The sequence below is a fragment of the Nonomuraea sp. MTCD27 genome (assembly GCF_041950495.1).
In the GTDB taxonomy this organism is placed as follows: Bacteria; Actinomycetota; Actinomycetes; order Streptosporangiales; family Streptosporangiaceae; genus Nonomuraea.
Genome location: NZ_JBGNUW010000020.1, coordinates 170,114 through 227,784, shown reverse-complemented (window position 1 = coordinate 227,784; position 57,671 = coordinate 170,114). Strand labels below are relative to the sequence as shown.

Annotated in this window: 48 protein-coding genes (1 of these 48 cut by a window edge); 17 read left to right on the top strand and 31 right to left on the bottom strand. The window is 71.3% G+C overall.

Features of this window, described 5'->3' with window-relative positions; all coding sequences use genetic code 11:
- Window positions 1-218, top strand: the 3' portion of a protein-coding gene (locus ACBJ59_RS45975) for an HGxxPAAW family protein (protein WP_364119434.1). The gene continues 43 nt to the left of window position 1, outside the view; 218 of the gene's 261 nt are visible here — the last part of the coding sequence; its start codon lies off the left edge, out of view; the stop codon is at window positions 216-218.
- A 450-nt stretch (window positions 219-668) separates the two neighbouring features.
- Entirely contained in the window at window positions 669-1,865 is a 1,197-nt protein-coding gene (locus ACBJ59_RS45970) for a winged helix-turn-helix domain-containing protein (RefSeq protein WP_375116390.1), read from the top strand.
- Between the two features lie 354 nt (window positions 1,866-2,219).
- On the opposite strand, the gene ACBJ59_RS45965 is transcribed toward ACBJ59_RS45970, so the two are convergent.
- The 6 genes from ACBJ59_RS45965 to mtrA all read right to left on the bottom strand — a co-directional run bounded on the left by ACBJ59_RS45965 (window position 2,220) and on the right by mtrA (window position 9,316).
- Window positions 2,220-2,867: a response regulator transcription factor gene (locus ACBJ59_RS45965; RefSeq protein WP_206067986.1), complete on the bottom strand. Its 648-nt coding sequence runs from the start codon at window positions 2,865-2,867 to the stop codon at window positions 2,220-2,222.
- Window positions 2,868-3,119: 252 nt separating this feature from the next.
- Entirely contained in the window at window positions 3,120-3,788 is a 669-nt protein-coding gene (hpf, locus tag ACBJ59_RS45960) for a ribosome hibernation-promoting factor, HPF/YfiA family (RefSeq protein ID WP_375116389.1), read from the bottom strand.
- A gap of 627 nt (window positions 3,789-4,415) precedes the next feature.
- Complete coding sequence (locus ACBJ59_RS45955; protein ID WP_375116388.1) at window positions 4,416-5,096, bottom strand: ComF family protein; 681 nt, start codon at window positions 5,094-5,096, stop codon at window positions 4,416-4,418.
- A gap of 52 nt (window positions 5,097-5,148) precedes the next feature.
- Entirely contained in the window at window positions 5,149-6,885 is a 1,737-nt protein-coding gene (locus tag ACBJ59_RS45950; RefSeq protein WP_375116387.1) for an LpqB family beta-propeller domain-containing protein, read from the bottom strand.
- Window positions 6,872-8,620, bottom strand: a complete 1,749-nt coding sequence (gene mtrB / locus ACBJ59_RS45945; protein ID WP_375116386.1) for an MtrAB system histidine kinase MtrB — start codon at window positions 8,618-8,620, stop codon at window positions 6,872-6,874. Before mtrB ends, ACBJ59_RS45950 begins: the two co-directional genes overlap by 14 nt.
- A gap of 18 nt (window positions 8,621-8,638) precedes the next feature.
- Window positions 8,639-9,316: an MtrAB system response regulator MtrA gene (mtrA, locus tag ACBJ59_RS45940; protein ID WP_043620615.1), complete on the bottom strand. Its 678-nt coding sequence runs from the start codon at window positions 9,314-9,316 to the stop codon at window positions 8,639-8,641.
- Between the two features lie 269 nt (window positions 9,317-9,585).
- Here mtrA and ACBJ59_RS45935 point away from each other — a divergent pair, with 269 nt between their 5' ends.
- Genes ACBJ59_RS45935 through ACBJ59_RS45915 form a run of 5 tightly spaced genes read left to right on the top strand, consistent with a single transcriptional unit; the run spans window position 9,586 to window position 15,046 of the window.
- Window positions 9,586-10,863, top strand: coding sequence for a glycerophosphoryl diester phosphodiesterase membrane domain-containing protein (locus tag ACBJ59_RS45935; protein WP_375116385.1), 1,278 nt, complete (start codon window positions 9,586-9,588; stop codon window positions 10,861-10,863).
- Entirely contained in the window at window positions 10,860-11,528 is a 669-nt protein-coding gene (locus tag ACBJ59_RS45930; RefSeq protein ID WP_375116384.1) for a DUF4129 domain-containing protein, read from the top strand. The genes ACBJ59_RS45935 and ACBJ59_RS45930 overlap by 4 nt, the downstream gene beginning before the upstream one ends.
- Window positions 11,525-12,703, top strand: coding sequence for a DUF4350 domain-containing protein (locus ACBJ59_RS45925; protein WP_375116383.1), 1,179 nt, complete (start codon window positions 11,525-11,527; stop codon window positions 12,701-12,703). Before ACBJ59_RS45930 ends, ACBJ59_RS45925 begins: the two co-directional genes overlap by 4 nt.
- Window positions 12,704-12,716: 13 nt before the next feature.
- Window positions 12,717-13,673: an AAA family ATPase gene (locus tag ACBJ59_RS45920; RefSeq protein WP_375116382.1), complete on the top strand. Its 957-nt coding sequence runs from the start codon at window positions 12,717-12,719 to the stop codon at window positions 13,671-13,673.
- On the top strand, window positions 13,673-15,046 hold the full coding sequence (locus ACBJ59_RS45915) for a DUF58 domain-containing protein (RefSeq protein WP_375116381.1): 1,374 nt from the start codon (window positions 13,673-13,675) through the stop codon (window positions 15,044-15,046). Before ACBJ59_RS45920 ends, ACBJ59_RS45915 begins: the two co-directional genes overlap by 1 nt.
- A gap of 18 nt (window positions 15,047-15,064) precedes the next feature.
- Here the strand turns inward: ACBJ59_RS45915 and ACBJ59_RS45910 are convergent, their stop codons facing one another.
- On the bottom strand, window positions 15,065-16,057 hold the full coding sequence (locus ACBJ59_RS45910; protein WP_375116380.1) for a stage II sporulation protein M: 993 nt from the start codon (window positions 16,055-16,057) through the stop codon (window positions 15,065-15,067).
- A 51-nt stretch (window positions 16,058-16,108) separates the two neighbouring features.
- On the opposite strand from ACBJ59_RS45910, the gene ACBJ59_RS45905 reads away from it, so the two are divergent.
- The gene (locus ACBJ59_RS45905) at window positions 16,109-17,065 is read left to right on the top strand and encodes an RDD family protein (protein ID WP_375116379.1); all 957 of its coding nucleotides are present in this window, start codon (window positions 16,109-16,111) and stop codon (window positions 17,063-17,065) included.
- Window positions 17,066-17,095: 30 nt separating this feature from the next.
- Here the strand turns inward: ACBJ59_RS45905 and ACBJ59_RS45900 are convergent, their stop codons facing one another.
- Window positions 17,096-18,478: an LVIVD repeat-containing protein gene (locus ACBJ59_RS45900; protein WP_375116378.1), complete on the bottom strand. Its 1,383-nt coding sequence runs from the start codon at window positions 18,476-18,478 to the stop codon at window positions 17,096-17,098.
- Window positions 18,479-18,564: 86 nt separating this feature from the next.
- Window positions 18,565-19,959 (bottom strand): LVIVD repeat-containing protein, encoded by a 1,395-nt coding sequence (locus tag ACBJ59_RS45895; RefSeq protein WP_375116377.1) that lies wholly within the window; start codon window positions 19,957-19,959, stop codon window positions 18,565-18,567.
- A gap of 166 nt (window positions 19,960-20,125) precedes the next feature.
- Between ACBJ59_RS45895 and ACBJ59_RS45890 the strand changes: the two genes are divergently transcribed.
- Complete coding sequence (locus ACBJ59_RS45890; protein ID WP_375116376.1) at window positions 20,126-20,761, top strand: DUF305 domain-containing protein; 636 nt, start codon at window positions 20,126-20,128, stop codon at window positions 20,759-20,761.
- Window positions 20,762-20,818: 57 nt separating this feature from the next.
- On the opposite strand, the gene ACBJ59_RS45885 is transcribed toward ACBJ59_RS45890, so the two are convergent.
- Together ACBJ59_RS45885 and ahcY are read right to left on the bottom strand one after the other, a co-directional pair.
- A complete protein-coding gene (locus tag ACBJ59_RS45885) occupies window positions 20,819-22,054 on the bottom strand; it encodes an adenosylhomocysteinase (protein ID WP_364119479.1) in 1,236 nt (411 codons plus the stop codon).
- A gap of 213 nt (window positions 22,055-22,267) precedes the next feature.
- Window positions 22,268-23,695: an adenosylhomocysteinase gene (gene ahcY, locus ACBJ59_RS45880; RefSeq protein ID WP_364119482.1), complete on the bottom strand. Its 1,428-nt coding sequence runs from the start codon at window positions 23,693-23,695 to the stop codon at window positions 22,268-22,270.
- A 103-nt stretch (window positions 23,696-23,798) separates the two neighbouring features.
- Here ahcY and ACBJ59_RS45875 point away from each other — a divergent pair, with 103 nt between their 5' ends.
- Window positions 23,799-24,131: a MerR family DNA-binding transcriptional regulator gene (locus ACBJ59_RS45875; RefSeq protein ID WP_364119486.1), complete on the top strand. Its 333-nt coding sequence runs from the start codon at window positions 23,799-23,801 to the stop codon at window positions 24,129-24,131.
- 88 nt (window positions 24,132-24,219) lie between these two features.
- On the opposite strand, the gene ACBJ59_RS45870 is transcribed toward ACBJ59_RS45875, so the two are convergent.
- The 5 genes from ACBJ59_RS45870 to ACBJ59_RS45850 are packed head-to-tail and all read right to left on the bottom strand — an operon-like array spanning window position 24,220 to window position 28,242.
- On the bottom strand, window positions 24,220-25,164 hold the full coding sequence (locus tag ACBJ59_RS45870; protein WP_375116375.1) for a cation diffusion facilitator family transporter: 945 nt from the start codon (window positions 25,162-25,164) through the stop codon (window positions 24,220-24,222).
- Window positions 25,165-25,213: 49 nt separating this feature from the next.
- Window positions 25,214-26,320: an SIS domain-containing protein gene (locus ACBJ59_RS45865; protein WP_375116374.1), complete on the bottom strand. Its 1,107-nt coding sequence runs from the start codon at window positions 26,318-26,320 to the stop codon at window positions 25,214-25,216.
- A complete protein-coding gene (locus ACBJ59_RS45860) occupies window positions 26,317-26,484 on the bottom strand; it encodes a Trm112 family protein (RefSeq protein WP_360661988.1) in 168 nt (55 codons plus the stop codon). The genes ACBJ59_RS45865 and ACBJ59_RS45860 overlap by 4 nt, the downstream gene beginning before the upstream one ends.
- Window positions 26,481-27,830, bottom strand: coding sequence for a phosphomannomutase/phosphoglucomutase (locus ACBJ59_RS45855; protein ID WP_375116373.1), 1,350 nt, complete (start codon window positions 27,828-27,830; stop codon window positions 26,481-26,483). Before ACBJ59_RS45855 ends, ACBJ59_RS45860 begins: the two co-directional genes overlap by 4 nt.
- A 43-nt stretch (window positions 27,831-27,873) precedes the next feature.
- A complete protein-coding gene (locus ACBJ59_RS45850; RefSeq protein ID WP_364119498.1) occupies window positions 27,874-28,242 on the bottom strand; it encodes a DUF3499 domain-containing protein in 369 nt (122 codons plus the stop codon).
- A gap of 443 nt (window positions 28,243-28,685) precedes the next feature.
- Between ACBJ59_RS45850 and ACBJ59_RS45845 the strand changes: the two genes are divergently transcribed.
- Window positions 28,686-29,126, top strand: a complete 441-nt coding sequence (locus tag ACBJ59_RS45845; protein WP_375116372.1) for a metallopeptidase family protein — start codon at window positions 28,686-28,688, stop codon at window positions 29,124-29,126.
- Between the two features lie 504 nt (window positions 29,127-29,630).
- Window positions 29,631-29,879, top strand: coding sequence for a hypothetical protein (locus ACBJ59_RS45840; RefSeq protein WP_375116371.1), 249 nt, complete (start codon window positions 29,631-29,633; stop codon window positions 29,877-29,879).
- Here ACBJ59_RS45840 and ACBJ59_RS45835 read toward each other — a convergent pair.
- From ACBJ59_RS45835 to ACBJ59_RS45815, 5 genes are all read right to left on the bottom strand, one after another.
- Window positions 29,872-30,222 carry a hypothetical protein gene (locus tag ACBJ59_RS45835; RefSeq protein WP_375116370.1) on the bottom strand — a complete coding sequence of 117 codons (351 nt, stop codon included), beginning with the start codon at window positions 30,220-30,222 and terminating at the stop codon, window positions 29,872-29,874. The genes ACBJ59_RS45840 and ACBJ59_RS45835 overlap by 8 nt on opposite strands.
- Window positions 30,223-30,519: 297 nt before the next feature.
- On the bottom strand, window positions 30,520-31,815 hold the full coding sequence (locus ACBJ59_RS45830) for a DUF5719 family protein (protein ID WP_375116369.1): 1,296 nt from the start codon (window positions 31,813-31,815) through the stop codon (window positions 30,520-30,522).
- Window positions 31,816-31,858: 43 nt separating this feature from the next.
- Entirely contained in the window at window positions 31,859-35,098 is a 3,240-nt protein-coding gene (locus ACBJ59_RS45825; RefSeq protein ID WP_375116368.1) for a glycosyltransferase family 2 protein, read from the bottom strand.
- Window positions 35,099-35,214: 116 nt separating this feature from the next.
- Window positions 35,215-35,475 carry a WhiB family transcriptional regulator gene (locus tag ACBJ59_RS45820; protein WP_020546325.1) on the bottom strand — a complete coding sequence of 87 codons (261 nt, stop codon included), beginning with the start codon at window positions 35,473-35,475 and terminating at the stop codon, window positions 35,215-35,217.
- A gap of 319 nt (window positions 35,476-35,794) precedes the next feature.
- Window positions 35,795-37,726 carry a hypothetical protein gene (locus ACBJ59_RS45815; RefSeq protein ID WP_375116367.1) on the bottom strand — a complete coding sequence of 644 codons (1,932 nt, stop codon included), beginning with the start codon at window positions 37,724-37,726 and terminating at the stop codon, window positions 35,795-35,797.
- Window positions 37,727-37,907: 181 nt separating this feature from the next.
- Between ACBJ59_RS45815 and cofD the strand changes: the two genes are divergently transcribed.
- The 3 genes from cofD to ACBJ59_RS45800 all read left to right on the top strand — a co-directional run bounded on the left by cofD (window position 37,908) and on the right by ACBJ59_RS45800 (window position 40,948).
- Window positions 37,908-38,846 carry a 2-phospho-L-lactate transferase gene (cofD, locus tag ACBJ59_RS45810; RefSeq protein WP_375116366.1) on the top strand — a complete coding sequence of 313 codons (939 nt, stop codon included), beginning with the start codon at window positions 37,908-37,910 and terminating at the stop codon, window positions 38,844-38,846.
- The gene (locus ACBJ59_RS45805; RefSeq protein WP_375116365.1) at window positions 38,843-40,120 is read left to right on the top strand and encodes a coenzyme F420-0:L-glutamate ligase; all 1,278 of its coding nucleotides are present in this window, start codon (window positions 38,843-38,845) and stop codon (window positions 40,118-40,120) included. Before cofD ends, ACBJ59_RS45805 begins: the two co-directional genes overlap by 4 nt.
- Before the next feature lie 90 nt (window positions 40,121-40,210).
- Window positions 40,211-40,948 (top strand): lytic polysaccharide monooxygenase, encoded by a 738-nt coding sequence (locus ACBJ59_RS45800; RefSeq protein WP_375116364.1) that lies wholly within the window; start codon window positions 40,211-40,213, stop codon window positions 40,946-40,948.
- Window positions 40,949-40,988: 40 nt separating this feature from the next.
- On the opposite strand, the gene ACBJ59_RS45795 is transcribed toward ACBJ59_RS45800, so the two are convergent.
- The 7 genes from ACBJ59_RS45795 to ACBJ59_RS45765 all read right to left on the bottom strand — a co-directional run bounded on the left by ACBJ59_RS45795 (window position 40,989) and on the right by ACBJ59_RS45765 (window position 50,590).
- Entirely contained in the window at window positions 40,989-42,710 is a 1,722-nt protein-coding gene (locus tag ACBJ59_RS45795) for a substrate-binding and VWA domain-containing protein (RefSeq protein WP_375116363.1), read from the bottom strand.
- A gap of 107 nt (window positions 42,711-42,817) precedes the next feature.
- Entirely contained in the window at window positions 42,818-45,364 is a 2,547-nt protein-coding gene (locus tag ACBJ59_RS45790) for a bifunctional FO biosynthesis protein CofGH (protein WP_375116362.1), read from the bottom strand.
- A gap of 49 nt (window positions 45,365-45,413) precedes the next feature.
- Window positions 45,414-46,307, bottom strand: coding sequence for a DNA-3-methyladenine glycosylase family protein (locus ACBJ59_RS45785; protein WP_375116407.1), 894 nt, complete (start codon window positions 46,305-46,307; stop codon window positions 45,414-45,416).
- A gap of 208 nt (window positions 46,308-46,515) precedes the next feature.
- On the bottom strand, window positions 46,516-47,607 hold the full coding sequence (locus tag ACBJ59_RS45780) for a sugar phosphate nucleotidyltransferase (RefSeq protein ID WP_375116361.1): 1,092 nt from the start codon (window positions 47,605-47,607) through the stop codon (window positions 46,516-46,518).
- 20 nt (window positions 47,608-47,627) lie between these two features.
- Window positions 47,628-48,743 (bottom strand): glycosyltransferase family 4 protein, encoded by a 1,116-nt coding sequence (locus ACBJ59_RS45775; RefSeq protein ID WP_375116360.1) that lies wholly within the window; start codon window positions 48,741-48,743, stop codon window positions 47,628-47,630.
- A 93-nt stretch (window positions 48,744-48,836) separates the two neighbouring features.
- Window positions 48,837-49,745, bottom strand: a complete 909-nt coding sequence (locus tag ACBJ59_RS45770) for a lysylphosphatidylglycerol synthase domain-containing protein (RefSeq protein ID WP_375116359.1) — start codon at window positions 49,743-49,745, stop codon at window positions 48,837-48,839.
- A gap of 17 nt (window positions 49,746-49,762) precedes the next feature.
- Complete coding sequence (locus tag ACBJ59_RS45765; protein ID WP_364127697.1) at window positions 49,763-50,590, bottom strand: class I SAM-dependent methyltransferase; 828 nt, start codon at window positions 50,588-50,590, stop codon at window positions 49,763-49,765.
- 111 nt (window positions 50,591-50,701) lie between these two features.
- Between ACBJ59_RS45765 and ACBJ59_RS45760 the strand changes: the two genes are divergently transcribed.
- Window positions 50,702-51,661 carry a YbhN family protein gene (locus ACBJ59_RS45760; protein WP_375116358.1) on the top strand — a complete coding sequence of 320 codons (960 nt, stop codon included), beginning with the start codon at window positions 50,702-50,704 and terminating at the stop codon, window positions 51,659-51,661.
- On the opposite strand, the gene ACBJ59_RS45755 is transcribed toward ACBJ59_RS45760, so the two are convergent.
- From ACBJ59_RS45755 to ACBJ59_RS45745, 3 genes are all read right to left on the bottom strand, one after another.
- The gene (locus tag ACBJ59_RS45755) at window positions 51,562-52,623 is read right to left on the bottom strand and encodes a glycosyltransferase family 4 protein (protein WP_375116357.1); all 1,062 of its coding nucleotides are present in this window, start codon (window positions 52,621-52,623) and stop codon (window positions 51,562-51,564) included. The genes ACBJ59_RS45760 and ACBJ59_RS45755 overlap by 100 nt on opposite strands.
- 2 nt (window positions 52,624-52,625) lie before the next feature.
- Window positions 52,626-53,555: a glycosyltransferase family 2 protein gene (locus tag ACBJ59_RS45750; protein WP_375116356.1), complete on the bottom strand. Its 930-nt coding sequence runs from the start codon at window positions 53,553-53,555 to the stop codon at window positions 52,626-52,628.
- A 122-nt stretch (window positions 53,556-53,677) separates the two neighbouring features.
- Complete coding sequence (locus ACBJ59_RS45745) at window positions 53,678-55,771, bottom strand: hypothetical protein (RefSeq protein WP_375116355.1); 2,094 nt, start codon at window positions 55,769-55,771, stop codon at window positions 53,678-53,680.
- 107 nt (window positions 55,772-55,878) lie between these two features.
- Between ACBJ59_RS45745 and ACBJ59_RS45740 the strand changes: the two genes are divergently transcribed.
- Window positions 55,879-57,480, top strand: a complete 1,602-nt coding sequence (locus ACBJ59_RS45740) for an ArnT family glycosyltransferase (RefSeq protein WP_375116354.1) — start codon at window positions 55,879-55,881, stop codon at window positions 57,478-57,480.
- Window positions 57,481-57,671: the final 191 nt, after the last annotated feature.

Here is a 57,671-nt window from a genome sequence, read left to right as displayed (position 1 = left end):
GCCACGGGGGGCGCGCGTCTTCGTGGCTCGCGGTGACCGTGATGCTGGTGGGAACCGTCGTGGCCGGCTTCGGGCTGACTGCCGCCAACTGGACGCTCGTCTGGATCGGCGCCGGCGTGTTCGTCGTCGGCGGTGTCCTCGCCCTCGTCTTCGACATCTTCACCGATGTCGTGATCGACGCGCCCCGCGTGGGCATGCGCGCTGAAGATCACCGCTGAGCAGGCTCCACCGGCGGGCGCCCGATCCAGGGCCGCCCGCCGTTTCCATGCCCGGCCCCGGATCGACACGTACGACCCACCCCGGCCCCGGATCGACACGTACGGCCCCACCCCGGCCCCCGTCGGCACCTGCCCCCGGCGCTGTAGGCGCCGCCCCGCTCCCGTCAGCGCCCGCCCCGCTACTGGAGGCGCGGGTCCGTTCCTGACGGCGCCAGCTGGGCCCTGGCGGCGTTCGTCCCGGTCCTGACGGCACCCGTCGCCATCCTGGCGAACTCCGGGCGCAGTCCTGACGGCGCCCGTCGCCGTTCTGGCGGATTCCGGGCGCCGCCCTGGTGGCTTTTGGGCGCCGCCCTGGTGGCTTTTGGGCGCCGCCCTGGTGGCACCAGCCCGATTTTCTGTCGGTGCCCGCCGCTAGATTGCTCGCATGCATCGCCGTACGTACACGCAGACATGACCGGTGCGATCGACCTGACCCCCGAGGAGGCGCGCCGGGTCGTCCTGCGCTCGCAGGGCTTCGTCGGCGCCGAGGCGCGCAAGGGCGGGGTGCGGGCCATGCTGCGCAGGCTGGGCGCCGTGCAGCTCGACACGATCTCGGTCCTGGCCCGCTCCCACGAGCTGGTCGCGTACGCCCGCCTGGGCGCGGTGGGCCGCTCCGACGTCGAGCGCGCCTACTGGCACAATCCCGCCCAGAGCTTCGAATACTGGTGTCACGCCGCCTGCATCCTGCCGATCGAGCACTGGCCGCTCTATTCGTTCCGCCGCCGGGCGTTTCGCGAGCGGCGTTATCGCTGGCACGAGGTCCCCGACGGGGTGGAGAAGCTCCTCGACCAGGTCCGCGAGTCGGGCCCGCTGACCACCTCCGACGTGGGCGGCGCCAAGAACGGCGGCCCGTGGTGGGACTGGTCCGAGTCGAAGATCGGCCTGGAGTGGCTGCTCGACATCGGTGAGCTGGTCTGCACCCGCCGCGTGGGCTGGCGCCGCGTCTACGACCTGGCCGAGCGTGTCGTCCCCGCCGAGCTCCTGGCCGAAGACCTGTCCGACGAGGAGTGCGTCGTACGCCTGGCCGGCATCGCGGGACGATCGCTGGGCGTGGCCAACCGCACCGACCTCATCGACTTCCTGCGCCTCAAGGGCCGCCACGCGGCGATCCTCGACGAGGTCCTGCTCAGCGGCGCGGCGGGCCTGGTGCCCGTGACGGTGAGCGGCTGGCCGGGCAGGAAGGGCCTGGCCAACGCGTGGGCGGATCCGGTGGCCCTGGAGTCGGAGCCGCGTGGCCGGCACCGCACGACGCTGGTGTCGCCGTTCGACTCGCTCATCTGGCACCGGGGGCGCACCGAGCGGGTGTTCGGCTTCACGTACACGCTGGAGCTCTACGTCCCCAAGCACAAGCGGGTGCACGGCTATTTCACGATGCCGGTGCTGTCCGGGGGCCGCCTGATCGGGCGTGTCGACCCCGCGCGCGAGGGCTCCACGCTGGTGGCCAGGCAACTCAGCCTGGAGCCGGGCCTCTCGGCCGCCAAGTGGGCCGACGCCTTACGGGAGGCCCTGTGGTCGGCGGCCGAGTGGGTGGGCTGCGACGCCGTACGCGTCGAACGCGCCGACCCCCCTGAGCTGCTCCCGATCCTGAACGCCCCTCGCCCGACCTGAGCCGCCCCGCCCCGCCGCCCAGCCGATCCCCATCCGGACCACGGTTCATCGGAGCTGGGCCGGGGCTGCCGAGCTGAGCCTCCGGGCGTGGCGCGTTGAATCTTTGGGCGTGGCAGGCCGAATCTTTGGCGTGGCGGTGAGTCTCCGGGCGTGGCGGGCCGAGCCGACCGGGCGCTGAGCCGGGCCCTGAGCCGAACCGGCCGGGGGCCGAGCAAGCCGGACGCTGAGCGAACCGGCGGGGGCCGAGCAAGCCGGGCGCTGAGCCGGACCGGGCAGCCGAGTGGACGTGGACCGCCCGCCCTGCGGGGCCGATCAGGCCCCAACCGTCCCGCCCGAGCCGAGCCGAGGCGGGGGTCAGGTGATCTCGAGCATCCGCTCCCGTACCGCGTAGACCACGGCCTCCATGCGCGAGTGAAGCTGAAGTTTGTCGAGGATGTTGCGCACGTGGTTCTTCACGGTGTTCTCGGAGATGAACAGCTGCTTGGCGATCTCGCGGTTGTTCATGCCCTTGGCCACCAGCCGGAGGACCTCCATCTCCCGGTCGGTCAGCCGGGGGACGGGGAGCTGGGGAGGCCGCTCGGCCTCCTTGCGGCTCATGTTGGCGAACTCGCTGATCAGCTTGGCCGCCATCGCCGGGTTGATTAACGACTGGCCTTCGTGCACGCCGCGCACCGCGGCGGGGACGTCGTTGATCTGGACGTCCTTGAGCAGGTAGCCGGTGGCTCCCGCCTTGATGGCCTCGAAGAGGTCTTCCTCTTCGTCGCTGACCGTCAGCATGATGATGCGGGTGCTCGGGACAGAGGCCTTGATGCCCTTCGTCGCCTCGATCCCGTCCTGCCGGGGCATGCGTACGTCCATGAGCGCGACGTCGGGCATGAGGCGATCGGCCAGTTCGACCGCCTCCTGCCCGTCGCTCGCCTCACCGACCACCTCGATATCGGGCTCAGCGGCCAGCGCCAGCGCCAGGCTCCGCCTGATCAGCTCGTGATCGTCAACGATCATCACGCGGATCGGCTCGCTCGCCGGCGCGCGGACCTCGCCAGACTCGGTCACGAGGCCTCCTCGATCCGCCTCGCGACGGTCCACCTCGCGACGGTCCGCCTCGCGCCTGCCTTTCCCTCGCTTCGCTCGCTCATCTCTACCTGACTGAGCTCGCTCACGTCTCCTCCTCGTCGGGGGGCCAGAGCCGTTGAACCGCCATGATGGCATGTACCGGCGGTTCTCGGGTGGTCGAGAAGATCTTTTAGCGCGCGATCAGGGCTCTACGAGCCGCAACACGCCGTAGTTGTAGCCGCGTCTGTTGTAGACGACGCACGGCTGGCCGCTCTCCTTGTCACGGAACAGGTAGAAATCGTGTCCGACCAGCTCCATCTCCAGCAGGGCCTGGTCGATGGTCATGGGTTCCGCTCGGTGGAACTTCTCCCGCACGATGAGCGGCCCGTCGCCGTCCATCTCGATCGGGACGATGTCGTCGTAGAGCTGGTCACTCTTCTGCTGCAGCTCGTCCTCGTCGGGCTCGACCTGCTTGGGGACGGTGGGCTGCGTGGTGGGCGCGAGGTCGGCGACGTCAGGGAGCGTCGCGGTGATCTGCGCCACCGAGGGCGGGCAATGGTTGCCGTGATGGACCTTGCGCCGGTCGGCCAGCCGCCGGAGGCGGCCTTCCAGCTTGTCGAGGGCCATGTCGAGGGCTGCGAATCGGTCGTCGGCCGAGGCCTCGGCACGAATGGCCGGTCCTCGCGAGTGAATGGTCAGCTCGACGCGCTCCCGCTGACCGGCGAGGCGCGGATTGCGTTCCTTCGACACCTCCACATCGACTCGGATGAGTTTGTTGTCCAGACGTTCGATCCTGGCCAGCTTGGTCGTCACTTGGTCTCGGAACCGATCACTGACTCCTGTGTGCCGGCCCTTGACGATGATGTCCATGCAACAGCCCCCCTTCGTCTAACGACTGAGCAAGAGCGCCCGACGATGTGCGTGTCGGACGGGGTCTTCTGTCTGCCTTTCTGTCACCGTTACCCTCTTCCGACTCGGCGTCACCGGGAACTCGGGCGGCACCCGCCCGGCCGACCTGGTCTTCGACCCCACATCCGCCTGCTGAGGGTTTCGCAGCTCTGATGCCACTACTGCCCTTCTCTTCTGACGGGGGACATCTGGACCCCCGGGAAGGCAGGACTTACCCCTAAGCCGCACCGTGATCGGTCGACAAAGAGTCGCCTTACGTGGACCGTTTTGCCTGCGGCTGGCATCGGCTAGCAGAGCCGGGAACCCCGACCCTGCGCAACCACGGACCCGAACGGGTGCCATGTCAGAACGCTATCCGCATCCAGCGCGAATGTCAGCCGGAGCATCGGCCAAAGGATCACTTTCCGTGATTTTCGCGGGGTTGGTAAGCGCCTTCCGATGCCCTATTTAACCGATCGGCATCCCTTATGAGTGCGGGTCTCCCGTCCGCTGAGCAGCCCCACCGCCGCCCCAAGGGAAGACACATGTGACCTCCGGGCTAGTATCACGATTTGGATCTTTCTTTACACACCGTCACCGTAATGAGTTTCAAGATCTTCGGCGTGTCGCGCCCGCCGTCACCGCCAGCGGCACCACGACCCCGTGTGCCCGCAGGGCCCTGGCGGCCTCGGCGAGGGTCGCGCCGGTCGTGACGATGTCGTCCACGAGCAGCGCACGAGCCGCTGGAGGGCCTTTCGCGGCCGGTCGCACCTGAAGTGACCCGGCGAGGTTGGAGCCTCTCTCGGCGGAGCTCAGGCCCGCCTGGTCCGCCACCCGCCTGGTCTGCCCCAGCCCCGCCCACACCACGGCCCCCAGCCCCAGCCCCCGCAGCCGTGCGGCGACCAGCGTCGCGAGCCTGCCCACGGGATCGTGCCCCCGGCCCCGGACGCTCCGCCGCGTGCTGGGCACCGGCACCACGGCGAACCGCCCGCCCGTCCACTCGGCGGCGTGCCCCATGGCCGCCACCACCGTCCGGGTCACCGCCTCCGCCAGCACCCCCGCCAGCGACACGACGCCCCGCTCCTTGTAGGCCACGATCGTCCTGCGCACGACCCCCTCGTAGGGGGCCGCCGCCCAGCAGTCGGGCAGCCCGGGCGGCGCGGGACTCGGGAGCCGCCTGGCCGGGGCGCCGGTCAGGGCGGTGAAGCAGCGCGCGCAGCACGACGCCCCCTTGGCGCCGCACCCCGCGCAGGAGGGCGGAAGGACCAGATCGAGTACGGCGTTCAGCACGCGGCCCAGCATGCCCCCCGCCACCGACGGTTTCCGCCGGCACCTCGACGGATCAGCCCAGGGGGAACAGCGGGGCGCCGGCGCCGGAGTCGATCTTGGGCGTCCAGGTCTGCCGGTCCTGGCCCAGTTCGATGAGCTTGGTGCTGTTGTCCGCCTTCGCCTCCGCCAGCACCCGGTCGCCCAGGGCGGCCAGGGACACGAGCCGGTCCTTCAGCGGCACCCCGGTGGTCTCCCCGTCGCCGACGTTGATCTCGCTGAGGATCTGCCCGGCCTTGCTCTCCACCAGCACCAGCACATGCTCGTCATCCCCCCAGACGACGTCGAGGATCTCGTCGCCCTCCTCGGTCGTGGTCAGCGACTGGAGGTTCCCCAGCGTCACCCCCGTGCCCTCACCGATCAGCGCGCCGATCTGGACGGTGTTCTTCCCGATGGTCACCACCACCCGGACGCCGTCCCTGGCGATCCTCAGCCGGGTGACGTCCAGCCCGTCCAACTGCTCGGGCACGCCGACCTGCCCGGTCCGCCCGCTGCCGGGGTCGTAGCGCAGCAGGGCGGCGTTCTTGCGGTCGTACGCCCACAGGGACCCGTCGCGGTGCCAGGTGGGCGGCGTGAGGTCCGTACCCTGGATGACCTCCTGCCAGCGTCCCTCCTGCGTCAGGGCCGCCACGGAGATGCCGGTCGAGGTCCTGGCGGCGACCAGGCCGTTGCGCTCCTTGGAGAGGGCGAAGCCGGAATAGCCCTCGCGCGGCTCGCCCGCCGCGCCCGCCACTGCGCCCCCCGGACCGTCCTTGCCCAGGTACTGGATCGCGCCCTTGCCGACGAAGTAGGCGGTGTCGCTGCTGTCGTCGAGCCAGCTCTCCTCGGAGTTGGGCCGGTCGATGAAGTACTGCTCGCCGTCCACCTGGACCTCGATGATGCGGCCCTTGGCGATCTCGTTCATGTTGAGGCTGTACCGGATCTGGGCTCTCAGCGCGGCCTCGGCGCTCAGGTCGCTCAGGTCGAGCGGGCCGGACAGGCTGATCACCACGCGCTCCTCGCCCGACCTGATCGACTCGATCTCGGTCCCGGACGGGAAGCTGGTGGTCACCGCGCCCTGCAGGGCCCCGGTCGGCGGCTTGAGCAGGCGTTCGAGCACGGTCTGCGCGAAGGTCTCGGTGGTCTTCAGCCGCAGGCGTACGCGATCGGCGACCAGCCGGTCCTGCAGGCCCCGGTTGAGGTAGTAGAGGTTCGTCGGCCGGTACGCCCGCGCCACGTCGGCGGCGGTGAGCAGGAGCCCGGGGGGCAGGTCGTTGACGCGGTAGCCGCCCTTCGGGTCCTTGACCAGCTCGTACGGCTTCACCCACGGCCCGGCCGTCGGCGCGTACGAGTCGTCCTGGTTGATGATGGCCGCATAGCGACCCTTGAGCGTGACCTTCTGCGTCGTCTCCGTGCCGTCGCGCGGAGGGGGCGGCACGACCTCGTAACCGTCCTCGATCACCGTCACGGGGCCCGAGGCCGAATCCTTCCACTTGGACAGGGCCGTGGGGGTCAGGTACTGCTCCAGGATCGACGGGTCGTCCGGATAGGCGGCCATCGCGGCCTGCAGGCCCCTGATGGTCTCCTCGGTGCCCCAGTCGCGCTGGGGCGGGATGGCGATCATGCGCTGGAACGACTTGCTGAGGGGGTCGCCGCCCCCGGCGTCGTTCACGGTGTACGGGCCGCTCACGGGGATCACGGTGCAGCCCGAGCCCGCGCAGACCACGGCGGCCACGATCGCCACCGCCATGCCGAGCCGCCTAGTCCTCGTCATGCCCGGCCCCGTCTCCCGTCGCCGGCAGCAGCACGGGCGTCATGGCGGTGCGCCACGTACGGCGCATCTCGATCTCGGGCGGCACCAGCGACAGGGGCGAGCCCTTCAGGTCGATCCCGGCCGACCTGGGCAGCGTCAGCCGGAACTGCGAGCCCTCGCCCGGCTGCCCCCACGCCTGCAGCCAGCCGCCGTGCAGCGTGGCGTCCTCGCGGGAGATCGCCAGCCCGAGGCCGGTGCCGCCGATGGTCCTGGCCCGCGACGGGTCGGCCCGCCAGAACCGGTCGAACACCATCGTGTCCTCCCCGCCCTTCAGCCCGATCCCGTGGTCGCGTACGGCGACGGCCACCGCGTCCCTGTCGGCGCCCACGGTGACCACGATGTCCCGACCCTCGCCGTGCTCGATGGCGTTGAACAGCAGGTTGCGCAGGATCCGCTCGACCCGCCGGTTGTCGACCTCGGCCATGCACGGCTCGTTGGGCAGCCTGAGCTCGAAGCGGGTGGCGTGCCGCTCGGCCAGCGCCTCGGAGTCGCCGATCGCGCGCAGCACCACGTCGCGGATGTCCACGGAGTCGAGGTCGAGCGTGGCCGCGCCCGCGTCGTAGCGGCTGATCTCCAGCAGGTCGGCCAGCATCGACTCGAACCGCTCCAGCTGCGCCTGCATGAGCTCCGCCGAGCGGGCGGCCATCGGGTCGAAGTCCTCGCGGGCGTCGTACAGCAGGTCGGCGGCCATGCGCACGGTCGTCAGCGGCGTGCGCAGCTCGTGGGAGACGTCGGAGACGAACTGCCGCTGGACCTGGGAGAGCTCCTCCAGCTGATGGATCTTCAGCGCCAGGTTGGCGGCCATCTCGTTGAAGGAGTTCGCCAGGCGGGCCAGGTCGTCCTCGCCGCGCACCTTGAGCCGCTCGTCCAGCTTGCCGGAGGCCAGCCGCTCGGCGGCCTGGCGCGCCAGGCGTACAGGGGTGACGACCTGCCGGGCGACCAGGTACGCGATGGCGGCCAGCAGCAGCACGAGCCCGAGGCCCACCACGACGATGGCGAGCCTGACGTTGGACAGCAGCTCCTCTTCCTCGTCGAACGGGAAGAAGTGGTAGACCTCGTAGTCCTCGCCGCTGATGGGCAGGTGCACGACGCCGCCGACCACGTACGTCAGCCTGGGCTGGCTCTCACCGGCGAACTTGATCGACTCGGTGTACCCGACGGCCTTGTCGTACTTGTACTCGCGGATGTTGCGCTGCAGGTTCAGCCGGAGCCCCCACGGCACGTTGGCCGGCGCCACGCTGCCCGACGCCCGGGACTCGCCCGGGGTCGTCAGGTTGAGGATCAGCACCTCGTAGCGCTTCTCCGAGCCGCCCTCGCCCGAGCCGGTGATGGTGTCCATGACCTCGTCGAGCGGGATGCCCGAGCCCTGCTTGCCGCTGTCGGCGGCCTTGGCCGGGTCGTCGGCCTCGGGGGCCAGCGCGTCGGCGATCTGCAGCCGGTCGGCGAACGCCTCGCTGCTGGAGGAGCGCTGGCTGCTGTCCACGACCGACTTGTTGATCTGGCCGAACAGGAACGTCCCCAGCACCACCACCACGATGACCGAGATCACCAGCGTGCTGGTGACCACCTGGAGCTGCAGCGAGCGCCGCCACGCGCGGCGCGTCCTGCCTGCCGCGCGACGTACCCGCCGGCGAACTCCCCCGAGGATCTGGCGGAGCGTGCGTCGGCGGGATCTCTTCTTCTTCGTCGGGGGCATGGCAGGGGAGGGCGAGGGTTAGGCGGGGCCGGCTTTGTAGCCGACGCCGCGAACCGTCACGACGATCTCGGGGTGCTCGGGGTCCTTCTCGATCTTGGCCCGGAGCCGCTGCACGTGGACGTTGACCAGCCGCGTGTCGGCGGCGTGCCGGTAGCCCCACACCTGCTCGAGCAGGACCTCCCGGGTGAAGACCTGGCGCGGCTTGCGGGCCAGCGCCACCAGCAGGTCGAACTCCAGCGGCGTGAGGTTGATCGTCTCCTCGCCGCGCTTGACCGAGTGGCCGGCCACGTCGATGGTGATGTCGCCGATCTGGAGGATCTCGGGGGTCGGCTCGTCGGTACGGCGCAGCCGCGCCCGCACCCTGGCCACCAACTCCTTCGGCTTGAACGGCTTGACGATGTAGTCGTCGGCGCCCGACTCGAGCCCGAGCACGACGTCGATCGTGTCGCTCTTGGCCGTGAGCATGACGATGGGCACCCCCGACTCAGCCCTGATCCTGCGCGCGACGTCGATGCCGTCGGCCCCCGGCAGCATCAGGTCGAGCAGAACCAGATCCGGGCGTGTATCCCGGAACGCGTCGAGGGCCTTGTCGCCGTCGGAGACAAATGACGGCTCGAAGCCTTCCCCCCGCAACACGATCCCCAGCATCTCGGCGAGAGCGGCGTCGTCATCGACGACCAGCACGCGACCTTTCATGGCCCCTCATTCGTTCTACGCATTGTGGGACATACCCGCACGATCGCTGAAGGTTACCCTTGGTCGGCCCATGAGTGTGACCTGAGCCCTACATAAGGCGAATTTTAGGTCCGCCCCCGCGACCGCAATCTCAGTCTGCGGTAACAGAGCGACTTTCGGCCATCCCTGGACGCGAACCTTGCCCGGATTCGCCCGCGAATGTGGGCAAGATGATGCGGCGAATCCTCTCTGTGACACCAAGGCCCCGTCCAGCGTGCCAGGATTGGGATATGTCAGACGGTCACGGTCCCACGCCCGAGACGCCATCAGGCTGGTCGGCCGAACAGCCCCCGCCCTACAGCGCCCCGCCGGCCTCCCCGTGGACCGCGCCCGGCTCGCCGCAGCAGCAGGCGCCCGCCGCGCCGCCGTACGTTCAGCCTCCGCAGCAGCAGGCTCCCTACGGGCCCGGGCCGCAGACACCTTATCCGCCCTACCCGCCCCACGCCCCCGGGCCGCAACCCGGATACGGCTACATGCCGCACGCGCCGGCGCTCCGGCCCGGCATCATCCCGCTGCGCCCGCTCGGCCTCGGCGACATCCTCGACGGCACGATCAAGCTGATCCGGTCCAACCCCAAGGCCGTGCTCGGGCTGTCGGCCGTGGCCGCGCTGCTCGCCGCCGTGCCGCTGGCGGTGGGGCAGGCGTTCCTGCTCAACGCCATGGGCCCCGCGCTCACCGACCCTTCCAGCGCGGCCACCGCCGAGGCCGAGCTCGGCTCCCTCTACGGCGTCCTCGGCCAATACGGCGGCACGCTGGTCTCCTACGCGGTCCAGTTCGTCGTGGTCACGCTGCTGACCGGGGTGCTGACCCGCATACTCGGCCGGGCCGTCTTCGGCGGCAACATCAGCGCCGGTGAGGCCTGGCAGCTGGTCAGGAGCCGGGTCCCGGCGCTGTTCGGCGTGGTGGGGCTGATGGCCGTCATCATGCTCGTGCCGGTGCTCGTGTTCGTGCTGGTCATGGTGGCGATCACGCTGAACGCCTCAGCGGACGACCTCGGCTGGATCGTCGGGCTGTCGATCGTGTTCGCCATCGCGTACATCGCCTACTACCTGTTCTTCAGGACCCGCTTCGCGTTCGCCTCGCCGGCCGTGGTGCTGGAGGGCCGGGGCCCGATCGACGCCATGCGGCGCTCGTGGCACCTGGTGAGCGGCGACTTCTGGCGCGTGTTCGGCATCCTGCTGCTCACGTCCCTGCTCGTCGGCCTCGTCGCGGGCATCCTGACGGTGCCGTTCACGTTCGCGGGCACGTTGCTCGGCATGTTCGGCTCCAGCTCGGTGGCCGCGACCGTCATCTCCGCCGTGCTGATCGCGATCGGCGCCACGCTCGGGGCGATGTTCACCTACCCGTTCGAGGCCGGCGTCGCCGGCCTGCTGTACGCCGACCGTCGCATGCGCAGCGAGGCGTTCGACCTCGTGCTCCAGACGGCGGCCATCGAGCAGCAGCGCCAGGGCTGGGTGCACTCCTCGGCCGACGAGCTCTGGCACCCGTCCAACTCCGCCAGGTCGTGAGCCCGATCGACCGGGGGGAGGCCGCGCGCAAGGCCGCGGAGGAGCTCCTCAAGCCCGGCTACGAGCAGGAATCCCTGCTCGACGAGATCTACCGGCGGGTCATGCAGTTCCTCGGCGACCTGGCGGACGCGGCCATCGGCGGCGGCTCGACGGGCGGGATCATCGCGGCCGTGCTGATCACGCTGATCATCCTCGGGGTGATCGCGCTGGTCGCCTGGCAGCTGCGCAGGACCGCCCGCAGGAGGGCGCAGGCGGTGGGCGGGCTGTTCGGGGAGCGGGCGATGACCGCGGCCGAGCACCGGCAGGCGGCCGAGCGGCTGGCCACGGAGGGGCGCTGGACGGAGGCCGTCCAGGAGCGGCTCCGGGCCATCGCCCGCGACCTGGAGGAACGAGCGCTCGTGGACGGCATGCCGGGGCGGACGGCCGACGAGCTGGCGGCCGAGGCGGCGGTCTCGCTGCCCGGGTTCGCCGCTGAGCTGGGGGCGGCCGCGCGGTCGTTCGACGACGTCACCTACGGCGGGGTGCCGGGGACGCGGGAGGCGTACGACGCGATGGCGTCCCTCGACGAGCGCCTGCGCCAGGCCCGCCCGGTCCCGCTCGCCACCGCCCCTGTCGGAGCCGGCGGCCCGGTGCAGTGGACCGGCGGGCGGGGAGCCGGGGCATGAGCGTCGTGACGCGCCCGGCCGCGCCCGGGGAGTCGTACTCCACCTCCCCCACCGCCCGGTCCACCTGGCGCTCCAGCCGCATGATCGTCCTGCTGGGCGCCATCGTGGTGCTCGTCGCCGTCCTGGGCGTCCTGCTCGGCCCCGAGCGCGGTCCGGCCCGCCACCTCGACCCCGACGACACCTCCCTGGTGGGCTCCAAGGCCCTGGCCGAGCTGCTGCGCGACCGGGGTGTCACCGTCGACCGGGTCGACTCCGCCGAGGCCGCCGCCCAGAAGGCCGCCGCAGGCGACCGGGTGCTGCTGATCACCGACACCACCTACCACGACGAATACAGCCTGGCCCGGATCCCGGGCGACCGGCTGATCGTCGGCAACGTCTCCGGCCTGGACGTCCTCGCCCCGGGGGTACGCACCGAGCCGGGCCAGGCCCGCGCCCGCTCCCGCGAGCCGGAGTGCGGGCTTCCCGCCGCGACCGCCGCCGGCAGCGCGTACATGGGCGGTGCCACGCTCCGCGGCCCGTCGGGCGCGACCGGCTGCTACCCGGCGGGCGACGGTCACACGCTGGTCAGCTTCCCGTACGGGGGCGGCGTCACCACGGTGGTCGGCGACGGCGGGTTCATGAGCAACCAGCGCCTGGCCGAGGACGGCAACGCGGCCCTCGCGCTCAACCTGATCGGCACCGGCAGGCCCGTCACCTGGCTCGTCCGCCCCGACAACCCGCCCGTCCTGGACCTCCCCGGCGAGCGCGGCAAGTCGATGTACGAGCTGATGCCCGACAACGTCCGCTGGACCGTCTACATGGCGCTCATCGCCCTGGCCGTCACCGCGCTCTGGCGGGGCCGGCGCCTGGGGCCGGTGGTGACGGAGAAGCTGCCCGTCATCGTCCGGGCCGCCGAGACGGTCGAGGGGCGCGGCCGGCTCTACCGGGCCAGGAGGGCCAGGGAACGCGCGGCCGACTCGCTGCGCGCGGGCACGATCGACCGGCTCACGCCGAGGCTGGGGCTCGGCTCGGGCGCCGGGCAGCACGAGGTCGTGGCGGCGATCGCCGCCCGTACGGGACAGGATCCGCAGCAGGTCGGCGCCGCACTGTACGGCCCGCCGCCCGCGGACGACGCCGGTCTCGTCGGGTTGGCCGGATACTTGGACTCCGTCGAAAGGCAGTTGAGTGAACTCTGACGAGACTTTCCGCGTGACGAACTCGGGCGACTCGGCCCGTGAGGCGCTGGCCGCGCTGCGCGCCGAGGTGTCCAAGGCCGTGGTCGGCCAGGACGCGGTGGTGACGGGGCTGGTCATCGCGCTGCTGTGCAAGGGGCACGTGCTGCTCGAAGGCGTGCCGGGCGTGGCCAAGACGCTGATGGTCCGTACGCTGTCCGCCGCGCTTTCCCTGGACTTCAAGCGGGTGCAGTTCACGCCGGACCTGATGCCGGGCGACGTGACCGGCTCGCTGATCTATGACGCGAAGACGGCGGAGTTCGAGTTCCGCGAAGGGCCGGTGTTCACGAACCTGCTGCTCGCCGACGAGATCAACCGTACGCCGCCGAAGACGCAGGCGGCGCTGCTGGAGGCGATGGAGGAGCGGCAGGTCAGCGTGGAGGGCTCGGCCCGGCAGCTGCCCGACCCGTTCGTGGTGTGCGCGACGCAGAACCCCGTCGAGTACGAGGGCACCTATCAGCTGCCCGAGGCCCAGCTCGACCGGTTCCTGCTCAAGCTGACCGTGCCGCTGCCGCCGCGCGAGCAGGAGATCTCGGTGCTCGACCGGCACGCCCGCGGCTTCGACCCGCGCGACCTGTCGGAGATCAAGCCCGTGGCCTCGGCCGAGGACCTGGCGGCGGGGCGCGAGGAGGCCGCGAAGGTGCACGTGGCGCCCGAGGTGCTCGGCTACATCGTGGACGTGGCCCGCGCCACCAGGAGCTCGCCGTCGCTGCAGCTGGGCGTCTCCCCGCGTGGCGCCACGGCGCTGCTGGCCGCCGCGCGGGCCTGGGCCTGGTTGTCCGGCCGGCCCTACGTCACCCCCGACGACGTCAAGGCGCTGGCCAGGCCCGCGCTGCGGCACCGGGTGCAGCTCAGGCCGGAGGCCGAACTGGAGGGCGCGACCGCAGACGGCCTGCTCGACGGCATTCTCGCCTCGGTCCCGGTCCCGCGCTGATGGCGCTGACGGGACGGGCCGGACTCGTCGCGGCGGTCGGGATCGTGGTGGTGATGTTCGCGCCGCGGCCCGGGGCCGCGCTGGCCGGGGTCTGCCTGCTGCTGGCCGCCGGGATCTGCGTGGACCTGGCCTTCGCCGGGGCGGTGCGGCCCCTGCGGTTCCACCGCTCGGGCGACACCCTGATCCGGCTCGGCCAGAGCGCCACGGTGGAGCTGGTGGTGGAGAACCCGGGCGGCAGGCGCGTACGCGGCCTGCTGAGGGACGCCTGGCCGCCCTCCGCGGGCGCCGCCCCGCGGGTGGCCCGGCTCGACGTGCCCGCCGGCGAGCGCCGCAAGGTGGTCGTGACGCTCACGCCGTCCAGGCGCGGCGACCGGTCCTCCGTGGCGGTCACCGTGCGCTCGCTCGGGCCGCTGGGCCTGGCCGGGCGCCAGGGCAGCCACCAGGCCCCGTGGACGGTACGCGTGCTGCCGCCGTTCCTGTCCCGCAAGCACCTGCCCTCCAGGCTGGCCCGGCTCCGCGAGCTCGACGGCCAGCACCCGGCGCTCGTCCGCGGGCAGGGCACCGAGTTCGACTCGCTGCGCGAGTACGTGGTGGGCGACGACGTGCGCTCCATCGACTGGCGGGCCACCGCGCGCCGCCACGACGTCGTCGTACGCACCTGGCGGCCGGAGCGCGACCGCCGCGTGCTGATCGTGCTCGACACCGGCCGCACGTCGGCAGGACGGGTGGGCGCCGCGCCGATCCCCATGGCGGGGGCCACGTCGGGCGGCGGCGGGCTGCTCGTCCAGCCGGATCCCCGGCCCGCGCCGGGCTGGCCGCGGCTGGACTGGTCGATGGACGCGGCGCTGCTGCTGGCCGCGCTGGCCGCCAGGGCCGGTGACCAGGTGGACTTCCTGGCCTACGACCGGGCCGTGCGCGCCTGGGTGAGCGGAGCCTCGCGGACCGAGCTGCTGTCGTCGCTGGTCAACGTGATGGCGCCGATCGAGGCGGAGCTGGTCGAGGCCGACTCGCAGGGCATGGTGGCCGCCATCCTGTCCCGGGCCAAGCGGCGCTGCCTGGTCGTGCTGCTCACCGACCTGAACTCGGCGGCCCTGGACGAGGGGCTCATGCCGGTGCTGCCGCAGCTGTCCGCGCGGCACCTGGTGCTGGTGGCCGGGGTGTCCGACCCGAGCGTGGCGGGCATGGCGGGCCGCCGGGGGTCGGTCGAGGAGGTGTACGACGCGGCGGCGGCCGAGCAGGCGCAGCTCGGCCGCAGGCGCATCACGGCTCGCCTGCGGCGGCACGGGGTCGAGGTCGTGGACGCGCCACCGGAGGACATCGCGCCGGCGCTGGCGGACGCGTACCTCGCGCTGAAGGCCGCCGGCCGGCTCTAGCTCTGGCTCAGCGGGGCCTCAGGCGGTCGGGGCGACGTCGGGGGCGCGTTCGATGTCGCCGGTCTCGTTCCGGCGCAGCGCGCGGCGGCCGAAGACGATCACGTACGCCAGGAAGGCCACCTCGGCGAGCACCCCGATGCTCACGCGCGCCCACGTGGGCAGCCCCGACGGGGTCACGAACGCCTCGATCAGCCCCGACACGAACAGCACCACGACCAGCCCCAGCGCCACGCTCATGACCGCGCGCCCCTGCTCGGCCAGCGCCTCCACCCGCCGCCGCGGCCCCGGGTCGATGACCGTCCAGCCCAGGCGCATGCCCACGGCCGCCGCCAGGAAGACGGCGGTCAGCTCCAGCAGCCCGTGCGGCAGGATCAGGCCGAAGAAGATGTCCAGCTTGTCCCGGGAGGCCATCAGGCCGCCGGAGACGGCGACGTTCTCGGCGTTGGCGTAGAGCGCGTACGGGATCGGCAGCCCCAGCAGCACCGCGTACATGATCATCTGTGCCGAGACCCACGCGTTGTTGATCCACACCTGGCTGGCGAAGGAGGCGGCCGGGTGTTCGGAGTAGTAGTCGGCGAATTCCTCGTTGACGAGCCGGCTGATCACCTCGGGACTGGCGATCGACGCCTGCACCTCGGGATTGGCCGCCACCCACGCGCCCATGACCCACGCGACCACCAGGAACGCCACCGAGCTGGCCAGCCACCACCACCGCGCCCGGTAGGCCACCACGGGGAACGACACGGTGAAGAAGCGCACCAGCTCCCGCCAGGCCGGGGTGTGCGCCCCCGTCACCGCCGACCTGGCCCGGGCCACGATCGCCGACAGCCGCCCGACCAGCATCGGGTCCTTGGAGGAGGAGCGGACGATGGACAGATGCGTGGCCACCCGCTGGTAGAGCTCCACCAGCTCGTCCACCTCGGTGCCCGTCAGCGACGAGCGGTTCTTGACCAGGTGGTCGAGCCGGTCCCACACGGGGCGGTGTGCTGTGACGAACGCATCGATGTCCACCCGAACATTCTGGCCGCTCAATCACTGGGACATAGCCGTTAGGCTCCACATATGTCAGAGGTTGTGACCGGGGACGCCGTCGTCGTCGAGGTGCGGGTGGCGCAGATGCCCTCCCGGGCCTTGGCGATCATCATCGACATGGTCGTGCAGCTCACCGTCCTGATCGCGGCCTACACGATCTTAGGCGCGTTCGCGGCGGTCACGGACTCGGCCATGTTCGGGGCCGTCATGATCGTGATGGTCGTGCTGGCGCTCGTCGGCTACCCGGTGATCTTCGAAACCCTCTCCAGGGGACGCACCCTCGGCAAGCTGGCGCTCGGGCTCCGGGTGGTCGGCGACGACGGGAGCCCGGAGCGCTTCAGGCAGGCGCTGTTCCGGGGGCTGGCCGGGGTGGTGGAGTTCTGGATGTTCTCGGGGGCTCCGGCGCTGATCTCGTCGCTGGTCTCGCAGCGCGGCAAGCGGCTCGGCGACATATTCGCGGGCACCATCGTCATCTCCGAGCGGGCGCCGCGCGACTCGGCCCAGGTCATCATGATGCCGCCGCAGCTCGCGAGCTGGGCGGCCACGCTGGAGCTGTCCCAGCTTCCCGACGAGGTGGCGCAGGCGGCCCGGCAGTACCTGTCGCGGTGGCACGACCTGTCGCCGCAGGTCCAGCACGAGATGGGGGTCCGCATCGCGACCCAGACGGCGGCCTTCGTCTCACCCGCGGCTCCGGCTGGGGTGCCGCCGCACGCGTACCTGAGCGCCGTCCTGGCCGAGCGCCGCCGCCGCGAGGAGGTGCGGTTCGCCCAGCGGCTGGGGCAGAGCCTGCCGCAGCAGGTCCCGTCGTACCCGCCGTCGTCGCCGTACGCACCGCAGGCGCCTCAAGCGCCGTACGGACCTGCCGCGTCTCAGCCTCAGCAGTCCCCGTACGCGCCTCCCGCCCCCCGGCCGTATCCGCAGGGTCCCGGTGCACCCGCGCCGGAGCCGCCGAAGGCGACTCCGGGCGGGTTCGCACCGCCTCAGTGAGCGTGGTCAGAGGGCAGGCGAGCCGTCACCTCAGTGGTGACCCCAGCTTCGGTACGACTCCTGCGTCTGCACGTTCAACCGGTCGGTACGAACGCGCGAGGCGCCGTTGGTCAGCGGGTCGTTGATCTTGATGACGTCGAGGCCCTCGTGGAAGTCGGCCGCGTAGATGTAGCCGTTGTAGTAGTAGGCGGACCAGATGCCGCCGCCACCGCCGGCCGAGCGGGGACCGCGCTCGAAGTAGCCGATCTCCCTCGGGTTCGCGGCGTCGGTGAAGTCCCAGATCGACAGCCCGCCCATGTACCAGGCCTGGACCATGATGTCGCGGCCCTTGACCGGGATCAGCGAGCCGTTGTGCGCGACGCAGTTCTCACTGTCGGCCTGGTGCCGCGAGATCTTGAAGTAGCTCTTGAACACGAGCTGCCCGTTGACGATCTCGTAGATCGCGTCCGCACCGCGGTTCGGCCCGGTGGCCTCGTTGCAGGTGGCCGCCCCGCCGCCGCCGAGCTCGTCGGTGAAGACGACCTTCCTGGCGTCGTTCGTGAACGTGGCCGAGTGCCAGAACGCGAAGTTCGGGTCCGTGGTCCTCGCGGTGACCTTCGGGTTCAGCCGGTCCGAGATGTCGAACAGCACGCCGTCACCCATGCACGCGCCGGCCGCGATGTCCTTCTCGGCGAAGGTGGTGATGTCGTGGCAGCCGCTGGTCGGCACGAGGAGCCCGGGCTGGGTCTCGTTCCCGCCGTCGGGGAAGACGACCGGGGTGGAGGCGACCGCGGCGGCGGTCGGGTTCCGCAGCGGAACCTTGATGATCGAGATCTTGTCGTGCGGCGGCTGGCAGTCGGGGAAGTTCGCGGCCGGCAGATACGACGACACGTAGACGTAGACGTTCTTGTACCGGTCGCGGCCCTTGCCCGGCACCAGGGTCAGGGTGTGGGAGCCGCAGTTCGTCTCGACCGACTTGATGTACTTCGGGTTGGCCTTGTCGGAGACGTCGAAGATGCGGACGCCTTCCCATGCCTCCTTGTGGTCCGCGGTCAGACCCGTGCTGTTGCAGGAGTCGTCGCTGCGGGAGGAGTCCACGGCGGCGAACAGCAGGTCGCCGTAGACGCTGACGTCCATCTGGGCGCCGGGGCAGACGACCGAGCTGACCGGCTTGGCCCTCTTGGGATTCCTGATGTCGTAGATCGAGAAGCCGCCGTAGTTGCCGACGTAGGCGTAGTCGCCCTGGAAGGCGATGTCGGTGTTGATGGTGGCGGCGATCGGGGCCGGCTTGGGGATGTTCAGGACGTGGGTCACGTTGGGGCTGGTGACCACGGTGTCGGGCGGCGGGATGTCGGCGGCCAGCGCGGGCATTCCGGCCAGGGCCAGAACGGTGGCCGCCGCAGCCACGACGAGGGAGCGGCGCGAGAGGGACACTCGAGAGCCTCCTTGATCACGTTTGTCCTGTGGGAACACACGGGAAGCAGGACGGCGGGGCCCGAACGGCCCCGCCACCTGCTGGATCAGTGGCCGGGCCCGTGTTCGGGATACGACGCCTGCGTCTGCGCGTTGAGCGAGCGCATCTTGACGCCGTTGGCCTTGTTCGTACGCCAGTCGTTGATCTTCAGCACATCGAGGCCCAGGTTGAAGTCGGAGCCGTAGATGTAGCCGTTGTAGTAGTAGGCGGACCAGAAACCGCCGCTGAGCGCCGGAGCGGTGTTGTCGGGGCCGCGCTCGAAGAACGCGATCTCCTGCGGGTTCGCGGAGTCGGTGAAGTCGACCACCGAGATCCCGCCCTGGTACCACGCCTGCACCATGATGTCGCGGCCCTTGACCGGGATCAGCGAGCCGTTGTGGGCCACGCAGTTCTCCGTGTCGGCCTGGTGCCGCGAGATCTTGAAGTAGCTCTTGAACGCGAGCTGCCCGTTGACGATGTCGTAGTACGCGTTGGCGCCCTTGTCCGGCCCGATGGCCTCGTTGCAGGTCGCCCTGGTGCCGCCACCGAGCTCGTCGGTGAAGATGACCTTCGTGCCTTCGTTGTTGAACGTGGCCGAGTGCCAGAAGGCGAAGTTCACCTCGTCGCGCACGGTCGCGGTGACCTTGGGCTGCTCGGGGTTGCGGATGTCGAGCAGGATGCCCTCACCCATGCAGGCGCCCGCGGCGATGCCCTTCTCCGGGTAGGCAGTGATGTCGTGGCAGCCGGTCGTGGCCGACTTGCCGTTCGGGTACGACCCCGGCACGCCCGGGAACCCGCCATCGGGGAACAGGTTGGGCGTGGCGATGACCGTGGCCGCGCCCGGGTCCCGCAGCGGCACCTTGATGATCGAGATCAGGTCGTGCGGGGTCTTGCAGTCCGGGAACGTGTCACTCGGGCTGTAGGAGGAGACGTAGATGTAGACGTTCTCCCGCCTGCGGTCCGGGACGAGCGTGTGCGTGTGAGAGCCGCAGTTCGTCTCGACCGACTTGATGTAGGTCGGGTTGGCCTTGTTCGAGACATCGAAGATGCGGACGCCCTCCCACGACTCCTTGATCGTGGCGCTCTGACCGGTGCTGCTGCACGAGTCGTTGTTGCGGGAGGAGTCGACGGACCCGAACAGCAGGTTGCCGTAGACCGACACATCCATCTGGCCGCCGGGGCAGACCACGGAGCTGACCAGCGACGTGCGCTTCGGGTTCTTGATGTCGTAGATGGAGAAGCCGTAGTAGTTGCCGACGTACGCGTAGTCACCCTGGAAGGCCATGTCCGTGTGGATGTCGGCCAGGGCCTCGGGCTTGGGCACGTTGGTGACGTGCTTGATGTTGGGGCTCATGACGATCTCGCCGGGAGCCGGGATGTCCGCAGCCTGGGCCGGCACGGTAGTACCGGCTAATGCGACCAGGGCCGCGACCAGGACTAGAGCTCTGCGGGGGGTGAACACTCGGGAACCTCCGATAAAGGGGGCATAAATCTACGTAATCCTCGCCTTTCACCAACCCCGCAGGCCAGCGTCCAACATGTCAATTTTTGTTCCGGTTCGGCCTCTTTCATTCAGGGCCCACATGACCTAGAGTGCGCATTCTGTACCGAGTCAGTCAGGAGGCTGAGTGCGCGCTGCGCTCATCGTCATCGTGGGCCTTGTCGTCGCCCTCGCCGGCTGCAGCTCCAGCACGACGCCACAGGCCCCGCGGGCCGACTCGACGGCGCCCGTGATCGCACCCGGGCGGCCGGGTGAGCAGGCCAAGACGCTGTCACCGTCCGAGGCCGCCACCGCCGTGCCCGCGGACGCCGCCAACGCGGCCGACATCAAATACGTCCAGGACATGGTCGTGCACCACCGGCAGGCCATGGACATGGCGCTGCTCGCCCCGAACCGGGCCGACTCGGCCAAGCTCAAGAGCCTGGCTGACCGGATCCAGGCCGCTCAGGGCCCCGAGATCCAGTACATGTCGACGTGGCTGCGGGAGCAGGAGCAGAAGGTGCCCGACCACCATGCCGCGCACGAGGGCATGCCGGGGATGGCCACGCCGGAGCAGATGGAGGCGCTGAAGGCGGCCAAGGGCAAGGACTTCGACCGGATGTTCCTGCAGCTCATGATCAATCACCACCTGGGCGCACTCAAGATGTCCGAGCAGGTGCTGGCCGGCGGCTCACACATCAAGATCGAGGAGCTGGCCACCGACGTCAACGTGACGCAGTCGGCCGAGATCCGGCGCATGCAGGAAATGCAGGCAGCACTCTAGGAGCCGAGCGCCTTCGGCCGGCTCAGGCCCCCAGCGAGCCGGCCGCCATCGTCCTGTTCAGGACCCCACTCGCCAGGAGTGCAGGTAGTCCTCCTGCTCGGCACTGAGCACGTCGATGCCGATGCCGGTCGCCGCCAGCTTGAGCCTGGCCACCTCGTGGTCGATCTCCTCCGGCACGTCGTAGACGCCAGGCGCGAGGTTCGCGCGCTCCCCGGCGAGCCAGGCCACGGCGAGGGCCTGGGCGGAGAACGACATGTCCATGACGGCCGCGGGGTGCCCCTCGGCGGCCGTGAGGTTGACCAGGCGGCCCTCGGCGAGCAGCAGGAGCCGCCGGCCGTCGGGCATGACGTACTCGTCGGTGTTGGGCCGCACGCCCCGGTGCACCTCGTGGGACAGCTCGTCCAGCGCCCGCACGTCGATCTCCACGTCGAAGTGCCCCGCGTTGGCCAGGATCGCGCCGTCCCGCATCACCGCCAGGTGCTCGGCCCTGATCACGTCGCGGTTGCCGGTCACGGTGATGAACAGGTCGCCGAGCAGCGCGGCCTGCGCCATCGGCCGCACCTCGTAGCCCTGCAGGGTCGCGTCCAGCGCCTTCACCGCGTCGATCTCGGTCACGATCACCCGGGCGCCGAACCCCTTGGCCCGCTCGGCCACGCCGCGCCCGCAGAACCCGAACCCGGCCACGACCACGGTCCGCCCGGCCAGCATGGTGTTGGTGGCCCGCATGATGCCGTCCAGGGTGGACTGGCCGGTGCCGTACCGGTTGTCGAACATGCGCTTGGTCCGGGTGTCGTTCACGGCCACGACCGGGAACCGCAGCGCGTCCTCGGCCGCCATCTGCCGCAGCCTGATGATGCCGGTCGTGGTCTCCTCGCACCCGCCGCTCACCCGCTCCAGCAGGTCGGTCCGCTCGGTGTGCAGGATGTTCACGAGATCGCAGCCGTCGTCGAGCACGAGGTCGGGCCCGAGGTCGAGCGCCTGGTGGATGTGCCGGTAATAGGCGGCCCGGTCGACGCCGGCCCGGGCGTGCACGCCGATCCCGTACGCCCGCAGCGCCTCGGCCACGTCGTCCTGCGTGGACAGCGGGTTGGAGGCGGCCAACGCGATCTCGGCGCCCCCGGCCTTCAAGGCGCCCATGAGCACGGCCGTCTCGGCGGTGACGTGCAGGCAGGCCGCGATCTTCAACCCGTCCAGCGGCCGTTCGAGCGCGAACCGCTCACCGATCGCGGTCAGGACCGGCATCGAACGAGCGGCCCAGGAGATCTGCCGCTCACCGCTTTCACTGAGATCCATGGTCGCCTTCAACCGAAGAACGCGGCCAAGAACCCCGCTTCGTCACGGCGCCCCGCCCGTGAGCCTTCACGACCGGCCATGACGGACGGGAGGGGCTACGACGCGTGCGGGCAACTTGGCCTGCCGTAAAGGATGGTTGTGCGCTCTGGAAGAGCGCACCGATAACAGAAAGCTCTGAGAGGCGGGCAACCACCTCTCAGAGCTGCTTCTGATCTAGTAGCGGTAGTGGTCGGACTTGTAGGGGCCCTCGACGTGCACGCCGATGTAGGAGGCCTGCTCCTTCGTCAGCTCGGTGAGCTTGACGCCCAGGGCGTCGAGGTGCAGGCGGGCGACCTTCTCGTCCAGGTGCTTGGGCAGCGTGTAGACCCCGATCTGGTATTCGGAGGTCTTGGTGAACAGCTCGATCTGGGCGATCACCTGGTTGGTGAACGAGTTGGACATGACGAAGCTGGGGTGGCCGGTCGCGCAGCCCAGGTTCATCAGGCGGCCCTCGGCCAGGACGATGATCGAGTGCCCGTCGGCGAACACCCACTCGTCGACCTGCGGCTTGATGTTGTTCCTGACGATGCCCTCGGTGCGGGCCAGCCCGGCCATGTCGATCTCGTTGTCGAAGTGGCCGATGTTGGAGACGATCGCCTGGTGCTTCATCCGCGCCATGTGGTCGGCGGTGATGATGTTGAAGTTGCCGGTGCAGGTGACGAAGATGTCGGCGATGCCGACGACCTCGTCCAGCGTGGTGACCTGGAAGCCGTCCATGGCCGCCTGCAGCGCGCAGATCGGGTCGATCTCGGTGACGATCACGCGGGCGCCCTGGCCGCGCAGCGCGTCGGCGCAGCCCTTGCCGACGTCGCCGTAGCCGCAGACCACGGCCACCTTGCCGCCGATCAGCACGTCGGTGGCGCGGTTGAGGCCGTCGATGACGGAGTGGCGGCAGCCGTACTTGTTGTCGAACTTCGACTTGGTGACCGAGTCGTTGACGTTGATCGCCGGGAAGAGGAGCTGGCCGTTCTTGTGCATCTCGTAGAGACGGTGCACGCCGGTCGTGGTCTCCTCGGTGACGCCCTTGATGCTCTCGGCGATCCGGGTCCACCTCTTGTCGGCGCCGACCGTGCGGGTGAGCAGGTCGATGATGACGTGCCACTCCTCCGGGTCCTCGGCGGTGGCCGCGGGCACGGCGCCGGCCTTCTCGTACTCGGCGCCCTTGTGCACGAGGAGCGTGGCGTCGCCGCCGTCGTCGAGGATCATGTTGGGGGCGTCACCGCCGGGCCAGGTGAGGGCCTGCTCGGTGCACCACCAGTATTCCTCCAGCGTCTCGCCCTTCCAGGCGAACACCGGCACGCCCTGCGGGTCGTCCACGGTGCCGTTCGGGCCGACGACCACGGCGGCGGCGGCGTGGTCCTGCGTGGAGAAGATGTTGCAGCTGACCCAGCGGACCTCGGCACCGAGCGCCACCAGCGTCTCGATGAGGACGGCCGTCTGGATCGTCATGTGCAGGGAGCCCATGATCTTCGCGCCGCGGAGGGGCTGGGAGGCCGCGTATTCCTTGCGGACCGCCATGAGGCCGGGCATCTCGTGCTCGGCGAGCCGGATCTCCTTGCGGCCGAAGTCGGCAAGTGAAAGGTCTGCGACCTTGAAGTCCATCGGGTTTCCCCTCGCGTCACTGATGGTTGTCGCCGACGAGTTTAGGCGCCGTCCGTACGCGGGCGCACGCCGGGAGCGGTGAAACTGACGTAAGAATGTAAGAATGCGCATCACGGAAGCCGCCAAGCGGCTCGGCATGTCCCCGCGAATGCTCCGGTACCGGGAGGCGCTCGGCCTGCTCCCGCCGGTGCGCGAGCAGGGGGCGCACCGGCGGTTCGGGCCCGAGGAGCTGGCCGCCGTGGCTCAGGGGGTGGAGCTGGAGAAGCGGTTCGACGTGTCGCCGGCGGAGCTGGCGTTCGCGCTGCGGGTGCTGAGCGAGCCGTCGGTGGCGGCGGCCGTACGCGACCTGGGGGTACGGATCGGGCGCATCCAGGTGCCCCGCCGGGCCCTCGACTTCGAGAAGGAGAAGGCCCTGCGCCTCCTCCGCCCCCGGTGACCCCAGAGGCGGTGCGCCCCCTCAGACCCGGAGACCGTTCCGGGCCTTCTGCTGCCACCCCGTCACCCGCCGGACCGGCGGGTGCGGGTCAGCCGGAGGCGGGGGCGGAGGTGGAGGCGCTGCGGAGGCGGTCGAGGTCGGGCTCCAGGTAGATCACCCGGGCGATCGGCACCGCCGCCCGGATGCGCCGCTCCGCCTCGTCGATCCCGCGGGCGACCTCGGCCGCCGTCTCGTTGTGCTCCACCGCGATCTTCGCGGCCACCAGCAGCTCCTCCGGCCCCAGGTGCAGCGTGCGCATGTGGATGACGCGGGTCACCTCCGGCGCCTGCTCAAGGGCGGCCCGGATCTGCACCTCCATCTCCGGCGAGGCGCCCTCGCCGACGAGCAGCGACTTGGTCTCGATGGCCAGCACGATCGCGATCACGGCCAGCAGCACACCGATCATCAGGGTGCCGATGCCGTCCCAGACCCCGTCGCCGGTGACGACCGCCATCGTCACGCCGAACAGCGCGAAGATCAGGCCGAGCAGCGCGCCCAGGTCCTCCAGGACGATGACGGGCAGCTCGGGCGACTTGGACCGGCGGATGAAGGAGACCCAGGACTGCTTGCCGCGTACGGCGTTCGATTCCTTGATCGCGGTGCGGAACGAGAACGACTCGGCGATGATCGCGAAGATCAGCACGCCGAACGCCCAGATCGGCGCCTCCACCCCGTGCGGGTCGGAGATCTTGTGCACGCCCTCGTAAATCGAGAACGCCGCGCCGATCGTGAACAGCACCACGGCCACGACGAAGGCGTAGAAGTAGCGCTCACGGCCGTAGCCGAACGGGTGCTCCTTCGTACTGGCCCTGGCCGCCCTCTTACCGCCGACCAGCAGCAACACCTGGTTGCCCGAGTCGGCGACCGAGTGAATTCCCTCTGCCAGCATCGAGGACGACCCGGTGAAAACGGCGGCCACGAACTTGGCTACAGCGATCGCCAGGTTCGCGGTCAATGCCGCGATGATTGCTTTCGTTCCGCCGCTCGCGCTCACCGGTCTTCTCCACTCATAAAGATCACGTACTAAGGCCTGAAAGGGGATCCTATTGCGAAATTCTGGCCTTTACCTCAGTGATCGCTGACACTGGGGTCGGATCGATGGCATACCCCAGGGCAAGGTAGGTACTGGCGTAGTCGCCGAGCCCGATGAGGGCGGCCATCCGCTCCAGCGGATGCACTCCCTCGGCCGTCAGCTCGGTGACCGGCACGTCGCGCTCGCGCGCCGCCCGCAGCGACGCCTCGCGCCGCCGCGTCACCTGGGGGTGCTCCTCGACGTCGCGCAGGACGACGAGCCGGATCGTCCGCCCGGCGGTGTCGGCGAAGATGTCGCGCTCGGCCATCGGCCCGTCGAAGAGGGCCACCTGATGGTGGCCCACCTCGGGCAGCTCACCGTGGATGGCGGGATATTTCGCGTTCGCGCCGAGCTGGCACGCCAGCCGGTACGCCGCCACGGCCGCGGCCGGCGACGAGCCCCAGATGATCGGCACGCCCTCGGCCAGGTGCATCGCGAGCGACTTGCCCGGATTGACGAACGACTCGCTGGACGGCCGGCACCGGTGCGCCATGTCCTCCAGCGACCTGGCCACCCGCTCGAACAGATCCGCGTCCGCCTGCACCAGCCGCAGCGCGGCGGCCGCCACGACGAGGGGGACGGCCAGCAGCCACAGGTTCGCCCTGGACTGACCGCTGACGGGCACCGGCACGTAGACGGCCGACGCCTGGGTGGCGATGGCCTCCAGCGGGGAGTCGGGGGCGCCGACGGCGAGCAGCGTGCAGCCGCGCCGCACGGCCTGGGTGGCGACGGCCAACGTCTCCTCGGTGTCGCCCGAGCCGGAGACGGCGATGACCAGGTCGGTGGCCCCCACCCAGCCGGGGAGCTGGTAGGAGCGCAGGGTCACGATCGGCAGCGGCGCGCCGTTGCCCACGACGGCCGCCAGGATGTCGCCGGCGATGCCCGAGCCGCCCATGCCCGCGACCACGATGGCGCGCGGGCGCCCCTGGCCGGCCAGGCGATCGACGCGGGCCTCGACGGCGTTGCGGTAGCCGGTGCGTACGTGGGCCGCGGAGGCGGCGACCGCCGGGAGCATGCCTCCGGGGTCGCCCTCGCTGAGGTGACGCTGGTCGTCGAGCCGCTCCGGCTCCCAGGTCACGGCTTCCTGGCCTCGTCGACGAGCAGGACGGGAATGTCATCCCTGACCGGGTAGATCAGGCCGCATCCGGTGCAGACCAGCTCTTCTGCCTCGTCCTCCGCCCGCAGGGGGGCCTTGCACGCCGGGCAGGCCAGGATCTCCAGCAGCCAGTCGTCGATCTTCACTCTGACACCTTTCCCACAATGGCGAGGACCTCGTCCCTGATCGCCGTCATCTTGCTCTCGTCGGCCGCCTCGGCGTTCAGCCTGAGCAGCGGCTCGGTGTTGGAGGCCCGCAGGTTGAACCACCAGTCGGGCCCGCTCACGGTCAGCCCGTCGAGCTCGTCGAACTCCCCGCGCCCCGCGAACGCCTCCCGCACCCGCCGCAGTGCCTCCGCCTGGTCGGACACGGCGCTGTTGACCTCTCCGGAGGCGTGGTAGCGCGAGTAGACGGCCACCACCTCCGACAGCGCCCGCTCCTGCTCACCCAGCGCGGCCAGCACGTGCATCGCCGCCAGCATCCCGGAGTCGGCGAACCAGAAGTCCCTGAAGTAGTAGTGGGCCGAGTGCTCGCCGCCGAAGACGGCGCCCGTCCTGGCCATCTCGGCCTTGATGAACGAGTGCCCGACCCGTGTCCGCACCGGCTCGCCGCCGTGCTCCCGCACGATCTCCGGCACGCCGAGCGACGTGATCAGATTGTGAATGATCGTCGCGCCAGGGTATTTGGCCAGCTCGCGCACCGCGACCAGCGCCGTGACCACCGACGGCGAGACCGACTCGCCCCGCTCGTCGATCACCCAGCACCGGTCGGCGTCCCCGTCGAACGCCAGCCCCAGGTCAGCGCCGCTCTCGACGACCGCGCGCTGCAGATCCACCAGGTTCTGCGGCTCCAGCGGGTTGGCGTCGTGGTTGGGGAAATTCCCGTCCAGCTCGAAGTAGAGGGGCACCAGATCGATCGGCAGCCCCTCGAACACCGCCGGGACCGTGTAGCCGCCCATCCCGTTGCCCGCGTCGACGACCACCTTCAGCGGCCTGATCTCCCGCAGGTCGACCAGCGTGCGCAGGTAGTGCGCGTAACCACTCAGCAGGTCCTTCTCGATCAGCGACCCGCTGGGGGTGGCGGTCACCCCAACCAGCTCGACCGCCCGGTCACGGATCTCCGTCAGCCCCGTGTCGCCGCCGATCGGCACCGCGCCGGACCGGCACATCTTCATGCCGTTGTATCGGGCGGGGTTGTGGCTGGCGGTGAACATCACACCGGGCAGCCCCAGGCTGCCGCTGGCGTAGTAGAGCAGGTCGGTCGAGCCCAGCCCGGCGTGCACGACGTCGGCGCGACGCGAACGCGCCCCGCGGATGAACGCCTCGGCCAGCGGCGGCGACGACTCGCGCATGTCATGCGCGACCACCACCGACTGGGCCCCGGTCACCTCGACGAACGCCGCACCCACGGCCTCGGCGGTCGGCTCGTCAAGCTCGTCGGGCACAACCCCGCGAACGTCATACGCTTTGAAGATCTTGGCGAGGTCGCCCACTCTCCAGCTCCGCCCCTAGGTCGTCTCCTCCGTCAGAACGAGCCTACCGGTCGCGCTGTTGCTGGGCCGATCTCAGAACGCGCAGATGCCCGCGACGGCCGACCTCGACACCCTGCCCGACCGGCTCACCGCCACCGGACGACGTGGGGCGCGCGGCCTCCCGGACCGCGTTGGCCAGCGCTTCGAGATCGTCGGAGCTGGGGGAGCCGCCGTCCGTCGGCAGGCGCACCACCTCCCAGCCGCGGGGAGCGGTCAGCCGCTCGGCATGTTCGGCGCACAGGTCATAACAGTGTGGCTCCGCGTACGTCGCCAGGGGGCCGAGAACAGCGGTCGAGTCGGCGTATACGTACGTGAGCGTGAAGACGGCAGGCTGGCTGCAGGCGGTGCGGGAACAGCGGCGGACGGGGCTCACGGAGGGACCGTATCTGGTAAGAGTGCGAGGCGCCACTACCTGAGCGCTCTTAACGAGCGTGTCGCCACAATTCGGACACCTGTCGCAGCCTTTCCACCCACATGCCCCAAAGCCTCCACCCCTCCTCTCACACTTCCCTCCCCGGCTTCCCCACCTCCCCACCTGCCCAATCATCCTCCCGCCTCCCTTTCCCACACACGACCTCCTCTCCCCGGCCACCACCCTTGGGCCGCCTCGTTACGGCCCCACCCTTTCCCGAAACCTCCCCTCACTTCCCGACACCGCCCCTTCACCCCCCGACACCATCCCCCGGCCTCCCGGCACCACCCCCCGGCCTTCTGGCACCACCCCCTTGCCTCCCGGCACCCACGGGGCCGCCGCTCCACACGTCGAGCCACCGCCGCTCCAGAAGATCGAAGGGACGGGCCCGTACACTTGCTCACGTGACTCACAAGCGCGGTCCCAGACGGCGCGATCGCCACGGTCGCGGCCTCCGCGGCCCGCTCGCCCCCTCCCACGTCCCCATGGCCAAATCCCGCAGCGAACGCTTCGACGACCTCGTGCTCGACGCGGTCGACCGGCTCAGGCCGCGCTGGGAGAGACAGCTGTCGGCGGTGGAGTTCGCGGTGGAGGAGGTACCCCCGCTGAGCGAGCTGGGGGACGGCCCGGGCCTCGACTCGGACCCGATCCCGTTCGGCCGCGCGGACGCCGCAACCGGAAAGTCACCGGCGGCCGTGGTGGTCTACCGGCGACCGCTGGAGGCCAGAGCCCGGGACAGGGACACGCTGGGCGCGATGGTCCACGACACGGTGGTGGAACAGGTCGCCACCCTGCTGGGCCTGACCCCGGAAACAGTCGACCCGGGCTACGACGACCGCCGCTGACTCGCGAGGATCCAGGCAGGCGCACCGGGGTTCCCGGGCCACCTGCATGGTCCTCCCACCGAGGCGCGCTACGCGCGATGGGGACTCGGGCCGCGCCCAGTGGGGGCAAGCCCCCACACCCCCAGCGAGAGGCCTGCCGGCCCCTCGCGCTCCCCGGCCGCAGCACTGGCTAGCGCATGGACCGTCCGCCCGTCTACTTTGTTACGGAAAGTAACATATCAAACACAACCAGCGTTCGAACACTCTAGCCTGTGGGCGTCGATCATCCCCCACAGGAAGGTCCATATGTGGATCTCGCTGGCCGCTGCCTCCGCGATGGTTGTCAGCCTGGCCGCCGCTCCCGCTGGATGTGCCGCCCCGGGCGGTAGCTCCACCCACCCTGAAGGCGAGCGCGGATGCCGCAACTCCTGGGGTCCACTCGTGGCCGTGCGATTCGGCTCCGCGGAACCGAGGGTTCGCGCCAGTCTCCGCGTCCGCTGCGATCAGGTGGTCATCACTACCTTCGTGGCGAGAATCGCCATCGACCACAAGGACGGTCTCTTCTCCGACTGGTATGAGATCGACTACGACTACTACGAGAACCTGCCAGGCCTCAAGCAGTCATACACGCTGCTGAGCCGTCCCTGCCGACCAGGTCGCTACCGCGCGAGGGCGTCCATCACCGGCACCTTCGTCAACGGAGAGGCCTTCAAGGTGACAGAGGAGACGCGCAGCACGTCCTTGGACTGCAACCAGCCGGAGCCGGTCACATGAACGGGGCCATCGGATCCCCACCATGTGAGCACTTGATGTGGTTCCGCGGATGTGGTGGCACGACTCCGAGCGCCCAGCCCCCAGCGGCGTCCGAGTTCGCTCGGGTGATGTTCCTGGTGGCGTAGGAGGGTGGCGTCGTGGTCGGGTCGGCGTCCCCCGGCCACACACCCCACCCGTCCCCCCACCACGCGACCCGCCACAACTGCTCCTCGACCTCCGAAGACGGGTCGTCTTCAAGGCCCTCGAAGGGTTCGGGCTTCTGCCACCACCATCTACGACCGCTCGGCTTGTAGTAGAAGCTCGGCTCCCCGTTCTTCTGACGCCTACGCCCGTGACGCAACATGCCTTCAGGATCGCAGACGGTAGCCCTTCCGGCTCGTGCTTCTCCCTACCACTCGCCCGGGGCGGAACTGCCACCGTAGTGATCCGTATCCAGGCGCCGGGGGGCCGGACGTCTTCTTCCCGGTGATCGGGGTTGTTCTGCGCGGTAATCAGGGTCGCGTCCGAGGGGTGCGGGGACCGGCAGGTCCCCGCCTGGGGGTGTGGGGGCCTGCCCCCACAGGACGCGGCCCGAGTCCCCGTCGCGCGAAGCGCGCCTCGGTGGGAGGACCATGCAGTTGGCCAGGGGAACCCCCGGGCTTCAGGGCAGGACTACGTGGGAGGTGTCCGTCAACGGTGGGAGCAGGGTCCACATCCGGGCCGGGGCCAGTGGCTGGGCCGTGAGGAGTACGCCCGTCCTCAGCCGTTCCTCCACCACCCGGCCCCCGTACACCTCCCCCGACACCGGCGTGACCACCACCGCGAAGTCGCCCTTCGCCTTCAGCTTCACGTTCCTCGTCCGCCCCGCCGCCACCTCCACGTCGAACGGCTCCTCCGGCGTCCCCTTGCCCGGCACCACCTGCACCTGGACCTTGCCCGGCTGACCTCCGAGGGCTGTGAGCAGGAGTTGGGAGCCCGTGCCGTTGCGGGCCACCGCGCTGCCCAGGGCCAGTGAGGGGGTTCCGGCGGTGAAGGCGACGTCCGAGCGGCCGCCGGTGCCGGTGATCACCACGCCGGCCACGATGGGGGCGGAGGAGGTGAGCACCAGGGCGGCGGGGGAGCCGGCCAGGCCGGTGGTGACGTCCAGGGCGACCACGCTGCCCGCCGGTACGTCCAGGGACTCCCGGCCCTTCATCGCGTACTCGGCGTCCTGGCTCACCGCCTTGACCTGCACCGTGGCGTCCGTCTCGCCCGGGGCCGCCACCAGGAGCCGGCGCAGGCCGCCGCCTCCGGGGATGCCCGGTACGACCACGCGCGTGGCCGGGGGCGCGGCCGACGGGGGCCAGTCCACCCCGCCGGTCTCCGGCGTGGTCCTGGCGGCGACGGCCACGCGGCCGAAGATCGTGGTGACGCTCACGGCCATCACGTCGGCCGACGGCGCCAGGGTCTTGAGGTCGATCTCCTTGTGCTCCCCCGGCGCGATCTCCAGGCCGACGCCCGCGTCGCCCGAGACGGGGCCCTCCGCCGCGTACACCTGTACGTCCGCCAGCGCCGGCGCCTTGTCGGCGTTCATGAGGTGCAGGCGTACGTCGGCGTTCGCCGGGCCCGGGCCCACCAGCCAGGTCGCGGGAGCGGGCTCCGTGCAGCGGACCCCGGCCAGGCCGCGACCGGCGCCCCCGGTGGTGCGGGTGAGGTAGCCGGCCTCCAGCCCGCCGGGGCCGTTGGTCACGTACGGCTTGGTGTCCTCCATGGTCTCGCCGTTCAGCGTGCCGGGCAGGTACACGTTGACCCGCTCGCCCTTCGCCCCCGGGCAGACGGCGGTGACCGACTCCACGGGCACCTTCCTGGGGCCGGCGGGCGGGGGTGGGACGGGGGCGGGTCTGGTGACGTACGCGATGCCGTACATGGCGGCCAGCGACACGATGACCAGCGCCAGCAGCCCGAACCTGTTCTCCACGAACGCCCTCATCACGCACCCGCCAGAGCCGCGAACGCCCTCATCACGCACCCGCCAGAGCCACGGCGGGCGCCTCCGCGCCTTCCGGCGCCTGTCTGCTGCCCGGGGCCGCCAGGAGGGCCACCAGCAGCACCAACGCGCCCTGCGTCCACAGCCACGGGGTGTGCAGGACGCTCACCGGCTGGGCGGGTACGCGGACGACCGGTTCGGCCAGCCGCCACAGGCCGCCCGCCTCCGACAGGCTCAGGCGCTGGAGCGACGGCTGCGAGTCCAGCGTCCTGGCCAGCTGGGGCGGGACCGGCGGCGCCACGGCCACCATCGCGATGCCCTGCTGCGCCAGCGTGGCCGCGTCCCCGCCGCGACCGCCGACGAGGCCCTGCACCGCCCCGCTCACCCGGGTACGGGCCTCGGAGGCGACGGGCAGCTCCGCCTCGCCGATCAGCGGCGTACGCCCGTGCAGCACCGTGAACTCGGCACCCTTGATCACCACGGTCCGCTCCCCCTGCGTGGTCCGGGCCGCCGCGAGCGCCGGCAGCACGTCGGGGGCGTCGCCGACGAGCGGCCCGCGTACCCCGCCGGCCATCCAGTGACCGGCGGCCAGCAGCGGCGTGCTGAACGCCACCGCCACCACCGCCGTCGCCCCCAGCCGCCGCAGCCCGCCCCCGGCGCGCAGCTCGGTCAGCCGGTGCGCGGTCAGGCCCACCAGGACCACCAGCCCGGCACCCGCGAACGCCAGCGGGACACCCGGCCAGACGCGTGCCCCCTCGACGGTGATGCGGCTGACCAGGATGCCCGCCAGCACCCCGTAGAGCGCCACGCCCCAGCCGATGGCGACGGTCATCCGCTGGCGACGCATGAGCAGGGCCGCCAGCGCCGCCGCCACCAGGCCCGCACTCACCCAGAACGGCGGCAGGCCGGGCCCTCCCGGGCTGAGCGCCAGCAGCGATTCCGGGGCGAGGGCCGGGTCCACCAGGGCGGGGTCGTGCAGCCCGGCCTCCAGGAGGAGCCTGCCGGGGTCGGTCACCAGCTCGGCCAGCCAGGGGGCCAGGAGCACGAGTGGTACGGCGAGCGCGATGGCCATGGACAGGATCACGCCCTCCTGACCCCCGCGACCCCCGCCAGCCGCGCCGCGCAGGCCACCCCGAGCCCCATCGCCGCGCCGAGCGCCGCGTCCGCCCGGAGTCCCGTCTCCTCCCCGAACCCCGTCGCCGCGCCGGCCTCCGCCCCGGCCCGGCCCGCCCCCAGCCGACGCATGCCCCCCAAGCGCGCGCCCACCCGCACGAGCACCGCCACTCCTGTGCCGGGAGCCGCCCCTGCCCGCCCCTAAACCCCCGCCAGAGCCGAGATGCGCACCGCTGCCGGGTCCTGCCGCGCTACCGGGGTCTGCGCCAAGGCCTGCGTCGCCGGCGCCGAAATACGCGCCAGGGCCGGGACCAGCGCCGACATCGGAGCTCTCGCCGCTGGAAGCGGGGCTGCCACTGGAGCCGAGGCCGAAACGCGCGCCGGGGCGGCGGCCGAAGATCGCGCCGGGGCCGGCGCGGCGGGCGCCGAAGGCGACGGCGCCCAGCACGCCCAGCACCGCGAAGAGCGGATACACCAGGGGGACGAACGCCGTCCCCACGGCCAGCAGCAGCCCCAGCCCCCAGGCCGCACGGCGGGCGCGGCGGGGTTCGGCGGACAGCAGGGTGGTGACGAGCGAGGCGTACACGGGGACCAGCACGAACACCACGGCGGTGCCCAGCCGCCCCGCCGCGATGGCGCCGGTCGCGACGGGCAGCAGCGCGTACGTCCCCGCCGCCCACGCCCGGACCGGCACCGCCGGGACGATGTGCCGCGTGGCCAGGTACGCCGTGGCGCCGGCCAGCGGCACCGAGCCCAGCAGCAGCACCGAGACGGCCACCCACGTCTTGCCGAGCGCGAGCGTGGACAGGGCGGCGAGCACGGCCACGTACGGCGGCGCCCAGGCGGTCGAGCCGAGCCCGACGTCGTGGAACCCCTCGGTGTAGAAGGCCCACAGGTCGCTCGCGCCGCCCGTCACCGGGACGAGCGCGCCGCCGCCGAGCCGTTCGCCGCCCAGGAGGGACCGCTCGGCCACCAGCGAGACCACCGTCAGCGCGAACATGAGGATGACCCCGGGACGGCCGATGAAGCGCTGGAACGCGCCGGTGTCCGGCGGCGGGACGGCGGCCTCCTGGTCCTCCTCCGCCGTGGCGTGGTGGTGCCGCCCGGCCGAGTCGACGGGGGCCTCGCCGGCCAGGAAGCTCTGCACCATGTCGGTGACGCGCCGGTAGGCGGCGCCGCGAGGGGTCATCAACCGCTTTATGCGGATATATCCCTTCTTGCGGCCATGGCGGCGGTCACGCCGCGCCCGCAGCAGCCGGAACGGGTGCGCCAGGATCGAGCCCATGGCCACCAGTTCGTCCAGCGCGTTCGCCGGCTGCTTGCTCACGATGAACAGCACCGTGCGGAAGAGGGAGCCCACCACGTTCCGCAGCAGGGCCCACACCATCGCGCCGAACGGCAGGTTCGCCATGACCACGAAGATCGCGTTGCGCCGGTCGAGGCGGCGCGGATGGTCGCCGCTGACCGTGATGCGCCGCCGCCTGCGGGCCGCCGCCTCGGCGTGCCAGGCCACGGCGGAGGTCACGTTCAGCACCTTGTGGCCGGCGTTGCGCACCCGCCAGCACAGGTCCAGGTCGTCACGGAACAGCGGGAAGAACGGATCGAGGCCGCCGACCTGCTCCCACACGTCGCGCCGGACCAGCATCCCGGCCGTGGACACCGACAGCACGTCCCGTACCCCGTCGTGCTGCCCCTGGTCGAACTCGCGCGGCTCCAGCCCCGTGTCCCTGCGCCCGGTACGGCCCACGGTCACGCCGATCTCCAGCAGCCTCCTGCGGTCGATCCAGTCGCGCAGCTTGGGACCGAGCACGGCCGCCTTGGGATCCTGCTCGGCCGCCGTGAGCAGGTGCTCCAGCGCGCGCCGGTCAGGGGCGCAGTCGTCGTGGAGCAGCCAGATCCACTCGTCGCCCCCGGCGGGCGGCAGCTTGGCGAGCGCCTCGGCGACCGACTCGCCGAAGCCGGTGGAGCGCGGCAGGGAGATCAGGTTGCCGGGGCCGAGCGCCTGGGCGAGCAGGTCGGCCGAGCCGTCCCTGCTGCCGTTGTCGACGCCGGCCACCCGGTCCGGCCTGCGGCTCTGGTTGATCAGCGCGCGCAGCGTCTCCCCCAGCCAGCGCGCGCCGTCATGGGAGACGACGATCGCGGTGACGTAGGGACGTGGCATGGGTGGGTGACTCCTGGGGGGATGATCAGGCGGGCCCACCATACAGCTGGAAGCCGATCAGGAGATGCGAAAAGGGTCACACGGCTGTCCGCGTGACCCCTTCCCCCCATATACCTCTAAACGGCCTGGCGCTTGATCCGTCTGCGCTCCCGTTCGGACAACCCGCCCCAGATGCCGAAGCGCTCATCGTGCTCGAGTGCATATTCCAGACACTCGGCACGGACCTCGCACGATCGGCAGACCTTCTTGGCCTCCCTGGTGGAGCCGCCCTTCTCCGGGAAGAACGCCTCCGGATCCGTCTGCGCGCACAACGCGCGCTCCTGCCAGCCGAGTTCTTCAGCGTCAAGCTGATCCTGTGCGATGACCGGATCGGTCACTGCACACCTCCCTGCCGCCCGCCCGCAATGGAGCCCCCCATGGACGCCTTCCTTATTACCCACCCACTGGAAGGCGTAACAACATGGTTGTAATTACACGCGCGTGCCGTACGTGGCGTCAAGCGGCATGCGGGTATCCGGGGAAAGACCAGATCTCGCCCCGGTGTGCTTGGCATGTGATGTTCGCACCAGCCGGACGCCCCACGAGACATGGCGTCGGCCTGGCTTGTTCAACCCTGTCAGCGGTCGGAACCGTACCAGGGCGGGATAGACGCCCGCCCGTGGCCCACCTTCTCTCTAGCCGTTCATTGCCGGTCCGTTACCTGCGTGGCTCGTTGGGGGTGTATATGGCTGTTGGGTCGATCGGGTCGTCTCCGGGACGGCGCTGGTCGCCGCCGAGAGCGTCTCCTCCACCGAACGATCCTCCGACCGATGCGGGATCGATCCGCATGGTCGACTCGCCCTGGCCCTCCGCCCACCCCGGCTGCGGCGCCGGGATCGACGGGGCCGAGTGGGTGGGCCGGTACTGGCCCTGCTGGGGCTCGTACCCGCCGCCGGGCTGCTGGGGGTGCTGCGGGTGGCCGAACGGGTCGTCGTACGACCGGCCCGCCTGGCTGGAGTAGTCGGGCACCCGGAGCTCCGGCTGCGTCCCGACGTTCGACTGGTACGTCTCCGCCTGCTGGTAGGCGTCCAGGAGCTGCTGCGAGCGCGGGTCCACGGGCGGGTCCGGCTCCTGGTACGCGTTCGGGGTGGCGTACTCGTGACCCGAGTAGCCGGTGAACGGCTGGCCGCCCTGCTGCTGGTCGAACGCGCTCTGCCCGAAGTACGGCTGCTGCTCGGCCGGCGGGTACGGCACGCTCGGGGCGGTGTCGCCCGCCGGGTAGGGCTGCTGCTCCACCGGGGGCGCGTACGGGCTGCCGCTCTGCGGCTCGGCGGGCGGTGCGTACGGGTTGGGCTGGTCGTTCGCGGCCGGGGGCGCGTACGGGTTGGCGCTGGGCTGGCCGTAGACGTTCGGCTGGCTGTCCGCGGGGACGTACGGGGCCGGGGTGTACTCGCCGACGAGCGGCGTGTACTCGCCGGCCGGCGGGGTGGTGTACTCCTGGACCGGCGGGACCGAGGGGGCCGTCTCCGCGGGGGTGTAGGGCTGGCCGAAGCTCTGGGGGGTGTAGGGCTCCGGCTGCTCCGGCGGGCGCTGGTCCGAGGGGGCGGCCGGCAGCGCGCCCCTGATCTGCGGGTACGCGTCCGGCTGCGGCGGCGGGGCGTAGGCCGCCTGCGGGTCCGGCTGGCCGTAGGCGGCCTGGGGCTCGGGCTGCTCGGGGTGGCCGCCGAAGCTCGGCGGCTGCTGCCCGTAACCGGGCTGCTGGCCCGAGGGGGACTGCTGGCCGGACGGGGGCTGCTGGCCGTAGCCCGGCTGCTGGCCCGTGGGCGGCTGCTGCCCGTAACCAGGCTGTTGACCCGACGGCGGCTGCTGCCCGTAGCCGGACTGCTGACCGGACGGGGACTGCTGGCCCGGCTGGGGCTGCTGGCCCGACGGCGGCTGCTGGCCGTAGCCAGGCTGGCCGGACATGGGCTGCTGCCCGTAACCGGGCTGCTGCCCCGACGGGGGCTGCTGGCCGTAGGCGCCCGGCTGCTGCTGGTCCTGCGGGCCGCCGAAGCCGGGCTGCTGGCCCGAGGGGGGCTGCTGGCCGTACGCGGCGGGCTGCTGGCCGAATCCGGGCTGGCCGTAGCCGGGCTGGGACTGGTCGTAGCCGGGTCCGCCCTGGGGCTGCTGGCCGAAGTACCCGGGCTGGGCGCCGAACTGGCCGTGGTAGACCTGCGCGGCCGGCCGCTCGGGCAGCACCTGCGGGAGCAGGTAGACCAGCGCGATGGCGGTCAGCGCGAGCGTGGGCACGCCGAGGAGCACGTACTCGATCGTGGCTCGGGCCCCGGCGCCGGCGAACAGGCCCGCCAGCAGCGCCAGCATGCCGAACACCGCGGCGAGGAGCAGTCCGGCCGCCGCACCGTACGTGACCGGCTTGGCCTTGGGCGACGGCTCGCCGATCTTGGTGACCAGCAGCACGGCGCCGAGCAGCAGCGCCGTCACGACCGGGCTCGTCACGTTCGAGAGGTTCGACGCCGCTCGTTCCGTGAAGGACGAGCCGGACGAGCCGATCAGGATGTGGCCGATCGCCAGCACCACGTTCATCAATCCGGCGACGAGCATGATCCATGCGCCCGGCTCCTTAAGCCGGGCGACGTCAAGTTTGCTCACAAGTACCCCCATCGGACCCTTTAGCCCGAAGGGAGTTTGCCACATCACCGACTCACCCCGCGGGAGTCCCAGGAACCTCTTCCATATCAAAACGCCCAATACCTGGACGTACACCACCGACAAATAGGGGAAAACCAGTCCCGAGACGGGCTTGTCAGAGCCCGGTGAAAGACTGGGCCGCATGCACATCGTGTCACTCGCCGGCGGCATCGGCGGCGCCCGTTTCCTCCGCGGCCTGCGCGCCACCGCGCCGGACGCCTCGATCACCGTCATCGGCAACACGGGTGACGACATCACCCTCTTCGGCCTGCGGGTCTGCCCCGACCTCGACACCGTGATGTACACCCTGGGCAACGGCATCGACGAGGAGCAGGGCTGGGGCCGGGCCAAGGAGTCCCACGTCGTCAAGGAGGAGCTGGCGGCCTACGGCGTGGAGCCGCAGTGGTTCGGGCTCGGCGACCGCGACTTCGCCACCCACATCGTCCGCTCGCAGATGCTGGAGGCCGGCTACCCGCTCTCCCAGATCACGCAGGCGCTCTGCACGCGCTGGCAGCCGGGAGTGCGGCTGCTGCCGATGACCGATGACCGCTGCGAGACCCACGTCGTGATCGACGACGAGCGCGGCAAGCGCGCGATCCACTTCCAGGAGTGGTGGGTGCGCCTGCGCGCCTCCGTCCCCGCCCAGTCGTTCGCGCTGGTGGGGGTCGACACCGCCAAGCCGGCCCCGGGCGTGCTGGAGGCCATCGAGCAGGCCGACGTGGTGATCCTGCCGCCGTCCAACCCGGTGGTGAGCATCGGCACGATCCTTCAGGTCCCCGGCATCCGCGACGCCCTGCTGCCCAAGACCGTGGTGGGCGTCTCGCCGATCATCGGTGGCGCGCCGGTCAGGGGCATGGCCGACGCCTGCCTGACCGCGATCGGGGTGGAGACGACCGCGCAGGCCGTGCTGGAGCTCTACGGCTCGGAGCTGATCGACGGCTGGCTGGTGGCCGAGGAGGACTCCGGGGCCGCGCTCGACGGCGTCCGGGTGGTCGCCCGTCCGATCCTCATGCACGACGCCGACGCCGCGGCCGGCATCGCCCGCACCGCCCTCGACCTGGCCCAGGAGCTCGCACGATGACCGTCACCCCCGAGCGGATCGAAGTGATCGCCGTGACCGGCCTCGGCGAGGTGCGGCCCGGCGACGACCTGGCGGCGCTGCTGGCCGACGCCGACCTGCGCGACGGCGACATCGTGGTGGTCACGTCCAAGATCGTGAGCAAGGCCGAGGGCCGGGTGCGGCAGGCGCCCGACCGCGCGAAGGCGATCGAGGAGGAGACCGAGCGCGTGGTCGCCAGGCGCGGCGACACCGTCATCTCCCAGACCCGGCACGGCTTCGTGATGGCCGCCGCCGGGGTCGACGCCTCCAACACCGAGCCCGGCACCGTGCTGCTCCTCCCCGAAGACTCCGACGCCTCCGCCAGGCGCATCAGGGCGGGCCTGGGCCGCCGGGTCGGGGTGATCGTGTCCGACACGTTCGGCCGCCCGTGGCGGCACGGCCTCACCGACGTGGCCATCGGCGCGGCCGGCGTGCGGCCCCTCGACGACTTCCGCGGCACCTCCGACTCCTACGGCAACCAGCTCAACGCCACCGTGACGGCGCTGGCCGACGAGATCGCGAGCGCGGCCGAGCTGGTCAAGGGCAAGCTCGACGGGGTTCCGGTGGCGGTCGTGCGCGGGCTGTCGCATCTGGTGACCGACGACGACGGGCCGGGCGTCAGGCCGCTGGTGCGGCCGGCCGACGAGGACCTGTTCCGCTACGGGTCCCGCGACGTGGTGTTCGCCCGCCGTACGATCAGGGAGTTCTCGGAGCGGCCCGTCGATCCCGAGGCCGTGCGCAGGGCGGTGGCGGCGGGCATCGCCGCGCCCGCGCCGCACCACACGACGCCGTGGCGGTTCGTGCTGCTGGAGTCGCCGGAGACCCGCACCAAGCTGCTCGACGCCATGCGCGAGGCGTGGACCGAGGACCTGCGCGGCGACGGGTTCACCGAGCAGTCGATCGCCAAGCGGGTCAGGCGCGGCGACGTGCTGCGCAACGCCCCCTACCTGGTGGTGCCGTGCCTGGTGATGGAGGGCTCGCACACCTACCGGGACGACCGGCGCAACGCCTCCGAGCGGGAGATGTTCGTCGTGGCGACCGGCGCCGGGGTGGAGAACTTCCTGATCCAGCTCGCCGTGGAGGGGCTCGGCTCGGCGTGGGTGTCGTCCACGATGTTCTGCCGGCCGGTCGTCCGTGAGGTGCTGGACCTGCCCGATTCGTGGGATCCGATGGGCTGCGTGGCCGTCGGGCACGCCGCCGCGCCACCGCGCGACCGGGCGCCGCGCGATCCAGGGGATTTCATCGTCACGCGCTGACCGGGATTCCGACAGCAGTAAGCCGACCGTTTACCGTTAGGAAAGTTTCCTTTACATTTGGAGCATCCCCCCATGTAAAGGAGCCACTTCATGAGAAGGACTCTCACGTTGGTCGCCGTGGTGGTGATAGCGGTCGCCACCACGGTGTTCAACACCACGCCGGCGTTCGCCCACGGCTACGTGCTCACGCCACCCAGCCGCCAGGCCAACTGCGCCCAGGGCAGGGTCTCCGGCTGCGGCAACATCGTCTACGAGCCGCAGAGCGTGGAAGGGCCCAAGGGGCTGCGCAGCTGCCACGCCAACCTCGGGCAGTTCGCCCAGCTCAGTGACGAGAGCAAGCCCTGGCCGGTCGCGTCGGTGGGCAGCTCGGTGACCTTCACCTGGACGTTCACCGCTCGCCACGCCACCCAGAACTACGAGTACTACATCGGCAACACGCGGGTGGCCGTGTTCAACGGCAACGGCCAGCAGCCGCCGGCGACGATCTCGCACACGGTCAACTTCTCCGGCTTCTCCGGCCGGCAGAAGGTCCTGGCCATCTGGAACATCTCCGACACGACCAACGCCTTCTACTCCTGCATCGACCTGAACATCGGCGGCGGTGGCGGCAACCCGACCCCGACGCCCACCCCGACCGTCACGCCGACGCCGACCCCGACGCCGACCGTGACCCCGACGACGCCCTCGGGCACGTGGCGGGCCGGCACCGCGTACGCCGTCGGCAGCACCGTGACCTACAACGGCGCCTCCTACCGCTGCCTCCAGGCGCACACCGCCCTCGCCGGGTGGGAGCCGCCGAACGTACCGGCGCTCTGGCAGCGCGTGTAACGACCTTCCCGGTGTGAGGGGGCGCCCGGCGGGCGTCCCCTCACGTCGTCGGCTTGCAGGTGGGGTGGCACAGCCTGCGGGCCAGGGCGGCGAGGAAGACGTCGATGATCTCGCCCGGCTCCTGGGCCTCGTGCAGGGAGCCGTTCGTGGCGGCCGTGATCTGCGACAGGCCCTCCCGGTCCACCCCCTTGCCGAACGCGATGATGATGATCTGAACGGGCTTGTCCGGGTTCCACTCGCTGCGCAGCCGGTCGAGGAGCTGCGCGTGGTTCGTGCCCTTGCCGTCGTCCCGGCCTGCCGTGATCACCAGGAGCGTGTTGTTCATCTCCTCGCGGTAATCGCCGGAGACCTTGCGGAAGCCGCTGAGGATCGCGTCGTACAGCGAGCTGTCCAGCTTGGGATGGGCGGTGATCGTGCCGGTCAGCTCGTCCAGCCGGCTCCTGCGGAGCACCTGGCCGGTCTCCGGCTCGTTGATCGGCCCCAGGGCGACCCGCTCCTGGTAACCCTTGATGCGCCCCAGCGTGTTCGCGAACTCCCACATGCCCATGTGCGTGGAGTCGGGGAAGAGCTGCAGGCCGATCTTGGCGGCCTCCAGCGCCACGCTGACCCTGGTACGGCCGTTCAGCGGCTCGGCCATGTGCTTGGAGGTGTCGGCCAGCACCAGGATGTTCGTCGGCGGGGCCAGCCTGCTCCAGGCGCGCAGGGCCTCGTCGATGTCCTGGGGGGAGACCGACGCCCTGGTCCTCGGCGTCTCGGAGGGGATCTGCGGGAGCGGCGAGACCGGGCCCTGGGCGCCGTCGCCCGACCTGAACCCCGCCCGCCGCACGATCTCCTGGACCTGTGGGCCCTCCAGCCACTCGGCGAAGGCGGTGGACGCCTCGGCGACGGCCGGGTCGGCGGCGGTGACGACGTACGGGTAGTCGAGGTTGATCGTGCCCTCGCGCGGGTGCAGGGCCACGACCGGGTCGGAGGAGGGCCGCAGGTTGTGCTCCCACACCGACTGCTCGGGGACGATGACGACCGGGCGCTGCCAGAACGAGCGGTCGTCCACGGCGTCCATCATGCTGCGGTAGTCGGGCGTCGAGCCGGCCTGCGCCCACCGTACGAACGCGGTCAGCGCCTTGTCCGCCTCCGGCCCCGTGCCCACGACGTCCCGGGCGGCGGCCACGGTCGCGATGCCCGCCCCGGCCAGCGACGGGTCGGGCACGCGTACGACGTCGGGCTCGTCGGCGTTGGGCGTCAGCCGCCCGCGCACGGTCGAGGGGAAGACCATCCGCCAGTTCATCTCGGTCTTGCCCACGGAGAAGCGCCGGGCCAGCGACGACCGGGTGGCGAACACCAGCGGCGAGGTGGCCACCACGGTCTCCCCCGCCGGCAGCGCGGTCGCGCCCTGCTGGCGGGCCAGCCTGATCCAGGCCGAGGAGTCCGCGACCCACCCGTCGGGCCGCTCGCGCAGCACCCCGGCCCGGTCACCGATCAGCGTGCGCAGGACCGTGGCGGGCGGCTGCTCGGTCACCTGGACCAGCACGCACCGCCCGCCCACGGACGCCTTCGTCTCGTTGAACCGGCCCGCCGCCTCCATGACCGCCGGAGCCACGTCGACCGCGGCGGCCACATTGACCAGAACAGGCTCTCGTGTGGTGCACAGCACGCCACCGCCGCCGAAGATCGCGACGAGCCCGGCCACGACGATGGCCACGGCGGTCAACCCCGCCAGCATGCCGCGCTGGAATGCCTTCCTGCGCCGCTGCTCGGGGGACATCGCGGCGCGGTGTCGACCAAACCGCACGGTGAACCTCTCTCCAGGGGAGTGATGATTCTCCCAGCGCCACCCATGACGGGTGCAAGCCTTGTTAGAACATGTTACAACTACGCCATCGGCAGCACCCGTCGCACGCTCTGGCAGACACCGTCGCTGGCCGCCGAGGCGGCCAGCCGCTCGTCGTCGGGGACGCCGTACTCGGTGGTGCGCTGCCGGACCGGCCGGCCGCTGACCTCGACCATCTCGCGCAGCTCGCTGATGGTCTTGTACGAGCCGTTCTCGGACCCGGCCATCCGGCTGATCGTCTCCTCCATCAGCGTGCCGCCGAGGTCGTTCACCCCGCCCTGGAGCACCTGGCGGCACAGGTCGTCCTGGAGCTTGACCCAGGAGCACTGGATGTTCCTGATCGCGCCGTGCAGCAGGATCCTGGACAGCGCGTGCACGGCCCGGTTCTCCTGCGCGGTGGGGCCGGGCCGGGCCACGCCGGCCAGGTAGATGGGGGCGCTGGTGTGCACGAACGGCAGGAGCACGAACTCCGAGAAGCCGCCGGTCTCCTCCTGCAGGCGCCGGATGAGCTTGATGTGCCTGACCCAGTGCAGGTGGTTGTCGACGTGCCCGTACATCATGGTGGAGGTGGTGGGGATGCCGACCTTGTGGGCCGTGGTGATGACCTCGATCCACTCCTTGGCCGGCAGCTTGCCCTTGGTCAGCACCCAGCGCACGTCGTCGTCGAGGATCTCGGCCGCCGTCCCCGGCAGCGAGTCCACGCCGGCCTCCTTGGCCGCCTCCAGCCAGTCGCGGATGGACAGGTTCGTCCGGCTGGCGCCGTTGATGACCTCCATCGGGGAGAACGCGTGCACGTGCATGCCGGGGGTCCTGGCCTTCACGGCCTGCGCGATCTCGAAGTACGCGGTGCCGGGCAGGTCGGGGTGGATGCCGCCCTGCATGCACACCTCGGTCGCGCCGGCCGCCCACGCCTCCTCGGCCCGGTCGGCGACCTGGTCGAGGCTGAGGGTGTAGGCGTCGGCGTCGGTCCTGCGCTGGGCGAAGGCGCAGAAGCGGCAGCCGGTGTAGCAGACGTTGGTGAAGTTGATGTTCCGGTTGACGACGTAGGTGACCTCGTCGCCCACCGCCTCCTTCCGCAGCGCGTCGGCGATGGCGGCCAGCTCGTCCAGCGCCTCACCCTCGGCCCCGAGCAGCGCCACGGCCTCGGCGTCGGTCAGCCCGGCCGGGTCGGCCTCGGCGCGCCGCAGCGCCTGCCGCACGTCGCTCGGGGTGGCGGCGGCCACCGTGCCGAGGCGCTCGCGCAGGGCTTCCCAGTCGCCGTAGACGTGGTCGAAGTCGTCCCTGCGGTCGTTCGTGCGGCCCGTGGTGTCCACCTCGACGTGCAGGTCCACCCGTCCCGAGGCGGCGAACCCGCCGTCGGGCTCCTGCCAGGGACGGCCTTCGAGCACCGCGTCCGTACGGGCCAGGCCCGTGGCGGGGTCCGCCAGGGCGGCGACGTGGCCGGCCAGGCGGGGGTCCAGCCAGGGCTCGCCGGCCAGCACATATTCCGGATATATCGTCAAACGTTCCCGGAGCCGGAACCCGGCCTCCTCCGTACGGGCCGCGAGGTCGTCGATCTGCGGCCACGGCCGCTCGGGGTTGACGTGGTCGGGCGTGAGGGGCGACACGCCACCCCAGTCGTCGATCCCGGCGCGGATCATCAGCTCGTACTCGGCGTCGACCAGGTTGGGCGGGGCCTGGAGGCGTACGCGGGGGCCGAGCACGAGGCGGGCCACCGCGATCGTGGCGGCCAGCTCCTGCAGGTCGGCGTCGGGCAGGCCGCGCATGGCGGTGTCCGGCTTGGCGCGGAAGTTCTGGACGATGACCTCCTGGATGCCGCCGTACTCCCTGGCCACCCGGCGGATCGCGAAGATCGACTCGGCCCGGTCCTCGACGGTCTCGCCGATGCCGATCAGGATCCCCGTGGTGAACGGCACGTTCGTGCGCCCGGCGTCCTCCAGCACGCGCAGCCGCACGGCCGGGTCCTTGTCCAGCGAGCCGTAGTGGGGCTGCCCCTTCTCCTCGAACAACCGCCGCGACGTCGTCTCCAGCATCATTCCCATCGACGGCGCGACCGGCTTGAGCCGCTGGAGGTCCCGCCAGCTCAGCACCCCCGGGTTGAGATGCGGCAGCAACCCGGTCTCCTCCAGCACCCTGATCGCCATGGCCCGGACGTAGGACAAGGTGTCGTCGTAACCGTGCGCGTCGAGCCACTCCCTGGCCTGGTGCCAGCGGTCCTCCGGCCGGTCCCCCAGCGTGAACAGCGCCTCCTTGCACCCCATCGCCGCCCCCTGCCGGGCGATCTCCAGCACCTCGTCCGGGCTCAGGAACGGCGCGGGCAGCTTGTGCGGCGCGGTGGCAAAAGTGCAATAACCACAACGGTCCCGGCACAGCCGGGTCAACGGGATGAACACCTTCCTGCTGTAGGTGATGATTCCCTCGCGGCCGGCGGCCCGCAGCCCGGCGTCACGCACGCGGGCGGCGTGTCCGAGAAGCGTGTCGAGGTGCTCGTCGCGGGCGTGCAGGAGGACGGTCGCCTCGGTCACGTCCAGGGTCTTGCCGTCCCGGGCTCGGGCGAGGGCGCGGCGGAGCGCGGAGTCAGAACTCATAGAGGCACAGTACGTCGGGCTGAGTTCGTCGCACGCACCCAGGGCCGGGTCAGAACGACCGGTAGTCGCGCGCCGCCATCCGGGGCCCCCGCGCGGGCGGGCGCAGGCCGGTGAGCCAGACCAGGACCGTGGCGCGGTGCCGATGCCCCGCGTACGGCTCCAGCAGCCGCATCATCCCCGGATCGTCGGTCTTCTCCCCGGTCAGGGCATAGCCGACGAGCTTGGCCAGGTGGAAGTCGCCCACGCTGACGGCGTCGGGATCGCCGAAGGCGCGCTGGCGCACCTCGGCCGACGTCCACACCCCGATCCCGGGCAGCGCGCGCAGCAGCCGGTCGAGCTCCTCCGTGGTGGCGGCCGCCTCCAGCTTGTCGGCGTGCCAGGCGGCGTTGGCGATCGTTCTGGCGCGTACCGCCTCGGCGCCGGCCCGGTGCCAGTGCCAGCTCGGGATCTGCCGCCACACCGCGGGCTCGGGCACGACCCGCATCCCCTCGGGGGCCGGCCCCGGGGCGGGCTCGCCGTAGCGGGTGAGCAGCCACCGCCAGGCCCGCCACGCCTCCCGCCCGACGACCTTCTGCTCCAGCACGGCAGGTACGAGGGCCTCCATGACGCGCCCCGTCCGCCCGAGCCGCAGGCCCGGATATTTCCTGACGACCTCCGCCAGCACCTCATGCTTGACGCTAAATCCGGAGATATCGTCTTCCGCCCCCACGAGCGCCGGCAGCGCCTCCAGCACCCACCCCGCCCCGGGCCCCCACGCCTGCCCGTGCACGCACCCGGCCCTGACGCTCACCCTGAGCGTGCAGGGCCCGTCGGGAGTCCTGGAGGTGCGCCACACGGAGCCGTCACCGCTCTGGCGCCAGGTGGGATCGCCGCTGCCGCGCTTGTGGGGCTGCAGCGCCAGCCCCACGTCCAGCGGCCCCTCGGGCACCCACCTGCGCTCCATCACCCGTCCAGTCTGCCGCGCTCCCTCCGCTGCTCGCACCGGCCGGCACCCGTCACCGAGGCGTGCCGTCCCTCGGGGCCACCTGCCAGGAAGCCCCGGGAGCACCTGAGCCTCAGCGCCCGGGAAGCCGCCGGCGGCGGGAGGTCGCCGGAGAGCCGTGTGCTGTCGCTCGCGGGTGTGCTGCCGGTCGGCGGAGCCAGGCCGGGGGTCAGACGTCGCTGGAGTAGCGCATCGCCCGTTCGGGCAGCTCGATGCCCGGCCAGATGCGTACGCCGTTCTGCAGCTCGTTGCCCGCCCCCACGACGGCGGCGTCGCCGATGACCGCGTCGCGCACGACGGTGCCCGCGCAGATCCGCGCTCCCCGCCCCACCACGGAGTCGGTCACGGAGGCCCCGGCCTCGACCACGCAGTCGTCGCTCAGCACGGACCCGGCCACCGAGGCCCCGGCCTCGACCACGGCCCGCGCGCCGACCACCGTGCCGCCCAGCACCTTCGCCTCGGGCGAGATGCGGGCCCCCTCGAGCATCAGGTATTCGCCCGTCGGCCCGGGCAGCGCGGGCGAGGCCAGCCGGCCCAGCACCAGGTCGCGCGAGCCCTGCACGTATGCGCTGGGCGTGCCGACGTCGAGCCAGTAGGTGCGGTCGGCGTACCCCAGCACGAGCCGGCCCGACTCGATCAGCCCCGGGAACGTCTCGCGCTCGACCGACACGACCTCGTCGCGCGGGATCGAGTCGATCACCGACCGGGTGAAGACGTAGCAGCCGGCGTTGATCCGGTTGGTCACGGGATTGGGCGTCTTCTCCAGGAAGGCCGTCACGCGCCCCGCCTCGTCGGTCGGCACGCAGCCGAACCGGGTGGGATCGTCCACCTCTGTCAGATGGAGCGTTACGGCGGCCTGGCGCGCACGATGGAGGCGCACCTGCTCGCCGATGTCGTGCCCGGACAGGATGTCCCCGTTCAGGATGAGCACGGGGTCGTCGGGGCCGGCCGCGAGCGCCTCGGCGGCGTTGCGGATCGCGCCGCCGGTGCCCAGCGGCGTCTCTTCCGTCATGTATTCGAGCGAGAGCCCGAGCGCCGCCCCGTCACCGAAGGCCGGCTCGAACATCGACGCCTTGTACGAGGTCGCGAACACGATGCGGCGCACGCCGAAGGATCGGGCGCGGGCCAGCTGATGTGCCAGGAACGGCACCCCGGCGGTCGGCAGCAGCGGCTTGGGCGTGCCCAGTGTCAGCGGACGCAGGCGCGTGCCCTGCCCCCCGACCAGGAGGATCGCCTCGAGGTCTGGCAAAGAGCTCTCCATCACTCCGTGAGGTTACCGAACTATTCGATTGCGCGTTGATAGGAGCTGAGATGCGCCTCCGCGGAGGCTTCCCACGTGAATTCGCGAGCTCGGGCCAGCCCGGCCTCCTGCAGCTGCTTCCTCCGCTCGGAGGAGGCCAGCAGCTGGCCGAGCGCCGTGGCGATGCTGTCGGCGTCCGGCTCGGTGTAGGCCACGGCATCGCCGCCGACCTCGGGCAACGAGGTGCGATGCGTCGTCAGGACCGGGGCGCCGCAGGCCATGGCCTCCAGCACCGGCAGCCCGAACCCCTCGCCGCGCGAGGGGAAGGCCACCACGAGCGCCCCGCCCAGGAACCCGGGCAGGTCGGGGGCGCGGAGATAGCCGGGCCTGATCACTCTGACCGTGGCCTCGACCTCCCGGCAGGCGGCGTCCACGTCGTCCTCGTGCACGCCACCGCCGATCACCAGCGCCGGCGGCCGCTCCAGCCGCTTCACGGCGGTGGCGAAGCCGCGGATGAGGTTGGGGACGTTCTTGCGCGGATCGAGCGCGCCCAGGAACGCCACATAAGGCTGTCCGTGCAGCCCGCATCTCATGGCGGACCGGCGGATCTCCTCCTCGCTCGGCGGGTAGAACTGGGCCAGGTCGACGCCGTGGTAGGCGACGTCGATGCGGGTGGGGTCGGCGGACAGCACGCGTACGAGCTCGTCCCTGGTCGCCTTGGACGGCACGATCACCCGGCGGGCGTGGCGTACGGCGGTGCGGGTGGCCGAGCGGATGAACGAGGCGCGCGGGCCGAGCTGGTCGGGCTCGGTGAACCAGGTCGCGTCGTGCACCGTCACGACGATCGGCAGGCCCGAGCTGAGCGGGATGGAGTAATAGGGCGCGTGGATCAGGTCCGCTCCCGCCTGGCGCGCGAGCAGGGGCAGTCCGGTCTGCTCCCAGGCCAGCCTGGTGGCTCTGTTGGTGATCGCGACGGGCCCGGCGATGACCTGGGCCGAGGGCGCGAGGCTCCGGTATCGTTCAGCTTCGGCTCGCTGGCAGACCACGGCCAGGTCCGCACCCGCCCGATCGAGCGCGGCCACGAGCCCGTCCACATACCTGATCAACGCGCCGCGGTCCGCGGGGACCGCCGCCGCATCGACGAGCACTCGAGGCATACGCAGATCTTCTCCCCTCAAGATCAACGTGGGACTGGGCGTCCCCCTCTAAAGTTCAGCTTATGACCAGCCTCCCCTAAATCGTGGGCCAAATCACACCGAGTCGCGACGCGCCGCAATTCCCGCCAAGCCTGCGCAGATCAGATCGCCCACGATGATGACAATGCGGGACGAAAGCGCCACCGCAATTGCGGAGCCCCGATCCAGATGAGGCGCCAGCACGGCAACCATGGCAATCTCCCGCACGCCCGCGCCCGCCGGGACGACGAACGTCAGGATCCCCAGGCACCACGACAGCGCGAAGGCTCCCACGGCGAACAGCGGGCCGCCCTGGGGGGCGATGAAGTAGAGGTGGACGCCGTAGGCGATCCAGCCGGTCAGCGCCCAGCCGAGGGCGGTCAGCATGCCGCGCCTGGTGAGGGGGCGTTCGAGGGGCTCGCGCTTGAGCCGGCGCAGGGCGTAGCCGATGACGCCGTTGACGACCTTGGGCTCCAGCAGGACGAGGAGCAGCGGGATGAGCAGCAGCAGCCAGCCGTAGCGGTCCCAGCCCAGCGTGACGAGCGTGACCAGCAGGCCGGTGGCGAGCTGGATGGGCATCATCAGGAAGAACGCCGCCGCGCTGCGCGTCCGCGGCACGCCGAGGTCGCGGCCCATCTCCATCTGGGCGAGCACGGGCCAGACCGTGCCGGGGATGTATTTCCCGAGCTGGCCGACGAAGAACACCTTGGCCGCGGGCCGCGCGGGCAGCGGCGAGCCGAGGTCGGCCAGCAGCGTACGCCAGGTGAGCATGGCGCCGAGCAGCGCGGCGACCACGGCCACCAGCGACCCGGCCAGCGCGGGCCACGACAGCCTGGCGAACCCGGCCACCACGGCGTCCCACTCCCGGGCCACCGCGTACCCGCCGAAGCCGAGCGCGACGGCCAGGAACGCGTATCTGACCAACCGGCGCTTCGCGGGACGCCGCGGCACGGCCTCCACGGGTGCCTCCGCCGGGGCCTCCACGGGGGACTCATCGGCGCTCACAGCGGGCGGACCCGCTCCGGCGGCTGCGGCAGCGCCGCGCCGACCGGCCGCCGCGGCGTCTTGGTGGCCACCCACAGGTACGTCGGCACCACCGGCAGCAGCAGCCTGAGCACCTCGCGCGGCGCCCGCGACAGCACGGTCCTGACCACCTTCCCCAGCACGCCGGGGAACAGCTCGCCCCCGGCGAACCGGGTCGGCGTGGCGAGCACGGGGAAGGTGTAGTCCCACACGTGGAAGGCGCTGAGCATCCTGCGCAGCCCGCGCCGCGTCCTGAACCGCTCGTAGTAGTGGTCGGCCCGCCCGAACGCCCGCACGTAGCGGTCGGCCAGCGCGGGCGGCAGGTAGGACAGGAACGGCAGCTTGTAGTGCGGCTCGATGACGCCGAGCCGGTTGCCGAGCCCGAGATAGAGCACCCCGTCGTCGGACAGCACCCGCCGCATCTCCGCCACCACCGCGTCGGGGTCGACGACGTGCTCGTAGATGTGGTTGAACACCAGCACGTCGATCGAGCCGTCGGGGAACGGCAGCGCGGTGCCGTCGCCGCAGACGAAGGCCACCCGCTCGCCGAACCGGTCGGCGGCCTTGCGCAGCCCCGGCACGTCGATGTCGATGCCCAGCGTGTGCTTGGCCCCGGCGTGCGCCAGCTCGTCGGCGATGAACCCGGCCGAGCAGCCCACGTCGCCCACGGTCTTCCCGCCGAGCGGCCCGTGGAAGTGCTCGAGCACCGCGATGATCTTCGCCGCCTTCCGCCTGCGCTTCTCCTCGTCGAGCATGGCGGACTGGAACTCTGAGTATTCGAGCTGCGCGACCCGTTGCTTCACCACGGTTCCCCACCGTACCGACCTCTGTGCCCATCCGACGTCAAACGCCTTCGGTACGGTGGCCGACCTGGCGTCGTCTGGCTATACCAGGTGAACCGCGCGTAACCTGAGCCAATGCTCCGCCGCCTGCTGCGCATCTTCCTCGCCCTGGTCGCGCTCGGTTTCCTGGGCTACGGCCTGGCCGCGAACTGGCACGAGACCACGACCGCCGTGGCCGCGATGTCGCCGTGGGCGGTGCTCGGGGCGTTCGCCGCGGTGCTGCTCGGCCAGTTCTTCATGCTGCTGGCCTGGCGGGAGATCCTGGCCGGGCTCGGCACCAGGGTGCCCGTGCGGATCGCCGGGCGGATCATGTTCGTGGGGCAGCTCGGGAAATACATCCCGGGCGCGGTGTGGGCGTACGCGGCGATGATGGATCTCGGCCGCGACCACGGGAGCCCGCCGCGGCGCACGTTCGCGACGATCTCGCTGGGGCTGGTGATCAACATCGGGGTGGCGATCTCGATCGCCGCGGTCACGCTGAGCGGGCTGGAGGCCGTGCGGGAGGCGTGGTACCTCGTGCTGCTGGTGCCGGTGATCATCGTGTGCCTGCACCCGAAGGTGCTCACCTGGGGGCTCAACCTGGCGCTGCGCATCGCGCGCAAGGAGCCGCTGGAGAGCGTGCTGCCGGGCCGTACGGTGGTCGTCGCGGTGGCGTGGACGGCGCTCGGCTGGTTCGTGTACGGCCTGCACATCTGGCTGGTCGCCGGCCGCGCCGACCTCTACGTCATCGCGACCGGGGCCTACGCGTTCGCCTGGGCGACCGGGATCCTCACCGTGGTGGTCCCGGCCGGGGTCGGGGTCAGGGAGGGCGCGCTGGTGCTGGTGCTCGGGCCGATCATCGGCACGCCAGCCGCGCTCGCGGTGGCGATCGTGTCGCGGCTGGCGTTCACGCTGGCCGACGCGGCGGCCGCGGGCATCTCGTTCCTGCTGGGCCGTCAGGCGCCGAGCAGCGCCCCCGCGTACGCCGACCAGAACGGCTCCGGATCGACCGCCTTGACGCCCGACCGCAACCTCTCGGGCTCGCCGGAGGCGTAGAACCGCTCGATCGCCCGGCGCAGCGCGCCGGCGTCGCCCGGCTCGACCAGCAGCCCGTCCACGCCGTCGGTGATGTGCTCGGCCAGCGCGCCCACCCGGGTCGCGATCACCGGCACTCCGTGCTCGTGCCCGAGCCAGACGTTCTGGCTGGCCGTCGCGGTGCGGTAGGGCAGCACGAGCGCGTCGGCCGCGGCGAACAGCTTCGGCACGTCCGCGGCGGCGACGTATCCCGGCCGCAGCTCCACCCGGTCACCGAGGCCCAGCTCGGCGATCAGCGCCTTCGTCTCGTCGAGCCCGCCCCAGAACTCGCCCGCGACCGTCAGCCCGATCCCCTCGGGCAACGCCCGCAGCAACAGGTCGAGCCCCTTGTACGGGCGCACGATGCCGAAGAACAGCAACCGGCGGTGCACCTCGGCCGACCGCTCGCCGGTGGTCGAGGGCAAATGGGGCGGCAGCCCGGCCACGCTGACCGGTTTGCCGGTGAGCCCCCTGGCCAGGTCAGCCTGCTGCTCGGAGTGGGCCAGCACGCCGTCGACCCGCTTGAGCAGCGCCTTCATCAGCGGCTCGTCGTAGGGCTTCCGCTCGTGCGGCAGCACGTTGTGGCAGAGGGCGATCGTCCTGACTTTACGCCCGATCCCGTACAGGATTCCGAGATAGGCGGGCACCTGCACCGGGCTCAGCACCGCCAGCACCACCAGGTCGGCCGACCGCAGCCGCCGCCCGGCCGCCACCCACCCGTCGGGCCGCCGCCAGTCGAGCCGGCGCACGGTCTTGGGATAGGGCGTGCCCTCGGGCGCGGAGATCGTCTGCTGCCCCGGATAGAGGAACGACGGGTATTGCGCCCGCCACGACTCGATCACCACGTCGTGGCCGAGGGCCGCCAGGCGGTGCGCCAGCTCGGTGGTGTGCTGCGCCCCGCCCCCCTTGTACGGATAGGTCGGGCCGACGATCGCGATCCGCAACGTCACTCTCCCCGCGAGCGCACGATCAGGTCGGCGAGCAGCGCCACCGATCCGATCAGCATCCCGGACAGGAAGATCATGACGGTGTTGGCCGGGAAGTAGAACGGGTGCTGGATCATGTCCCAGACGCCCTTCACGAACCCGATGGCCACCAGCCAGAGCGCGGGCGGCATGAGCACCTTGAGCGGGTTGAAGTACATGATCATCCGCAGGACCTGCAGGATGTAGCGGTAGGCGTCGGAGACGAAGCTGAACTTCGACTTGCCGGCCCGCTTGGCGTAATCGGTCGGCAGGTAGTAGATGTCGTGCTGGTTCATGAGGAACGACAGCGTGATCGTCGTGACGCACGAGAACCCGGGGGGCAGCAGCCGCAGGTAGGGCCGGGCCACCGACTTGCGGAAGGCCCGCAGGCCCGAGTTGAGGTCGGGGATCTTCTGCCCGGCCAGCATCTCGGCCACCTTGCGGATCACCCACTTGGCGGGCACGCGCAGCAGCTTGTGCGAGCCCTCCTCGCTGGTGCGCGCCCCGACCACCTGGTCGATGGTGGCGTCCTTCTCCAGGATCTGCACCAGCTCGGGGATGCGCTCGTTGGCGTAGGACATGTCGGCGTCGGTCCAGACGACGATCTCGCCCTTGGCCTCCTGCGAGCCGATCCGCCGCACGGTGCCGGAGCCGCCGTTGCGGTGGAAGGCGCGGATGCGCAGGTGGGGATAGTGGGGCGCGGCCTCCTGCAGCTTGGCCAGGGTCGCGTCGGTCGAGCAGTCGTCGACGGCGACGAGCTCGTAGGTGTAGCCGCTCGAGTCCATCGCCTTGGTGATGCGCTCCACCTCGTCGATGACATGATCCTGCTCGTTGTAGCAGGGCAGGACGATCGTGACGTACGGCGCTTCTTCCACGGCAGTTCCACTCTTGGGGGTCTCAAGCGTGCTCACGGGGGTCGAGGTTACTCTGCCCAGCCGGAGGCCGGGTCCACATCCCACCAGTGGGAGCTCCCGATTCGAGCACTCCCACCCACCAGTCTGACCCATCCGGTCACGCTGATCGGCCGAACCGGTCAGGCGACCGCCATCCACACCTCCATCTCCAGGGTCCACGTGCCGTTGGGGGCGTCGAGGAGGGAACGCTCGTCCTGCCGGGTGACCAGTGCCAGGATCCGCGACGGCGGCCCGTAGAGCGCGACCTGCGCCTCCTCGGCGCCCAGCACGACGGGTACGCGGCCGGCCGCGCGCACGCGCTCGATCTGGCGGCGGATCTCGGCGTCGGGCGCCAGGTCCGAGTCCGTACGGGCCACCCGGGCCGCCGGCCGGCCGCACATGCCGCGTACGACCTGGGTGAACCGCTCGCCGGTGACCCGCTCCACGAGCAGCACCGAGGCGTCGGCCGGGATCCTGGCGCACATCGCCTCGACCGCCGCCGCCTCGCCCCGCTCGACCGGCGTGAACGCCGTCCCGATCGAGGTCACGGCCGGCGGCACGAGCACCAGCACGACGGCCAGGGCCGTCCCCCACCGGTGCACGCGCGGCCCGTGCCGCTCGAAGAGGTTCCGCAGCCGGGACAGGGCGTACGCGGCGAGCAGGATCATCCCGGGGATCACGATGGGGACCAGGCGGCGGGCGGCCCACGGGTGGTCGGGGGTGATCTCGGGGCGCAGCAGCGTCGTGACGGTCGTCCAGCCCACGACCGCGAGGGGCAGCAGCCACACGAGGGGCGTGCCGTCGCGCAGCAGCCTGCGGACGAGCAGGGCGGCGGCGAGCGTGGCCAGCACGACGGTGGGGGCGCCGACGTACCAGACCACCCAGTGCAGGGAGTCCTCGAAGTAGAGCCGGTGGCCGTCGACGGGCATGCCGTTGGCGCGCTGGATCTGCACGATCATCTCGTACGTGCGCCGGTCGTCCGGGTTGGCGGGCACGCGGGTGACGGTCTGCAGCCACGGGCGGGCGTACAGGGCCGCCATCAGCAGCACGACCAGGCCCGCCCCCGCCGCCGGGGCCCATCCCGGCAGCCGGATCCGGGCCAGGGCGGGGGCGGCGGCCGTACCGGCGAGGATGAGCACGAGGACGGCGGCGCAGATGAGCAGCAGCGGCCGGACCGACCCGGACAGATAGGTCAGGTACGGCCGGGCCAGCAGGTACGCGGCCAGCATCCCGATCCCGCCCCCGGCCACCAGCCCGGCCAGCATCGGCAGCCCCAGCACCCCCTGCGGCCTGCCGAACCGCCGCATCGCGAGCAGCAGCCCCGCGAACGCCAGCACCGGCAGCACGTCACGCAGCCCGTCCACCCTGACCAGCACCGCCAGCCCGGCGACCAGCCCCGCCAGCAGCCCCCGCCCCCACGCCGGCCGGGCGAGCGCGTCGCATGCCAGCGCCAGCCCGCCGAACAGCAGGATCAGCGACGGGATCTCGCTGAACGTGGTGCGCGAGGTGTAGAGGACGGGCAGGCTCACGGCGAAGGCCACCGCCGCCACCACCGCCCACCGCGTCCCGGTCAGCCGTGCCACCACCCCGGCCAGCGTGAGCACGGCCAGCGCCCCCAGCACGGCGGGCATCACGAACGGCGCGCCCAGCCAGTTGCCGATCGCGAACAACATCGGCGGCCCCGGCATGAACTGCGGCACCACGGCCCCGTCCACGGCGTAGAACCCGACGCTCTCGAACATCAGCTTCGGATCGGCCCCGCCGAACGCCTCGGCCTGGGCGGGGACGGGCAGGGAGCCGTGGCCCGCGATCCAGGCGGCGTACTGGGCGTAGGTCGCCGGGTCGCGCCGGACGGCGACCTGCTCGCTGTGCATGACCGCGTTGAACACCCCGGACGCCACGGCCACCACCACGACCCCGGCCACCGGCCACGCCCAGGCCAGCACCCCCCAGAAGCTCCGCAGCTCGCCCCGGCCCATCACGGGGCTGACCACGGTCTCCGTGGCGTTCTCCACGCCCTTCTGCGTGGTGCCCCCGGCCGTCGCGGCGCCCAGCCCTCTCGTCCCGGCCCAGCACAGCAGGGCGGCGGCGGGCACCCCCAGCAGCGCGGCGAGCACCGGCTCGAACCGGCCGAGCAGCAGCAGCGGCAGGCCCGCGAGCAACCAGCCCGCCACGGCCAGGGCGGGCAACACGGACAGCGCGGCGAGCACCCGGCCGGGTCGATCGAGTTCCATCGGTCAGCGAGCGTATCCAACGTCGCGCCCGCCCCGTCCCGGCCGGGGCCGGGCACGCGTGTCCCCAGCCGCGGGAAGCCGGGCGGCTCCGGCGGTGGAGGCACGGGGTGCGGGCGATCGCGGGTAGCGTACGCGAGGTGCCGGAGAAGCGGGAGGACGTGCGGGTGATGTCGGAGGCTCGCGCCGGGGAGTCCGCCAGGCCCGGCCGTGGCCGGCGCCGCCTGCCGCGCGACCCGAAGCGGTGGGCCCGGCGGATGGCGGGCGAGCTCAGGAGCCGCACCCTGCGAGCGGCGCAAGGGTCGAAGCCGTGGGCGCGGCGGCACAGGTGGTTCCTCGCCGTCCTGGCCCTGGGCACGGTCCTGCGGGCCCTGGCCATGCTGGGCTACCGGCCCGCCCTCTGGTTCCCCGACTCCTACACCTACATCGTCACCGTCTTCAGGCCCCGCCCCGACCTCGTGCGGCCGGCCGGCTACTCGATGTTCCTCAAGCTGCTGGAGCCCCTGCACGCGTTCGGCGCGGTCACGGCGGCGCAGCACCTGCTGGGGCTGGCCACCGGCGTGCTGGTCTACCGGGCCGCGCGGAGGGCTCCCCGGTGGGTGGCGACGCTGGCCACGGTGCCGGTGCTGCTGGACGCCTACCAGGTCGAGCTGGAGCACCTGCTCGTCTCCGACACGCTGTTCATGTTCCTGGTCGTGGCGGCCGTGGTGCTGTGCCAGGCGCGGCGGCCCGCCACGGTCGTGGCCATCGGACTGCTGCTGGCGGCGGCCACGCTCACCAGGACCGTCGGCCAGCCGCTGATCGTCGTGCTGGCGGGCTGGTTCGTGCTGCGCGGGCGGATCAGGCCGGCCGGCGTGCTGCTGGCCGCCGCGCTGGTGCCGATCGTCGCGTACGGCGCCTGGTTCTACGCCACCTACCAGCGCGTCGGCATCGTCGGCGCGAACGGCGTCTTCCTGTACGCGCGCACGATGTCCTTCGCCGACTGCGCCGAGATGGACCCACCGCCCGACCTGAGGATCCTGTGCGACCCGCGCCCGCCCGAGCGGCGCCCGCCCTCGCAGGAGTACATCTGGGCCAAGGACTCCCCCCTGGTGCTGCGGCCGGGCATCACGTTCTCGAAGGAGAACGACGACCTGGCGGCCCGGTTCGCGACGCTGGCGATCACCAGCCAGCCGCTCGACTACGCCGCCTCGGTGCTGACGGAGCTGGGGCGCACGTTCACCTGGGGCCGTCCCGTCTATCCCGATCCCGAGGTCTACGCCTACTACCAGTTCCCGGTGACGGAGCCCGGACCACCTGGGCGCTATCCCGCGCAGGTGGGCGCCGAATATGCCAAGCTCTACGAGCAGGGTGCGATCGGCACGGAGATCGTCGAGCCTCAGGCCGGATGGCTGCGGGCCTACCAGGGCATGGCGCGGCTGCCCGGCCCGGTGCTCCTGGGGATCTTGCTCGTGCCACCGGTGGCGGCGTTCGCCCGCCGGCGCGGCGGAAGGCGCCTCGCGGCGGGTCCGGAGTGGCTGGTGCCCTGGTCAGCGGCCGTTGTGCTGCTGATCACACCGGCCGCGGCGGCCGAGTTCGACTACCGGTACGTGTTGCCGGCCGTACCCCTGGCCTGTTTGGCGGCGGCCCTGAGCATCAGGCCTGACGTGCGGGAACAGTCCGGAGGCAGGAAAGAGTTTGGCGATGATATTCCACCCAATGTCCGGCTCTGAGTATGCTGTGCCGCGGAAACATCACGCCCAAGTCACGGCCGTTCCCCACGATCGTGGCTCGAGGCACGCCGTACGTGACCTAGTCTCGTGGCGCGGAGCGACCAAGCCGGCGGCGCAAGGAGTGAGGCTAGGGGGCGTATGAGTGACTACAGGAGCGTGCCGGTAGTCGATTCTTTGCAGGACCGCCGAGC

Bases quoted from the DNA above. Each gene is read 5' to 3' on its own strand.
- ACBJ59_RS45970 (WP_375116390.1), top strand. From the start codon at position 669: ATGACCGGTGCGATCGACCTGACCCCCGAGGAGGCGCGCCGGGTCGTC.
- ACBJ59_RS45965 (WP_206067986.1), bottom strand. From the start codon at position 2,867: ATGATCGTTGACGATCACGAGCTGATCAGGCGGAGCCTGGCGCTGGCG.
- hpf (WP_375116389.1), bottom strand. From the start codon at position 3,788: ATGGACATCATCGTCAAGGGCCGGCACACAGGAGTCAGTGATCGGTTC.
- ACBJ59_RS45950 (WP_375116387.1), bottom strand. From the start codon at position 6,885: ATGACGAGGACTAGGCGGCTCGGCATGGCGGTGGCGATCGTGGCCGCC.
- mtrB (WP_375116386.1), bottom strand. From the start codon at position 8,620: ATGCCCCCGACGAAGAAGAAGAGATCCCGCCGACGCACGCTCCGCCAG.
- mtrA (WP_043620615.1), bottom strand. From the start codon at position 9,316: ATGAAAGGTCGCGTGCTGGTCGTCGATGACGACGCCGCTCTCGCCGAG.
- ACBJ59_RS45935 (WP_375116385.1), top strand. From the start codon at position 9,586: ATGTCAGACGGTCACGGTCCCACGCCCGAGACGCCATCAGGCTGGTCG.
- ACBJ59_RS45925 (WP_375116383.1), top strand. From the start codon at position 11,525: ATGAGCGTCGTGACGCGCCCGGCCGCGCCCGGGGAGTCGTACTCCACC.
- ACBJ59_RS45915 (WP_375116381.1), top strand. From the start codon at position 13,673: ATGGCGCTGACGGGACGGGCCGGACTCGTCGCGGCGGTCGGGATCGTG.
- ACBJ59_RS45905 (WP_375116379.1), top strand. From the start codon at position 16,109: ATGTCAGAGGTTGTGACCGGGGACGCCGTCGTCGTCGAGGTGCGGGTG.
- ACBJ59_RS45885 (WP_364119479.1), bottom strand. From the start codon at position 22,054: ATGGATCTCAGTGAAAGCGGTGAGCGGCAGATCTCCTGGGCCGCTCGT.
- ahcY (WP_364119482.1), bottom strand. From the start codon at position 23,695: ATGGACTTCAAGGTCGCAGACCTTTCACTTGCCGACTTCGGCCGCAAG.
- ACBJ59_RS45875 (WP_364119486.1), top strand. From the start codon at position 23,799: ATGCGCATCACGGAAGCCGCCAAGCGGCTCGGCATGTCCCCGCGAATG.
- ACBJ59_RS45835 (WP_375116370.1), bottom strand. From the start codon at position 30,222: ATGTTGCGTCACGGGCGTAGGCGTCAGAAGAACGGGGAGCCGAGCTTC.
- ACBJ59_RS45825 (WP_375116368.1), bottom strand. From the start codon at position 35,098: ATGCCACGTCCCTACGTCACCGCGATCGTCGTCTCCCATGACGGCGCG.
- cofD (WP_375116366.1), top strand. From the start codon at position 37,908: ATGCACATCGTGTCACTCGCCGGCGGCATCGGCGGCGCCCGTTTCCTC.
- ACBJ59_RS45805 (WP_375116365.1), top strand. From the start codon at position 38,843: ATGACCGTCACCCCCGAGCGGATCGAAGTGATCGCCGTGACCGGCCTC.
- ACBJ59_RS45800 (WP_375116364.1), top strand. From the start codon at position 40,211: ATGAGAAGGACTCTCACGTTGGTCGCCGTGGTGGTGATAGCGGTCGCC.
- ACBJ59_RS45795 (WP_375116363.1), bottom strand. From the start codon at position 42,710: ATGTCCCCCGAGCAGCGGCGCAGGAAGGCATTCCAGCGCGGCATGCTG.
- ACBJ59_RS45790 (WP_375116362.1), bottom strand. From the start codon at position 45,364: ATGAGTTCTGACTCCGCGCTCCGCCGCGCCCTCGCCCGAGCCCGGGAC.
- ACBJ59_RS45785 (WP_375116407.1), bottom strand. From the start codon at position 46,307: ATGGAGCGCAGGTGGGTGCCCGAGGGGCCGCTGGACGTGGGGCTGGCG.
- ACBJ59_RS45780 (WP_375116361.1), bottom strand. From the start codon at position 47,607: ATGGAGAGCTCTTTGCCAGACCTCGAGGCGATCCTCCTGGTCGGGGGG.
- ACBJ59_RS45775 (WP_375116360.1), bottom strand. From the start codon at position 48,743: ATGCCTCGAGTGCTCGTCGATGCGGCGGCGGTCCCCGCGGACCGCGGC.
- ACBJ59_RS45760 (WP_375116358.1), top strand. From the start codon at position 50,702: ATGCTCCGCCGCCTGCTGCGCATCTTCCTCGCCCTGGTCGCGCTCGGT.
- ACBJ59_RS45745 (WP_375116355.1), bottom strand. From the start codon at position 55,771: ATGGAACTCGATCGACCCGGCCGGGTGCTCGCCGCGCTGTCCGTGTTG.